We start from the raw sequence: 57,671 nt of genomic DNA on the forward strand, positions 1-57,671 counted from the left end.
TACGGAATCTGCGACACTACGTCCGTTAAACTCCGGTTTACAATGCATAGCAGTCATACCGTATTGCTTTTCCTTTTAATTCATAGGTTGGATTTTTCCCAGCAAGAAACGGGCTTTTCAGCGGGCGTTTTACAATGATCTTGGAAGGCTTTGCCTGAATCGCCGCCTCAAACAATTCGACCTCATCCGAACACGGTGGTTCAAGTTTCTGGATCAATTGCAGTTTTTTATTGATCAGTCCCGATTTTTGTCTGCCTGGAAACATCGGATCAAGATAGATCAGATCGATGTCATCCACACGGCTTTTTAACTCGTCTACGCTGTTGCCCTCCACAAGCTGCATTCTGGCAGTAATATCTTTCAACTTTGGGTGTTTCTTTGCTCTGCGGAGCGCATCTTTTAACAGAACTGCCACAACCGGGTTCTGTTCGTATAACATCATCTCATACCCACAGGCGGCAAGCAGGAAAGCATCCTCCCCCATACCGGCAGTCGCATCAATTCCCTTTACATTTGTCTGCGTTGTTTTAGCTGCGCGCACCAGCATTTCATGCGCAAGTCTGCCGTCACTCACTCTGTGCAGCATACCCTCAAAATCGCCCTGATAGCTTAACCCATATCCAATGAGAGAAACTCCTTTTGCATCAAAAAGAACCGTCAGTTCCTCTCCCGGTTTGTCTAAAAGTGTGGTGCCTGTCCGTCTGGCAAATGATTCCGCCATATCCCTCTGCCCGCCTTTTCCAATGCAGGCAACAAATTTACTACTCATTCTATTCTCCCGGATCACGATAAAATATAACGATGAAAAATAGAGGTGCATAAGCACCTCTAAATGAATTATAAATATTATAACATGAATGTTCCTGTTTTACCAGCACAACGTCTGGATCGAATGTGCCGGAATTTCCATGTCACATTTCATTCCACTTTCGCAGAACGTAAACGCCTGTGTATCATCCGTACAATTTAACAGAATCATTATTTTTTCGCCATCCGGGTTCACAAAACCACATGCTTCCACTTTACTTGTAAAACGTGATACAAGCATACGTTTTGCACCTCTTTTGATGAACCGGCTGAAATGTCCAATATAGTAATAAGACAGTTTTACATCGATCGTATCATTTTTTGTGTCACACATAACCGGCGCATCACAATAATTTTTGACATGATTCGGTCCACCCAGTTCATCCAGATAAATATTCCAATCCAGATAGGCATTCATTCCTGCATTGAAATTTCCCAAAATATCATGTGCATACATCTCCGCATGGGCAACCTGATTGTCTGAAGCGAATCTGGAATACTCTACACACCCCTCGGTAAAAATCAGCTCTTTTTCCGGGAAACGATTCCGCACCTCTGCAAGTGCCTCAAAATGATCACCCGTATACCAGTGGAACGCGATCCCGTCAATTTTCTTTTCTGCCTCTTCCGTGGAAAGGCTCTCTAATGCGCGATCCAGCACACGTTCCTTATTATGATCCCACACATTAATTTTCACATCATTATGACCTTCCTGATCTAATGCTGCTCTTAAATAATTACATACATATTCCTGCTCCTCGCTTCCTGTAAACAGGCAGGAATCCCATGTCTGCGTGGCATTCGGCTCATTCTGCACCGTAAGACGGCTGATCTTAATACCCTCTTTTTCATATTCTGAGACATAACGTGCAACCATTTTTGCCCACATCCCATAATATTCTTTTTTCAATTTTCCACCGTGATTCATGTCACCGTTTGTTTTCATAAATGCCGGCGGGCTCCACGGCGAAGCTAAAAAACAAAGGTCCTTTTCCTTTTTCTGTGCTTCATGTATAAACGGAATGATATATTGTTTATCTCTTTCAATCGAAAATGTCTTTAACTCACTGTCATCCTGATCTTCCACATACGCATAATTCCCTAATGCAAAATCACAGCTTTGAACATGCGTGCGGCAGAAATTATACCTGTTTCCCTTTTCTCCGAAATATAGTCCGATCAGTTCTTTTTTCTTCTCGTCACTCATTCTGGAATAGGTATAGGCTGCTGCTTCTGTAAGTGCTCCACCCATTCCAAGTACTTCCTGATATCTCACTTCCGGGTATGCCTTGATGAGGTTCATTTCGATTCTTTCGTCTTTTTCCAGTGTCTTTTCTGTACAGATAAACACCCCGTCTTTATTTGTTGTATAACATTTCATGATTGTGTACTCCATTTCCAGGTATTTATAAGGGGCCGAAGAAACAGCCCCTTATTTTTTACATTCCTAATTTTTCAGCGTTGGCAGCCATTTTTTCATTTCTTACTTTCACAATTGCATCCCAGTCATTTTCTTCGCGGAACTGTCTGTAAGATTCTAAAATACTGTCAAATTCTGCATCGTCGTTTGCGCGGATCATTCCGACAAGTGTAGTAGCCCAATTCGTTTTTATCGCACTGTATGCACGTGCCTCTGCGCTTCCTGTCTCCGGATCTGTATTCTCCAAAATAAAGTGCGGATATAATTTTCCGATTCCCCATTCCTGCATCTGTTTGATAGAATCCGGGTAAGCATCATCGCTGAGTGATTTATAACGGTCATGTCCGAATGGAATAAATTCTCCAAGACGCATTTCCTTTTTAAATCTGTCGTTATCGTTCGCCTGTAACTCTTTTGCTGCATCTGTCAGTTCATATTTGCCATCTGCGTTAATGGTGTAGGTTTCCCCTTCCACACCGTAATTGGTCAGGATCTGACCTTCATCACTTAATAAATAGGTATATAACTGAATTGCTTTTGCCGGATCTTTACAGGTTTTCGATACATAGGTGATCATCCATCCACTGATACCAGCCTGATTTAACTTTGGTTCATAACCTGCGGTGCTCTTTGGTCCATCAATTGCGATATATGCCGCATCTGGATTGGATGTTGCAAACGTTGTTAAAAATCCTGCCTGCTGTGGAGTTCCATCCATCATAATACATGCGTATTTTCCAATACTCTCTTTTTCCTGCCATGCAGTATTATCATCCGTAAAGCTGTCGTCACTGATACATCCGTTTTTATATGCCTGATTCAAAGTTTTGATCCAGGAAAGATAATCTTCATCCATATTCCTGTCATAGAATGTATTATCATCATTTACAATCGGTGTACCCAGAAAATCCTGTAATGTATCTCCAAGAGAACTTGTTCCATCCGTCTCAAAATTATTGAATCCAAGTGGGATTAAATCCGGGAACTGCTCCTTGATCTGATTTAAAACATCCAGAAATTCTTCCTGTGTGCCCATTGAAGGTTTTCCCAGCGCTTCGTATACATCATTTCGAATTACAAATGCAGTTTTCGCATATATCTCTCCGCTGTCATAATCTTCCTGCGTATTGGAGTAACCCGGATAACCATATGTCTTTCCGTCATCCATAGCAAACCAGCTTAATGTCTGGGCGGAGGCAACTTTGTAAAAATATGGATCATAATTGTCTGCCAGATCCTGCAATGCATATGCCCAGGTATCCGCTTTCTGTGCCACACTTGAGCTGGCATCGAAAATGGTAATGATGTCCGGCATATCTCCTCCTGCAAAAAATGTATTTAACTTTGTATCATCACCGACAACAAAATCAATATTGACATTCATGTCCTTCTGGATCTGTTTTGTGACAACATCATTTCCCCATTCTGTATTCCACCAATCTGCGTTGACATACCAGGTAAGCGTTGTATCCTCTTTTGTATCAAGTTTCCATGCAGGCGTATCAGCATCTAATGTATAGCGTCCACTTTCCACAACGCCATCCTCACCTGTCTGAACCATTGCAGTGTCTTTGCTTTCGCTGCTCTCTCCGCATCCAGCCAGCATACCGGCTGTCATCATTGCTGCCATTCCCAGGCATACCCCTTTTTTCCACATCTGATTTTTCATCACTTTTCTCTCCTTCATTTTTATTCTTTCACTGCTCCAAGCATCATACCTGAAACAAAATGTTTTTGAAGTAACGGATAAATAATAATAATCGGGACCGTTGTTACTACAATTGTCGCCAACTGTATTCCTTTGGATGTTGTCGATAGTGCAACATTTCCGATACTGTTCATGCTTTGTGCCTGCTGTTGCACAATGATCTCATAAAGCTTCATCTGAACCGGATATAAGTCTTTATTTGTCATATATAATTTTGCAGTCATAAAGTCATTCCACTGATACACACCGTTAAATAATGCAATGGTCGCCAGTGCCGGTTTTGAAAGCGGCATTGCAATCGACAAAAATATTTTCCAAACTCCCGCACCATCGATCTGTGCTGATTCTTCCAGCGAAGCCGGTATCTGCCGGAAGAAATTCATCAGGATTACCACGTCATAATAACTGAAAAGCTGTGGCAGTATGTACACCATAAAGTTATTTAACAGCCCTAACTGCTTCATTAACAGGTAAGTTGGAATCATTCCGCCCGAAAAAAACATCGTGATAATTCCCATTACCGTATATAGTTTTCTTCCTCTTAAATCCTTTTTGCTAAGTGCAAAAGCCACCATTGCACAGAAGAAAACATGTGTGACCACGCCGATAACCGTCTTTGCCACGGAAATAAAGAACGCCTTCCAGATAGAAGTATCTTTAAATACCGCGCGGTAATTGTCTAAAGACCATTCTTTCGGGAAGAAAATAAATCCTCCCTCCGCCAATGCCGTACTTCCTGAAAAAGAAGATGCCAGCACATTTAAAAGCGGTACTAAAATAATAATTGTGATAAGCAGAATGACCGTGACATTCACGAAGTCAAAAATTCTGTCTCCTGTAAATTTTTTGTTTTCATACTTTTTCTCCTATAAAACTGATTCCTCATTGATTTTTCCGGTAATCTTATTCGCCGTCACAAGCAGGATAACGGAGACAACCGATACTCCAAGCCCAACTGCTGTTGCATAGGAAAAATCGCCCTGCGTCATACCCATCCGGTACACATAAGAATCAATGACTTCTGCTTTTGCCTGATTCTGTGAGTTCATTAAAACAAGTGTCTGATCCAGATTGGACTTTAATAATCCACTGATCGTCAGGATAAAATTTAAGCTGATAATCGTTTTCATAAGAGGCAGCGTAATACTTGTAATCTGTCTGAGTCTGCCTGCACCGTCGATTCTTGCCGCTTCGTAATAGGTCGGATCAATCCCCGCCATCGTTGCAAGATAGAGCACTGTTCCCCATCCAGCTTCTTTCCACGTATCAGACAGAGATGCGATCCACCAGTATTTCCCGGAATCCAGTAAAAAGTTTGTCGGATTGTCTACCAGTCCCACTGCCATCAGTATCTGATTTAACAGTCCTGTGGTAGAAAGCCAGTTAATGATCATACCACCCAAAACAATCCACGAAAGAAAGTGTGGCAGATAAGAGATTGTCTGGATAATTCTTTTAAATGGGCCATCCCTTAATTCATAAATCATAATGGAAAGTATAATTGGCGTTGTGAATCCGATCAAAAGTTTCAGGAAGCTGATCCCAAGCGTGTTAATGACCGACTGCCAAAAATATTTATCCGTTGCAACGATTTTGAAATTAGCCCATCCAACCCATTTTGCCGAATCGATCGTATCGATGACCGTGTAGCTTTTAAACGCAATGGTCAATCCATAAATTGGCATATAGCAAAAGATAATCATAAAGATAATCCCCGGTATTACCATCATCTGCAATGGTAATTGTCTGCGGTAATCTTTCACAAACAATTTTGCTTTTTCTACCAGTGATTGTTTTTTCTTTTTCTCTTTGTTCTTCATTGTATTCAACTCTCCCAAGCGCTTATTTCTTACTTATTTGTGTAATAAATGATAACATTCGCACTTGCTTGTCACAAGCGCATATCTTGTCTTCGAATAGGTCAATATTGCTTTTTCTTGTGAGTCATGATAGGATGATATCAAGATGCAAAATTCTGTTTTTGCAATTTTTTAAGAGGCTTCTGGCATAATGGTGGAAGCCTAACACCATAAATTAACAACAACATATTGAAAAAACCACTTGTGTCCTTTAATGTATTAACTGCGAAGAAAAACACAAAAGGAGTATTCACAAGTGGCTTCAGTTAATACATTATGCAAAAGTGTCCCTAATGTCAAGAACACAGTTATAAAAAATTGTAATCTTTACTCTGATAAGAATGGAGTTAAACATATTCGTATCCAAGCAAGACCTAATAAATGGCACGAGAACGACTGCCCATTCTGCCATAAATCATGCCCTGTTTATGATAAACATTCCAGCAGACCAACTATCTGGAGAGGTCTGGACTGGGGTGGTATTCTGGTCGAAGTTGAATACCAGACTCATCGGCTCATCTGCCCTGAACATGGGGTATATGTTGCCGAAGTTCCATGGGCATATCCATGTAGTAGATTTACCAAGGATTTCGACCTTACCGCTGCATGGTTTGCATCCTATCTTCCAAGAAGTACCACATCATACTTCATGAGAGTGGACTGGGAAACTGTAGGCCGCTGTGTCAATCGCGCTCTTCACGATTTACAACCAGAGCGTTCAAGAAGACTTGATGGCCTGGTTAATATCGGCATTGATGAGACCAGTTATAAAAAGGGTCACAAGTACATCACAGTGATCGTTAATCACGATACTAACACGGTTGTATGGGCATCGGAAGGTCATGGTAAATCTGTCCTTGAAAAATTTTATAAACAGCTGACCCCGGAGCAACTGTCCAGTATCAAGGTTGTTACTGGCGATGGTGCCAAATGGATCACAGAGTGTGTAAATGAATACACTCCTGGCTGTGCACGCTGCGTTGATCCCTTTCACGTAGTCGAGTGGGCTATGACAGCTCTGGATGAAGTCAGAAAAGATATCTGGCATGATGCTTACAGTGAATATAAGCAGGTCAAAAAAGATAATCCACGTGGCAAAGGCCGTCCTAAAAAAGATGCTCCTGGGCTTGCTATTGTTAAAGCAGCAAAAGCTAAGGCAGATGAGATAAAAGGCTCTGCTTACGCATTAGGAAAAGCCCCGGAGCATCTCAGTGAAAAGCAACAGTTGCGTGTTAATTTGATCGCCTCGCAAAATCCTCGTCTATACCGAGCATATCTGCTTAAAGAACAGCTCCGGTTATTACTAAAGCTTACAAACGTAGATGAAGCTGAGGACGAACTCAAACGCTGGCTGTGGAAAGCCAGCCACAGCAGGATACCTGCATTTAAAGAATTATATCAGAAGATCAGGCGCCACAAGACGCATATCTTAAATACAATCCGTTATGGTATGAGTAATGCCAGGATTGAAGCAACTAATAACAAGATTAAGCTCATTATCCGTAAAGCTTATGGCTTCAGAAACATACAAAATATGCTTGATATGGTGTACCTTGTATGCTCTGATATACGCATTCCACTTCCTAACCGAAAGTTGAATGCCGCTTAATCTAGATAAACACTGGGGTTGTGGCGGTTTTTAACCCACCATTACCCCTGAAGAGCCTTTTTTAATATAAAAATGGAGAAGATTTATGAGCAATTTAAGAACGGAGCAGCCTGTTTTCGAGACAGACCGTATTACAGATGGTTTTGATATTTTTTTCTGGGTATTTAATGACGCCAGCAGTTTTGTTGCCACACACTGGCATACTGCCATCGAGATTATGTATATTATAGACGGAGAGGTCGATGTTATGATGAATCAGCAGACGGTCATTTTAAAACCCGGAGATGTTTTTCTGATCGATTCAAGGCTTCCTCACTCCACAAAATCAGTTCACGGAAATCATGCAGTATTAATTCAGCTTCCTTATGAATTTTCAAAAAAATATATCCCCGATGTCGATTCCTTTATTTTTGGTTTTGACTGCCACACTGATAATGCCATTTTACGCACCAAAATTGATTCTTTAATCGATGTCATTCAAAAAATGAGAATTGTATATGAAATTCAACCAAAAGGTGCTTTGCTGCGGTTTAACAGTCTTCTTTTTGAAATGCTTTATCTGCTCTACCACAGTTTTTCGAGGGAAGTGGAATCCTCCCAGTTCAAAAAAGATGTCAAAAATTTTGTGCGTTTAGAACCTGTTTTAGAATACACAAAAAAGCATTACAATACACCGATCACCCTTTCCGAGATTTCGCAGATCGCATGTTTTCAGGAAGAATATTTCTGTCATTATTTCAAAAAAATATGGGAGTGACTTATTTCCAATACTTAAATGAAATAAGACTCTCCCATATTTACCGTGATCTCACCTCCACAGACCTTCCTCTGAAAGTTCTGTTAGAGAAGCATGGTTTTACGAATTATAAATTATTCCGAAAAATGTTTTATGAGCAGTTTGCAACCACTCCCGGTGAATACCGTAAAAATGCCGCTGTATCCGATTAATCCAGTAACATCTCTACACATCCGTACATACCAGCATCATTGCCAAGTCCTGCCAATGCAAACTTTGTTTCACGGCATGCCATGAATGATGTCTCAACAAAGTGTTTTTTGATGTTATCTAATAAGATATCGCCTGCTTTGGAAACTCCTCCACCGATCACGATAATCTCCGGGTTTACCACACATGCAATATTAGAAAGGGTGGAGCCTAAAATTTCACATACTTCATCTACCAGTCCGATTGCAATTGCATCTCCTGCTTTTGCTGCGTCAAAGACATCTTTTGCAGTCAGGTTTGGAATTTCACGAATGCTTGTCTCCTCGGTAGATTTTGCAAGTTTTCTCTTTGCGAGACGAACGATTCCTGTCGCGGAAGTATACTGCTCTAAACATCCATACTGTCCACAGTTACAAGCTTCGATCTCATCATTGTTCACGGTGATATGTCCGATCTCTCCGCCGGCTCCGTTAAATCCTGCAACTACCTTTCCGTCTACGATGATTCCACCGCCGACACCAGTTCCAAGTGTTACCATAATGACATCCTTAGAGCCCTTTGCTCCACCCTGCCACATTTCACCTAAAGCGGCAACGTTTGCATCATTTCCGACTTTGATTTTTAATCCGGTAAGGTTGCCTAACTCTTCTGCAACGTTTACCACGCCCCAGCCAAGATTTACACAGCGGTGTACCACGCCCTGGCTGTCAACCGGTCCCGGAACTCCGATTCCGATTCCCTGCACATCATCCTTGCTGATTGCTTCCTGTGCCAGCTTGTTGTCCACTGCCTTTGCGACATCGGAAAGGATCGACTCACCATTATTTTCTGTATTGGTCTTAATTTCCCATTTGTCTAATAGTGTTCCGTTTGTGTCAAAAAATCCGATCTTACAGGTTGTACCCCCGATATCAACTCCAAATGCGTATTTCTTCATGATTTTTCTCCCTGATTTCCCTATATTTTCTGCGTCTATGTACCCACCATAGTTTCGCTTGCATTATCTTTATGATAACGTTTCCATTTTTATCTGTCAATTGTATTCTATGGCATATTTTGCTTTATTTTTTACATCCTTTTTAAGTGACCAGATTTATAAAATAGTGCATTATTTTTAGATTTTAATTTTCAGCGTCAACCGATGTTTCTTCGACTGATGTCTCCTCATCCGGTATCTCTCCAACCGGTGTCTCTTCTTCCGGCGTTTCCTCCGCCGGATTATCTTCAGGCTGTCCGCTCCCGCTCTCCTGCTGCTGGAGCAGATCATCCGAAATTCTTGCATACGGCAGAAATTCGAGCGGCTCCAGTCCCTCATGCGCCTTGCTCATAAATGACTGCCATATTTTTCCCGGATAAGTGTTTCCCATTAATCCCTGCAATTTTTTTGGCATATCATAGCCTACCCAGACACTTGTAGTATAATATCTCGTATAACCGACAAACCATCCGTCTTTCTGATCGTTTGTCGTTCCTGTCTTGCCCGCGCACGGCATATCTCCAAGGTCAAGTCCTTTTCCGGTTCCGTTTGTGATGACGCCTTTTAAAACATCCGTCATCATGCGCGCCGCATTTTTCTTATAGATCAAAACCGGGTTCTGCCCCGAATTATATAAAACTGTTCCGTTTCCATCCTCGATCTTCACGATACAGGTTGGTGTGCGGTAATATCCGTCATTCTCGATCGTTGCAAAACCGGATGCCATCTCTAACGCAGAGACACCGTTCGTGAAACCGCCCAGTGCCGTTGCAAGCCTGTAATCAGACGGACTGATCCTGGAAAAATTCATCGCCTTAAGATAAGACAATCCTTTATCCGGCGTGAGCTGGTCATATAACTTCCATGCGATCGTATTGACGGATTTTTCCACCGCAGTGCGGACCGTAATCTCTCCGAGATATGTGCCGTTGGCATTCCTTGGTCCATCCTCGATCGGCTCATCGACCACGATCGTGTCCGGCGTATAGTTCTGCTCAAAACTTGGTGTATACACGGTCAGCGGTTTTATCGCACTACCCGGCTGCCGGAAACTCTGATAGGCACGGTTTAAGGTATAACCCGGAAATTCCTGACTTCGCCCGCCCACGACCGCACGCACATATCCGTTATCATTATCGATACAGACCGCAGACGCCTGCAGTTCATAGACACCCTCGTCATTTACCCCGGTATAGCCGGAAAGCGTATCATTCACCGACTGCTGCAATTCGTCCTGCAATGACAGGTCAATGGATGTGTAAATGCGGTATCCGCCGGTATAAAGTTTTTTCTGGCATTCACTATAGAGAGCATTGTAAGTGTCCTCATATGCCTGCTGCTCCTCATCTGTCTTAAAATCCTCATGGAAAACAAACCCCTGCTGCTCCATCAGCGCCCTTGTTGCACAGTAGTAGGTGTATGTCTCAACGTAATCATTTTTTGCAAGTGCCTGTGGACGGTTCAATATGATCTGCTCCGCCACCGCCTGCGCGTAATCCATCTGTGAGATTTTGCCGTCATCGAGCATATTTTTCAAAATACGGTCACGTCGGGAAACGGTATTGTCTTTGTTTGTCACCGGATCATAGAGCGTCGGGTTATTCGGAATTGCACACAAAAAAGCAATCTGGGACAGAGAAAGACTTTCCACATCACGGTCGAAATATCCTCTCGCCGCAGACTGGATCCCGTAATATCCGTTTCCAAAATAAATATTATTTAAATAGAACTCCAAAATCTGATCCTTGGAATATTTGTTTTCGAGTTCCGTTGCAATATACATCTCTTCCACTTTTCGCTGCCACGTCTTTTCCTGTGACAGAAAAATATTCCGGGCCAGCTGCATGGTGATCGTACTTCCACCCTGTTTCACTTCACCATTTTGTACCATCGCCTTTACTGCACGGAGCAATGCACGGTAATCAATTCCATGATGCCTGAAAAACTTTTTATCTTCGATACTGACAATGGCTGTCACTGCATCCACCGGCATCTCCTCAATGGAAACGTAATAGGAATCTTTTTCCCCTTTCAGGGTGGAGATCACGCTTCCATCCGATGCATAGACAATGCTGGTCTGATTTGCCTTAAAAGTATCCACATCCGACTGTCTGACAAGCCGCACTGCCTCCTGCTTTAATTCCTCAACCTGTTTTCCATAACCGCCGTAAAAATAGTAGGCAGCCGCTGTGAGCACCAGCACCAGAAGTACAAGCTGTATGCGGAAAAAGTGCCAGAATAGCCGGTGTTTTTTCTTTTTCTTTGTTTTTGACATCATGCACTCCTTTCTGGCTCTGTCATTGTTTTTCTAATAAAATCTGCTTTTTCTAACATTAATCTTTCCAGATTTCTCCATGGATATGCATGATCTGTCGTAACGATTTCATAGTTTCAAAGATATCATTTATCCTTTAAAAATTCAGGTCGATCTCGATTCCTTTTAGATCCTCGTTCACGAGATTCTTCTCTTTGAGAATCTTCTGGATGTTTTTCTGTGCCTCATCCATTTTACTCGTGTTCTGTTTCTGCATGGAAACATCCTGTTCGAGCTGATCGGCATTCTGCTGTCCCTCGATGATCTCTTCCTGATTTTTGCGCTTCTCTTGTGCCTCTTCGATCTGCTTATCCTGTTCTTCCTTCTTGTCTGCCGCTTCCTCTGCCTTCTCTTTCTCTTCCTCGACCTTCTCATCGGCATTGTTTTTGCCTTCCTCAATTAGCATTCCGAGGATCTCTTTATTGGCAGAATCCATAATCTCATCTGCGGCATCCGATGCTTTTTCCATATCTCTGGACTTTAACTGCTCTAACGTGGCATCCGAAATAGATGCAGTGAGCGCATTGACCTCAAACTGTTTGCGGTCTGCCTCCACGCTGACCTGCCCTTTCATGCTGTTTAAGTTCAGAACTTTCTTCTGGTACTCTGTGAGCGGTGCATTCTGCAGTTCCTTCAATCTGGAGATCTCTTCGTCTGAAAACTGGTCATAGGAAGAACCGTTCATATTATTCTGGTACTTTTCCAAAAGCTCTAAATCTTTCTGTTCCTGCGATCCGTCTGCCACACCATACTCTTCCTGCAAAGATTTTTTGGTATTCTCGATATCTTTCATTTTGGCACGAATCTCATTCATCTCGGATACTTTGGACTGCTTTAACCCCTCCATATCCGCAATGCTGTCAGCGGATTTATTGTCACTTTTCCATGCATCACTGACCACTTTTAATGCCTGTTTTTTCGCATTGTTTCTGCGCGCCTCGATCTGGCTCTGTGTGTCATTTTTACGCAGAAAACCTCCTGCGTTGACGGATTTTACGACATCCTGATGTCCTTTTTTCTCAGCAGCTTTCTGTGCCGCTGCCTGATCCACTCCACTCTGGTTTGCCCTGATTGCAATTGACATAAACTCATTCCCCCTGTAAAAACGTTTCTATGCAGATTATTATGAAACTCCTCACGAATTTCTTTGAATTGCCCGAAAATTTTTATAAACAATAGAATGCACGCTCCGCGAACACTCTGTTGTCATGAATTAGATATCGGCTTTTTTCATGTTTTCTTTAATGATACGCTTCCATCTCAATCAGGTTGTAATCGAGCTTCATTTTCTTTAGCATTTCCACTTCGCGTTTCTGGCAGGTAAAAAGGAATATCTGGTTTTGTAAGGTCGAAAGTGTCTGCAAGGTCTGCGCCAGACGATCGTCATCATACATGGCAAACGCTTCATCCAATAAGATTGGAAGCGGTTCTTCCTTCGTCACAACATTTCCCACCGCAAGGCGCAGCGCCAGATAAATCTGCTCCAACGTGCCACGGCTTAATAGCTCTGGTCTGACTTCCCTTCCCTCTGTCAGAATCTGCAGCTGCCCCTGCTCATCGAGCCTTACACTGTCATAAGCTCCTGCGGTAAATAAGGACACATATCTGGAAATCTCCGCATTCAGTTCATCCTGCATATCCTCATAAAAAGACTGGGAAATCCTTGTGATCTCCTGCGCCGCAAGCTCCAATGCCTGAATATCTTCCGCTCTTTGGTGCTCTGCCCAGCTCTGCACACCCTGTCTTGTGATCTCTTCCTCCAGATTAAAAAGACGGTTTTCCTTTTCCCACAGAGAATCTTTCCACTCAGTAAGCATCTGGTCTGCCAGCCGTTTCTTTTGCTGCATCTGTGCCTCCATCGCTTCCTGCTCACGCAGTTTTCTTAACTGCTCCGCCTGCATGGATGCCGTTTGGAGTTTGGCACGGTTTTGATTCTTTTTGTACTGCCGGATTGCAGAAAATAATGCGATTGCAAGAGTTGCAAGTTCACCTGTCCAGAAAAGGGCTTGTGTTATGTAAACCTTAAAACCGAATAATATTATTGCGATCAGGATTGCGAAGAAGGATAGGATATAGCCGGTTTTTTCTGGCTGCCAATCTTCCGTACTGCCGGTCTGCTCATGGTACCTGGCATGCATTCCACTCTCATCATCTGCATAATGCGCTTCATATTCCTGATTCTCTCTGGAATTTCTGCTTATATTCTCCATGCTGCTTCCAGTTCCAAACTCCCTTTGCATCGCTTCATACTTTTCTATGGACTCACGTATCCCTTCACATTCCTGTTCAAGCAATTCCTTCTCCAATCGAAGCTCCTTAAGACGCGCCTCCCGCTCCTCGTCTGCCCTTCTCTGCTCCTGCTGCAATTCCCGTTTTCTGGCATTGAGCGAAGCAGCTGCCTCCGCAACCGTCACGCTGCTGTCGGAACCATCCGATGCCTGTGCAAGATACTCTGCAAGGATTTTCACCATCTGGTTTCCGGTGGCAGCTCCCGTCTGCGTGATATCGTAGGTACTGGCATAACTGTCTTTGCTGACACCACCCAAAAGCATGGTCAGATCCCCAAAGCCGACCGACAGTTCCTCCCCATCCAGCTCATTCCTCAGATAATCGGTTTTCTCTTTGGAATAAAAATTGCGCTCCAGATAAAACTTCTGCTGTCCAACCGTAAACTTTAGTGCACCCGCATAAAACGACGGTGCATGCCACGGTTCATACTGACTGTAGGCGTCTGTGACAGAACTCCTGCCCCTTCCTTTTTCCATGCCAAAAAGCATCGCACATAAAAAGCTGTGCAATGTCGATTTTCCCGCCTCATTTTTTCCATATATGACATTCATCCCCGGTTTAAAGGATATGTTTTTGTTCTGTAGCTTTCCAAACTGAAAAATGTCTGCTTCCTTTATCTGCATATCTCATGCCCCAACAATGCGCTAACGCCGTATTCCAACGCTTTCGCTGCAACCGGATCCTGCCTTTTTTTCTGCATGGCTGCAATGTAAGCTCCCAACAGGGAATTTTCATGTTCAGCCAGCAGTTTATCATAGTCATAATCCGGTCGAAGCTGCTCTGTCACATCCACGATCCGTTCCAGATGCGACAATTTATTAAGATCGAATATCACGTCCGGATCTTTGTATCCCTGTAAACAAATCTGAAAATACTGATAAGCCGGACGTTCTGCCAACAGTGCTTTTATCTGCCGCATGACATCATATCCGGTCGTCCCCGGCGTCACCTCCACCGCTTCATGGCAGTACTCACACTTTCGCACCGGATAAAAAGAGACATCGCAATGTGTTTTGTCGATGTTCCCCATCCAGTATCCGTGCACACCGGTATCATTACAGTCTGTCGGCTCCAGTGCGCCCGCCATGACCGCCCTGCCCTGCACAAGCTGCCCACCTTTGTGAATGTGTCCCGCTGCAATATAATCAAATCCATGCCGAAGAATCTTTTCCACCGAAAAAGGAATATGCCGCTCATCGCCTCCATGTGCGAGCAGAATATTAATTCTGTCCGTATTTTTCGGAAAAACCTCATCATACAAAGCCTGCCGGATCTCACGATGCCAATAGCTCAGACCATAAACCGTCGTATTCTGCTCCGGGAAATCAAAACACATTACTTCCTCGCGCGGGAAGAAACAGACATTTTCCGGCCACTCACATGTCCTGTAAAAAGAATTTTGCTGTATGTAATCGTGGTTTCCTGCCATAAGAAGCACTTTTGTCTGCGGTATGCGTGCAAACAGACCACAGACTTCCTTCAATTCTCTTTTCAATGGCTGTTTGTGAAAAAGATCACCTGAAATCAGCAAAAAATCCGGGGATTCTTCTGCCGCGATCTCGATCATTTCCGCAAAAGAATCCCAGATATCCTGTGCTCTTTTTTCACTCCATGCTTTTCCTGCATCCGGTTTTACACCGAGATGCACGTCTGAAATATGCATAAACTTCATGCTTTGTCCTCATTTTCCGTAATCATTCCAGCGGCTTCTATTGTTCCATCTGTTTTCCCAGGAAACCAGCTGCTGCGATCGCAAGCTTGCTCTCCGTCTCTGTCATTCTGGATTTCTCGTCTTTTTCATATAAAATAACGGCTCCGATCGCATCCCCCTCACAGATGATCGTGCTGAGCGCCTGCTGTCCGAATTCTCCGGCATCATCTAATGTCACCTTGACAAACTCCGCATCATTTCTGCTTGCGAGAAAATTTTTCCGTTCGCTGATGGCGTCTTCCAGCTGTTTGCTGATCGGCTTGCCCTCATATTCTTTCTTGCCGTTACCGGATGCCGTCACAACATGGTCGCAGTCCGTGATCAATACCAGATGTCCGGTTGTCTGTGCCAGACTTTCCGCATACTCTCCCGCAAACTGGCTCAGCTCCCCGATTGGCGAATACTTTTTCAGAATGATCTCGCCCTCCCGATCGGTAAATATTTCCAAAGGATCGCCCTCCCGGATCCTTAAGGTTCTCCGAATTTCTTTCGGAACTACAATTCTTCCCAGATCATCTATTCTGCGTACAATCCCTGTGGCTTTCATTTAATATTTTTCCTCCAATGCTGTTATTTCACTTTGGAGTTATTATGTGGAAAAATCAGAGAATTATTCTTTTCTCTGTCTAAAATTCCTGTGTACATCATACCCTATTTTTTCTAAAATGAATATTAAAAATTTGTAAAACATCTTGATTATATAGGATATATCCTATATAATATATAAAAAATATGAAAGAAGGAATTATATGCCCGTCATTGCACGTTTCTTTGGAATAATAATAAAAATGTACCTGCGCCAAAAAGAACACAAAACTTTACATCATTAAAATTCGAAGGAGGTGCATCCTATGGCTCACAGAGTGCAAAGTGTATCGATGATTGATCAGAATATTCTTCAGGCAATTTTTATAGGTGGTGAAGTAATTCAATATGACCTGCGGAAAATGCTTTCCATTCTTCCACAATTTCAGGAAATTATCAATGATCCATCCCTCGCATCGAAAGTTCATGCAGATACCGGCGGCTATGGTGTGTCCTGGAGTGATGATCTGGACTTAGATTCTGAAACGATCTGGGAAGATGGTGTATTTATTCGTATTGAATCTGTTGACCCATCCCTCGCACTTGCTTCCAGCCTTGCAAGAGCAAGAGAATATGCCATGCTGACACAAAAACAACTCTCCGAAAAAACGGGAATCTATCAGAGCGATATCAGCAAACTGGAACGTGGTAACGCCAATCCATCCATTTTGACCTTAAAACGTCTGGCAGATGCAATGGATATGACTTTAAAAATCGAATTTGTACCAAAAAAATGAAGAGACTATCACAGCCTCTTCATTTCTTTTCAAATCATCTTTTCTCTATTAGCCAAAATCAATATTTTTTCATTTTTTGCTAATAGATTTCTTCTGCTTACTTTTTTGTATCATAGTCATCGAGAAAATGATGTTTTACGCCGTCCTTTTTATAGGCGACAACCGTTTCCAGATTCACATTTTCCACACTCTTGAAAATATTGCCTTCCACGTACTGATTGACTTCTTTTAATTTTTTGATCAGTTCCTTGATCTCCACACGTTTCGAACGATTTTCCTCGTTATTGCAGGTGGTACAGGTGTCTGTAAACTTGCATGCACACTGGATAAAATGAAGTCCATTATAGTCACGCCACGCCTTGATATCGTCCTCACGCACAAGATAAAGCGGACGGATCAGTTCCATTCCCTCAAAATTGGTGCTGTGAAGTTTTGGCATCATCGTCTGGATCTGTGCTCCGTAAAGCATACCCATGAGGATCGTCTCGATCACATCATCATAATGATGTCCGAGTGCGATTTTATTGCATCCAAGCTCCTGTGCAAAATGATATAAATGTCCGCGTCTCATCCGTGCACACAGATAGCACGGTGATTTTTCAATATTGTATACAGAATCAAAAATATCCGATTCAAAAATTGTGATTGGAATATTGAGTTTTCTGGCGTTTTCCTCGATCACTTTTCGATTTGCCGGACTGTATCCCGGATCCATAACCAAAAACTTCACTTCAAAATCAAATTTATTGTGAATTTTTAATTCCTGAAAAAGCTTTGCCATAAGCATGGAATCTTTTCCACCGGAAATACAGACCGCAATGCGGTCTCCCGGTTTGACAAGCTCATACTGATTTATTGCTTTTGTGAATTTGCACCAGATGCTTTTACGGAACTTTTTACGGATAGAAAGTTCCACATCCTTGCAGATATCTACCTCTTCCTCCTGCTTCATCGCATCCAGAAGCCATGCAATATATCCGCCTTCCAGACTTACCGCATCCATTCCTTTCTCTTCCAGTCCTTCGGCAACTTCCACGCTGAAACGTCCACGGCTGCAGCAGATCACTAATTTTTTTGAAAAATCAATGTTCTCATTTCCTTCGATAGAATCTGCCGGTGTCGCTACCGCCCCCGGTATCGCTCCGTGGGCGACCTCGTTCTCGTCCCGGATATCAATGATCTGATAAGTGTTTTTATCAAGTTTTTTTAATTCTTCTATTGTAATGCCCATGCTATGACCTTTCTCTATGATTTTCCTTACAATTATCAAGTTTTCTTTCGGTAAAATATTACCTTCTTTGTGGGGTTCCGTCAATGTTTTGTGAACAAAAAACTGCTGCACCGCACGATTTTACGTCGTCACGGCACAGCAGTCTGTGTTTAGTTTATTCTGTTATTCCATCTTCTCCAACAAGGCTGTCCTCTATCGCTTCAGCCTCTTTTGACGATATTCATTATCCGGTGTCGCATCAAATCCAATTGGTAAATATTGTATGTCGATTTCATCTTGATAATCTATATCATAAAAATAATTACAGAAAATCAATTCCACATAAATAATCTGATTATTTTCTTCTTCCAGCGCATATATCAATCCATGATCCGGATCAACCTCTATTGCCAAAAGACGGTACTTATCCCGAAAACCTCTCGTTCCAAAATATCCTTTATATTCTTTTGAATCATATTGCTCCAATCTCTGTATCTCTTCCTCATAACTCTTATCATCATATTCGACGACCAGATAACTTAAATACTGTGCGTCCCACGGATTATAGTAAACCATTTTATAATCCAGTACATCCATGTTATCTGTAATACTTTCTGGAAAAATGCTTTCATCCATTCCCCATTTATCAGCATATTCTTTCTTAGCATTCTTTCCAATGTACCACTGGTAATGCGTGATATCTGTATCTTTATATACTTCAGTTCTCTGGCTATCAAATGAAAGCAGTTTTACCAGACCACCCATTAATAATAACCGAATCAAAAAAACACATATAATAGTGGTTGTAATCATCAATATAACTTTCATTTGAACTTTGAATTTCGGTATTTTCATCTCTTCCTAAACCTTTCCACATACAAAAATACATGTTTTTCTATCAGGCTGGCAGTTGATTCATTATATAAAATTTTTTTGTTGAATCTAATATGGATCTGGCAATCGCAACTCTCTATTGTTCTCCGTCTGATAATATTGAGTGTGTCTACTTGTTCAAAAAAATTGAATATTTCAGTTTATCTTCCATTGAACAACAATGTCATCTATATGCACATGTTCTTCGATCAAATAATCTATCATATCTTTAATAGTTCCAAATTTCTTTATTTCCTCTAGTTTAATTTCAATATTAAATTTTTTTTCTATACTGAGTGTAAGCCTTAACAATTCCATCGAATCCAATCCTAAATCAGTATACAAATCCATATCTTGATATATCTTTTTTTTCTGATACAAGAAAACCTCTAATATTTCTGAGATTCTATTAATCAGAATACTCCTTACATATTGTTCAATATTTTCTTTCCTTTTTATCTTTTGAGTAGCTGTCTTAACAAAATTTCCATCCAGTTCATATAATTTTTTATTTTAAACTCATTTTGTGTATTAATCCACCTTAAAAATTTTTCAATATTATCTTCAAAAGGCAACGCACCTTTTTCTATGAGCAGTGCAAGATAATGTTCACCTTTTTCATCTATTTCTTCAAACACGATAAAATCAATCTCAATTCCTTTGTTTGTAATTTCTGATTCAATTGTCTCTACTGAAATATTATTTCCGTTTTCGAGTATAACCAAATTCTTCTTTCTTCCATTTATATACAATTTATTATTATCCCCAACAAATCCTAAATCTCCTGTTTTAAACCAGCCATCTAAAAAGGCTGTTTCATTATCATTCTGATTCAAATAATATCCTCTTGTTACATTATCACCTTTTACTAATATTTCATGATCAACCACCTTAACAGTATTGCATTTTAAAGGAATTCCCACTGTCAGATCATCCTCATCTTCATTCCAAGCTTCTATTGATATTACAGGAGAACATTCCGTAATTCCATAGCCTTTTATCAATTCTATTCCAAAATCATATAACTCTTTTCTCAAACCTTGTCTTATAATAGAGCCTCCACAAATAATATTTTTTAATCTTCTCCCTACAACCATATTTTTTATATTAATGCAATCAGAGTTCTCTCTTTGTTTTATTTTCAAATATTTTAATATATTTTCTGCAATAAGTGGAACTACAAATAGGTAGTCTGGTGAATATGCCACCAAATTTTGTTCAAAATTTTTTAAATCTGAAATACAAATAGTTGCTCCCAAATACATTGCATATATAACATCACACATAATAGCAAATGAATGATGAAATGGTAGTACATTCAATAAAACACATTCTCTTTTGAACCTTAGAATACTATCTATACTAATGCAATTTTGTATCAAATTTCTCTGGCTAATCATAACAGCTTTATATTTCCCAGTTGTTCCCGATGTAAAGTATATAGCAGAACACTCTCGCTCCTCAATTCTATCATTTTCTGCCAATCTTAAATCTTCTGCCACAAAATTCTGAGCATTTATTACATAAATGCCCTCCAACTTAATCTTTCTAATTATTTCTTCATCAACAATAGACGGATCTATTAATATAACTCTTATATGAAATTCCTTTAAAATTTCTATCAATTTCTCATAATTCAAACCATGATCAATTGGAATTGCTACATTGTCAGAATTAATAATTGAAAAAAAAGCCTTTAATCCATATATATCCATTAGGCGCAACTAAAGCTATTTTTACTCTATTCCCACACATTTTTCTTAAAAAGTCAGAAAACAAACAAATAGAAGTATATAATTGACTATAAGTTATATTTTCAGTTGCAGTTTTAATTACATTATTTTCCGAGTATTCTTTGTTGGCTGCTTCCATAATGTCTATGATATTGAAAAATTCATTTTTCATGCAATCACTACTCATATTTTCTTATTTTTCCATCTTCCATATAATATTTTGCCGTACCATATTTCACAACGTTTTCATCATGCGTTACGATCATAACTGCCACATTTCTTTTTTGCGTAATATCCACAAGTGTCTTCATGAATATTTCTGTATTTTTCCTATCCAGACTGGCAGTTGGTTCATCACACAAAATTATTTTTGTTGAATCTAATATGGATCTGACAATCGCCACTCTCTGTTGCTCTCCACCTGATAATGAGTGAATATCTCGTTTATTTATTCCCGCTAAATTCATAATAGTTAGATATTCATTCATTAATTGACATGTTTTCTCATTCACCGTTCGCTCCTTAATATAATAAGGCAACAATATATTATCTTCAACATTCATAAATGAAAATAAATTTAAATTTTGAAAAATAATGCTAATGTCATTTAAGCGTATTTTTTCTCTTTCTTTTTTTGTGCAAGCTAAAATATTTTTTTCTTCTATGTATATTTCACCCTTTAAATTGTCTAACATCCCTGAAATTGCATATAAAAATGTTGTTTTTCCGGAACCTGATGGTCCTGATATGGTAATAATCTCCGGCATCTCAAATGAGATGCTAATATTATTTAGCAACATTTTTTCTTCATCACCATCTTTGACTTTGTAACTCAGATTATTAATTCTTATTATTTCTTTCTTCATTATTTCTCCTTGTGCTACATTCCAGGATTTCTAAGTTCCTCAATAAAATTCTTTCTATCTTTTAATCTCAGAATATAAAACATTTGAACTGCTATTGATATTAGCGAAAATAACAATAATAGAACTATTTCAGAATATATTCCGCTGTCCTTCACTCCAACAAAATAATACGGTGATAACATTACATACAAACATATATATGTAAATTTTTTAGTGATTGGAAGTAAAAATATACCAGAAATTATAATTGGAAAAACTGCATTCCAAATATAGATTTTAATAATTTGCAAATATGGCACTCCCATTGCCTGAAATCTCAGGATATCTTTTTCATTGCTTTTTGCAACGAACGAATAATAAATAAACAGTGAAATCACAGCACATGTTATCAGCAGATATGTGATTGCTTCCACTATCTCGGTTCCGCTTACCGCTCTTTCTCTGCTCTTCCTCATAATATCTGCTTTTGTAAGTAAATTCTTATCAGAAACGTTATTTCCTTCATTGAAAAAAACTATATTATGTTCATTGCTTCCAATATGTAATGTGTCTTTCAAATAATTTATATTGACAAAGCAATTTAACTCACTAAAATCATTGGAATAATAAAGACCTGCAACAATAAAATCATACATTTTTCCTTCCATGTTTATTTTTATTGTCTTTCCAATATCACTTGGTGCTGCAAAAATCTCAGGCATTAAAATAGAATTGGCATTCTCATTAAGAACCTTGTTCAGCCCCTCCTCACTTCCTTTCACAACATTAATTTTTTCAAAATGATTTACATATAAACTATCAATTCCACTTACGAATACATTACTGCCACTTTCGGTTTTTGATTTTATTTTTAGTCCATAATATGTATCTGAATCCGATTCTCTATCATTAACTTCTATATCTTTTTTATCTAAAACATACGCATACCCTATATTTTTATCAACAATATTTTCCCCAGATACACGAACCATACGAAACAGCGAATGCAAACCAACAAAAAGTGTACAACTTAAAATCAAAAACATACATGTAATTTTTACTTTTCTAAAATAACTTTTGGACATTACGACAGACAGAAAAGCATCCTTACTTTTCATAAATTTGGTCATATAATAAAGGAGCTGATATACTCCTCTTGCAATCGGATCAAACAGAATCATACCTGCCAGAATATTACCAATCTTTGAAAGTTCCACAATCTGCCGCACTGTAGACGTCACACTGATGTATTGCATAAGAATTACCAAAATAGCTGCTATGCAAATTCTGACTAATACTCCTTTAACGTTTATTTTATTTGTTTTTATATAATCATTTCCGTTCCCGATCTTTTCTACAATATTCCCCCGGAGCAATTTATATAAATTGCTTCCAATTGTATAAGAATTCAATAGTATTCCGATCAAAACACAAATAAGATATATATGAACCGGAACATATCGCTCTTCAATCTGCAAGACATTTGCAACAACAATATAAATGATGCTTCCAATAACACATCCGATCAAAGTTGCCGATACATGAACCTGTACCAATTCTGAAACATATATCTTTACGATTTTTTTATGCGGTGTTCCCATCAATAATAATGCTTCTGTAAAGTGTTTTCTAATATTAAATAAATTTTGCAGCTGTGTTGCCAATATCCATTGAAAAAACATAACTGCAATAATTGATATCAAAATTACAGAGGACAACACGCCCTGTAACTGCTGTACGTCATTTTTGCTTAAGCTGTCATTGGTTATATCACTCAGTCCAAAAGCAAACATGGTATACAATAAAGTTGCTGTCACAGTCACCATTGAAGCAAACCAGAATTGTATTCTTTCTTTTTTTCCACTATTTTTTAATAATCTTCCAATCTTCGTTCCAAACATAAGACTATTTACCCTAAATTCGAATTATCCAATCAATTATTTTAAAATGGATGTAAGGAGCATCATTGTATCTGTATTTTTCATTATGTATTTCTCCTTCGTCTACTTCATAATACTCTAATGATTATAAAACTTTTTTCTTTCATTTTATCATCTGTCAAATTTACGTATCTAACTGTTAAAAATCCCCTATATTCATCATAACTGTCAGAACAAATTTTCCATCCTCCGTCTCAATTATTACATCTCCACCATATTTGTCTGCAACTGTTTGAATGGAGCTTATACCGTATCCATGTCTGTGGAAATCATTTTTGGTTGAAATTAATTTTCCTGATTTGTCCTGTTTCAAACTTCCTTCATATGGATTTTTTATAACAAAAACCAATGACTGCTTTTTGATTCCCATTGCTATTTCAATATTCTTATTATTTTCGTTGCATTTTTCTGTGGCTTCTATCGCATTATCGAGCGCATTTCCTAATACTACCCCCAGATCACACTGATTTACCGGCAGTTCTTCCGGTATAAAAATTTTTAAAAGAAACTGTATTCCATTCTCTTTGGCAATCGAATATTTGGTGTTGAGCAGTGCATCTATCACCTGATTTCCGCTGTCAGAAATATAACTTTCTGTATGATTATTCTCGATTATTTTGTCGATTTCACGAATGACATTTTCTTTCTCTCCATGCTCTATTTCGTTTTTTAATACAATTAATTTATTTATCAGATTATGGCGTTCTCTGTGAAAATCTTCCATTAACTTTTTTTGTTCTTTTGTATTATTAGTCATCATATGAATTTGCTGCTCATATACCGTTTTTTCCTTTTCGAGCATAGTTTTTTCCGTAATTTTTGAATAAACCTCAAGGATAATCATATTGAACAGTAATAATATGCTGAAAACTATCATAGCAGTCACTGTATTATTTTCTGAAAAGAACACCGCTGCTGCAATGTAAATACTGCCGATTGATACAAAGAAAAAGACGATATAATATTTTACCGGAATCAGGCTGTTTTCCCTTTTCTTCCATACAAAAGACAAAATGTATATTCCTATCATCATGATTATTTTTGATATAATACTTCCTATCATATTAAAGTCTCTTTGTTCAAGACAAAATAAATTTAAAAAGAAAAAAATAATCATTTCTACCAATGCCCATACTGCCCAAAAGAACGTAAGTAAAAATATATTATTTTTTCCAAAACCATAATAGGAAATTGCTGAAATCATAATACACAGCAATACATTTACAATCGTAGTTACAACTGACGCATCACCACTGTGAAACTGGACATATCCTTGAAAAATAATATATATGAGCCATACACTCACAGATAATACATTCCAACGCTTCTTTTCATAAAATGTATCTAAAAATTTTCTTACTATCCAGACACTTGCGAATGTCAAAACTGAATTTAAGATTATATTTCCCACGTCACACATAGATATCACCTCTTAACAGTCTGCTATATTCTTTACTAAATTCTTTCTGCCGGTCTTCACTAATCGGCAACACTTCTCCGTTTATCAATGTTACATTAGATTTTGATCTTGATTTGATCAAAAGGTAATTGACGAGATAAGACTGATGAATCCTTAGAAATGTTACTTTTCCACTGCTAAGTCCTTTTTCTACCTCTGATAATTTTCCATTAAACACATATTTATTTCCATCTCTGACATGTATATTTATTTGTCTTGCTTTGCTTTCAAAATATAGGATCTCTTTGGACAAAACTTTGTATTCCTGACTTTTATATTTAAACGAAAAGAAATGATTTCTACTGCAAATTCTCTGGTTTGCTTCTAAAAATATCTGTGCGAACGAATCCCGGTCTATCGGTTTTCTGATAAAGGAAAACACATCCAAGCGAAATAATTCCATGACGTATCTGTCATAGCTGGAAATAAAAATAATCATCACATCTTCATCTTTTTTACGAATGTTTTTCGCCGCAGTGATTCCATCTCCATTTTCCATCTGAATATCCATATATATCAGGTCAAACTTTTTCCCTGAAGATATTTCTCTTACCAGATTATTTCCACTATAGAAAACATCGGTATCTATTTTCACATTTTCCTCGTCACTAATATTATGTAAGACACTTTCAATTTGATGTGCAATCAGATCATCATCATCGCAGATTGCGATATTTAACATTATTTTTTCCTCCAAGAACACTGTCTTTTTTTCTATCTTACTATATGGATTTTGCATTCTCAATCTTCATTTTTATTTACATTAAAAAAACTGCTGCACCGCCCGATTTTTCATCGTCCCGGCACAGCAGTCTGTGTATTTAAATTTATTCTGTCACTCCGCCTTCTACAACAAGACTTTCCTCATAGTCACTGCCATATGTGTCTACTAAAGTAGCTTCATAATCAGCATGGAAGAACTGTTCCTCACCTAAAGTCTTAATTTCGTCATTGATCCAGTCAAGCAAGGTTGTATTTCCTTTAGAAACCGCCGGAGCAATCGTATCATTACTTCCAAGGGAAGGAATCCCTACCGTGTAACCGGTGTTCTGAAGTGCATATGCGATAACCTCGGTGTTATCATTTACCCATGCAGCACCGCTTCCATTTTCCAGTGCATTCTTCGCAGTTGCATAGGAATCATATTTCTGTAATGGGATATCCGGGTAGTTGTCGATCATGTAAGTCTCTGCCGTTGTTCCTGAGATAACGATCATCTGGTCATTGGAATCCCAGTCATCAAGGTTCTCGATCACTTTACTGTCAGGAGATACCACGCCAAGAGCCACATTCATATAAGGAAGGGCAAAGTCAACTTCCTCCGCACGCTCGTCAGTCACGGTAAAGTTTGCAAGAATGATATCCACTTTTCCTGTCTGCAAATATTCGATTCTGTTTGCCGCCTCTGTGGATACGAAGTTCACATCCACTCCAAGATCCTCGCCAAGTCTGTTTGCAAAATAAATATCGTATCCCTGATACTCACCATTTTCATCTACATATCCAAATGGATTTTTGTCGGAGAAAACGCCGATATTGATCGTACCGCTCTCTTTGATTTCATCCAAAGTACGGTAAACTTCGCTGCTTCCATTGGATACTGTTCCCTCGTCTGCCGCACTTGCATTATTTGCGGTTGCATCACTAGTGCTGCCGCCGCATGCGGTCAGACCTGCCGTAAGTGAAAGTGTTAATACTGCTGCCAAAATCCTGTTCCATTTCTTCATAATAAATGCTCCTTTTCTTCTTGCTATTTCATAGATAATTGTGAAACTCCTGAAAGTGTAAATTGAATTGTGAAAAATTAACAAAAGACATGAAAGACATTGTGGAACCGCCGGTTCTTAGAAGGTAGGTACAACTGTAAGTTGTGCCTGGCTTCTTAGTACCGTTGCGAGTGACACATAGCGAAAGCGTGTCTTGAATGTTTTTGTTAATTTTGAACAATTGAAAGAAGAGTATGAAGAGTTTCACATTGTCTATTGCTATTTCACATGAGTCTTTGCCTCATGAAATTCAAACGTATTCAAAAACTGTTTTGCGCGGTCGGTCTTTGGATGTTCGAAGAACTCTTCCGGAGTTCCCTCCTCCACGATCTTTCCGCCATTTAAAAATATCACACGGTCTGCCACTGCTTTTGCGAACTGCATCTCATGTGTGACGATCATCATTGTGCGCCCCTGGGAAGCAAGGTCTAACATTACATCCAAAACCTCTCTTACCATCTCCGGATCCAGCGCCGCGGTCACTTCATCGAAAAGTAAAATTTCCGGGTGCATACAAAGTGCTCTCACGATCGCGACACGCTGTTTCTGTCCACCGGAAAGCTGCCTCGGATAGCTTTTCGCTTTCTCAGCAAGACCAACCCGCTCTAAAAGCGCCATTGCTTCCTTTTCGGCTTCCTCTTTTTTCCGCTTCTGTACTTTCATTGGTGCCAGTAAAATGTTGTCAAGCACCGTCAAATGCGGAAATAATTCATAACTCTGGAATACCATTCCGATCTTCTGACGAAGCTCTGCGATGTTTTTGTTCTTCGGATCAATTTTTTCACCATTTAATTTGATCTCGCCGCCCTGAATTGGTTCCAGAGCGTTGATACATCGAAGCATCGTACTTTTTCCACAGCCGCTCGGACCGACAAGGACGATGACCTCTCCCTGATGTACTTCCAGATCGATATCATCCAGAATCAGGTTATCATCATAACTTTTTTCAAATGTTCTATAGATAACAATGTCTGTTCCAAGAAAGATCACCTCCATTTCCTTTCCAGATATTTTGCAAGCATACTGATTGGCCAGCATGCGATAAAATACAATAAAAATACGGTCAGATAAATTCCAAACGCTGCATTCGGGCTGGACATCCGGTTTGCCTCGATAATCTGCTGTGCCACCTTCAACACCTCGACAACACCGATCATTAAGATCAGGCTGGTCGTCTTGATCATTCGTGTGATCAGGTTGATGGACAGCGGGATCAGTCTCCTGACGGCCTGTGGAATGATAACGTAGAGATAAGTCTGCATTTTGGTAAGTCCCAGCGCCGCACTGCTCTCGTACTGATGTTTTGGGATGGAGATCAGTGCCCCCCGCACAAGGTCGCTCATCTCTGCGGTTCCCCACAGGACAAACACGATGATGGACGCTGTCTCTCCCGACAAATTCCAGCCAAAAGTTCTCGTCGTACTAAAGTAAAACAGGAAAAGTAATACCAACTGCGGCATAATGCGGATAAATTCCAGATACACTCTGAAAATTGCCTTGAGCACTACATTTTTTCTTGTCATCAGCACGCCAAACAATAAACCTGACGGAATACTGATCACAACTGCGATCAGACTGATACGGAGTGCTACCCAGAGTCCCTGAAGCAGCCGCAGCATATTGCTTCCTTTTAATAAAACCTCAAGCCCCAAATCCGGCATAACGCAGCCTCCTTTCCAGCAGACTGCCCAAAATGGAAATCGGCAATAATAGGATCAGATAGAAAACCACAAGCAGGAATAAACTCTCTGTTGTCTTGTAATAAAGACCGATCAGGTCTTTTGCAGTAAACATCAGATCCATCAGGCTGATCGCACTGAACACACTCGTTTCCTTCAAAAGGAAAATCACATTTGCCACAAATGCCGGAACACTGATGGACATTGCCTGTGGTAAAATGATGTACCGCATGGTCTGGCAACGGTTCATCCCAAGACTGTACGCACTCTCCGTCTGAATCGGTTCGATTGCTTCCAATCCGCTTCGAAAAGCCTCTGCCATGTAACTTCCACCTAAAAATGCAAGTCCGGCAACACCACATGCCTCCGCATTTGTCTGGATTCCGATCTTCGGAAGTCCATAGTAAATAAAGAATAACTGTACCAGCAATGGTGTATTTCTGCTGAGTTCTATGTACACCGCCACGATCTGGCGAAGTACCGGCACTTTATAATACTGGATCGTCGAACAGACAAATCCAACGATAATTGCAAAAACAATTCCGAGGAGTCCAATGCGAAGCGTCAACCAGGCGGCTTTCTCGTACATCGGTAAATATTTTAGAATAAACTCCCAGTTCAAGATGTTCCCCTCCTCTTTCAAAATTTATAGTGCTTATCATAGTTCTTTTATCCTACTATGTCAATAGGAATTATAGTATTAATTGTATTAAATAAAAAACAATATCGGAATTATATTGTAAAATGGGGATATATGGATTTCATCTTCTATGATTATTATATGAAAAGAAAAGAATTGATTACCCGAAAATAAAAAGATGGGCAGCAATATCGGATGACGATATTGCTGCCCGGTGCTTATCGATAAAATAAATTTCTGGTTAAATCTAGTCCACCGTGGACTACTTTTCCAACTTCAACTTCGGAAACGGAATGATATCCGGCTGATTTTCCCTATGCTCTCCGATGAATTTTTCCATCCAGACCATGTCATACCAGCGGTGGAACTTATAACCGCACTGATGGAAAGTTCCGACCATCGTATAACCCAGTTTTTCATGAAACAGCACGCTGTCCTTCGTCAGATATTCATCTTCCGCCTGTGGATAAGCAATACAGGCATTGACATTTAAAATACCCTGCTGCTTCAAAATATTTTCCAGCTCTTCATAAAGCCTTCTGCCGATTCCGCTGCGTTTCTGCTCCATATCTACATAAATGGATGTCTCCACTGACCAGTCATATGCCGCTCTCTCTTTGAACGGACTGACATAGGCATAGCCTGCGATTTTTCCATCCTTTTCCGCTGCCAGATATGGAAATCGCTCCAATGTATGCCTGATCCTGCCACGGAACTCCTCTATGGACGGCACAACATATTCAAACGTGATCGCTGTCTGCTCAATATATTTTGCGTAGATTGCAAGAATCTCCTCTGCATCCGCCTCTGTTGCAACTCGAATCGTTGTCATAGTTTCCCTGCCTCTTTTCCATTCAGTATTCCATCTGCAAAACTATATCTTTGATGTTTTCTTCTGCTCACGCAATCACATTTCAAACGCCTGCTTAATGCTGTCGTAATGTAAGAAGATCCCCTGCTCTGCAAACTCCCTGATCTGGTCTGGCGTTGCAAACATGTAGCCATCTGTTTCCTCTGTCTGAAGATGCAGGTCTTTGTCGTCAATATCCATGACAAAACGGTAAACGTCCACAAAATAATTGTCACCCTCACCCGGATTTTCTCTCTTATAGGTAAATAAATAGCCGCCCTCGGCATTTCCGGCATCCAGTCCTGTCTCCTCTTTCACTTCGCGAAGGACTGCCTCGTAAGACTCCTCGCCAGCCTGTGCTGCGCCGCCGGATACTTCCCACCAGCCCGGTGCCCATGCCTTTGTCATGACGCGCTTTGTGATAAGAAACGTTTGATCAGGTCTTGCCACAACACCGAGCACCGTCAGATGATATTCGCCATCCTTTAAACACCAGTCGTTGCGCTTCATTGTGCGTCCTGTCGGCTTTTTATCTGCATCATAAATATCCCATAATTCCATCGTTTTCTCTCCTGTTTATACATGCTATTTATCCCATCTTATCATTTCACTATAGGCAATGCAAACCTCATTTTCATCATTCCGGTTGACATTATTTAATCTTTTATACCAATTTTTGCTTACTTTTTATCATTTACTAATTTGTTTATAATTGCTATAATACACGTTAGCCGTGATTTTAACCAAAATCAGCTATCAAAATTTATTACTTTTTACCATAAAAATTCGAGGTTTTACAGATGAGTGAAACAAAAAAAATGACCAACGAGCGTCCTGTATACGCTTTTAACCGAAAAATTTTCTGTGAGGGAATGCGTGACGGTATTCCGATTGCTTTAGGCTATCTGGCGGTATCGTTTTCTCTTGGAATTGCCGCAAGAAATGCCGGTTTAACCGCCTTTCAGGGATTTCTTGCAAGTTTACTGAACAATGCTTCTGCCGGTGAGTACGCCGCATTTACGCTGATCGCTGCAAATGCAACCTATCTGGAAGTCGCAATTATCACACTGATCTCCAATGCACGCTATCTGCTGATGAGTTGTGCGCTCACCCAGCGTTTTGCACCCGGAACACCTTTTTTTCACCGGCTGATCATCGCCTATGATGTGACGGATGAATTGTTTGGGATCACCATTGCGCGCCCCGGCTATCTGAATCCTTTCTATACGTATGGAGCGATCGTGCTGGCTGCGCCCGCCTGGTCGGTCGGTACCGCACTCGGAATTATGGCTGGCAATGTATTGCCGCTTCGGGTGGTTAGCGCCCTGAGTGTCGCACTTTACGGAATGTTCCTTGCGATCATTATACCTCCTGCAAGAAAAGATAAAGTGGTCGCTGCGCTTGTCGCCATCAGCTTTGCACTTAGCTTTGCCGGTTCTTATCTCCCGGTTGTTTCTTCCATGTCAAGCGGTACAAGAACGATTATTTTAACCGTTGTGATTTCTTCCGCTGCTGCAATTTTGTTTCCAAGGAAAACGGAAGCATAATGAATACGCTTCCGCAAGTGAGGTTTTCTATGACACATAATAATTTTATTTATATCGCCGTGATGGCTCTTGTATCTTATGCCATCCGTGTTTTACCTTTGACGCTGATCCGCAAACCGATCAAAAACCAGTTTATCCAATCCTTTTTATATTACGTTCCATATGTGACACTGGCTATCATGACATTTCCTGCGATTGTCGAAGCAACACAGAGCCCTGTAGCCGGTGCCGTTGCACTCATCGTCGGTATCCTTGCAGCATGGTTTGGTGCAAGTCTGTTTCAGGTGTCTGTGGCATGCTGTGCGGTTGTGTTTGTGATCGAGTTGTTTTTATAAAGTTTTTTTGCCTGTCAGGAACTACTCCACCTGCACCTGACACATTCTCATTGTAGCCAATGCTGCTTCATGGCTTTCCGGTGTGACACCTGCGCAGCAGGAAGCAATGACTTTGACCGGGATCTCCGGCAGATATGCCTTAATTAAAATTGCATTGGAGACAACACAGATGTCGGTGCAAAGTCCGACCAATGTAACGGTGATATCTTCTTTCTCTGCGATTTTTGTAATCTCTTCCGCAAGAATTTTTGAACCGAACGTTGGCTTGTCGATCACTACTGCGTCTTTTAATGCTGTTTTCACTTTCTCATTGACCTGCCAGCCGTCTGTACCCTTCACGCAGTGCACAACCGGAAGATTTTTTCCTTCCTGAGTCTCTAAATAATTTTCCGGGTGTGTATCCCTTGTTGCAAAAATGTCTTTGGTATCATACTTTGCAATCTCTGCGATTACGTTATCCACGATAGCCACTGCCTCTTTTGTTCCGAGTGAGCCATCGATAAAATCATTCTGCATATCTACCACTACTAGTAAATTTCTCATTATGTAAACCTCCAATTTTCTTTTTTAATTATAAAATATCAAAAATATTTTTTACTCCATGACACTAATTGTATCAAAGATCCTTTTTCTTATAATTGCACTTCTTCCTAGTACACCGAATAATAAATAACTGACACCTTGCATATGAAACAATCATCCGGCGTCAATGTATCAGAAACTTATTATTCGATGTACTAGTCTTTCAGTGAAAAATACAGCTTCTTGTACCCAAGCTGCTGGCACAGTTTTGTCAGATACGGCTGGTCGATCCTTGCCTGCCCTAAGATATCCTTCTGTGCAAACACTTCCTCTTTTGTGCCATCTGCGAGCACTTTTCCGTGCGCCATAACGATCACACGCTCGAAACTCTCTGCCACAAAATCCATATCGTGTAAAATCGCAATAACCGTTTTTCCCTGACTGCTCAGATCCCGGATCATTTTCTGAATGATCTTTCTGCCCTTCCAGTCCTGTGCGATCGTCGGTTCATCCAGAATGAGCACTTTTGTATCCATCGCAAGAACGGAAGCGATCGCAACCAGTTTCCGCTCTGACAATTCCAGATCATAAGGATTTTCGTCTGCAAGCTGTTCCAGCCCGACCAGCTTTAATGCTGCAACAGCTTTTTCCTTTGCCTGCTCTTTTGTCATTCCGATATTCTGCGGTCCGAACATGACTTCATCGATCACATGATATTTGAAAATCTGGTCGTCCGGATTCTGGAATACGTAACCGATCTCCCCTGCCAACATTGCAACGGTCTTTTCTGCCATGTCGCTTTCACCGTAGTAGATGCTGCCGCCCACCGGCTTTAACAGACCTTTTAACAGCTTTACAAGAGTCGTTTTTCCTGCGCCGTTCTGACCGATGATCGCAGTTGGTCTGTGGTCAATTGTAAAGTTTATGTCCTGCAGAACCGGAACATTTTCGAGATATTGAAATTCCAGATGTTCGATGTCAAAAACATTTTTCTTACAACTTATAGTCAGTTCCATGCTTTCATCTGTAGTTAGAGAATCTTCAATCTGCCCGTTCTTATTTTTCATATCTTTATTATTGTCTAATAATACTTTTTCCTGGCAGAACGCTTCCTCCCCCGGAAACAAATCTTTTAACGCCAACGCATCCTTAAGCGAAGCCGGATAACATCCATTCTCTTTCTTCACGCCAAAAGCCTGACAGATTCTTGTATAGGCAGGTGGATTCACCCCATAGCTCTGCAGATCCGCTCTGGAAAAAATCTGTTCCGGCGTATCGAATACGATCTGCTTTCCCTGATGCAGCAGCAAAATCTTATCACAGTATTCTGCCAGTTTTTCAAGCTTCTGCTCCACCATAATGATCGTGATCCCTGATTTTGCAAGCTTATCGACCGCCGCAAAAACTTCCTCGCTTCCCGCCGGATCAAGCTGTGAGGTAGGCTCGTCTAACACGATCACTTCCGGTTTCATCGCAAGGATACCTGCCAGCGCAACCCTCTGCATCTGACCACCGGACAGATCAAACGGATTTCGGTCCCTGTAAGCTGCAATATCCAGCAGTTCCATCACTTCATCCACACGGCTTATCATCTCTTCTTTTGGCACGCCGAAGTTCTGCAGGCCAAATGCAATTTCCTCAAAAACAGTTTCTTTTGCACCGGAGAGCTGATTGAACGGATTCTGGAATACCAGACCTACTTTCTGACACAGCTTTGAAACAGTCGTTTTTGCCACTTCAGTGTCCTCGATCAGGACTTTTCCTCCATAAGCCCCTTTGAAAAATCCCGGAACAAGACCGTTGAACGCCTGACAGAGCGTACTTTTTCCGGCTCCGTTCTCCCCGATGATCCCGACAAAAGAACCTTTTTCTATTTCAAAATCCAGCCCATCCAACGCAAGCTTTGTTGTATTTGGATAGCGGTATTTTAAATTTTCAACCTTTATATATGCCATAATTCTTCCTTTTTCCATAAACAACTCAAAACACAATCCTCACCACGATAGCCCCTGCAATCACCACAGCCATCACCAGACATAACACGCGGTCGGAAGTTTTCATTTTTCCTTCCCTGAGATAGGTCTTTTTCTGCCCAGCCTCAAAGCCCCGGATTTCCAGTGCGATCGCGCGCTCTCTTGTGTTGATGAGCGAGCTCATGACAACCGGCGAAATTAACGGAAGAAAAGATTTTGCCCTGGTGATCAGATTTCCCTCCGTCTCAAGCCCACGGCTCCGCTGTGCATCCATGATCGTGTTCATCGTGCCGCTCATCTGCGGTACGATCTGAAAAACAGAACTGATGACATATCCGATCTTCGGTGAAAATCCTGCCTGCTCCAGATCCTCTACCAGCTCTGCCGGCTTAGTTGTGAGTACAAACACCGCAAATGCCAGCAGCATATTCAAGACGTTACAGCTGATGCGAAGCGCATACATCATTCCTTCCCGATAGAACTTTAACGGTCCTAACTGAAACATTAAGTTTGCATTTTCATGATTAAATAAACCATGGATCAAAAATATAGTGATCAGAATTGTAAATGAAAAAGCAATCAGTGGAAAAACCTTTTTCATGATTTTTCCACTGATAAGCATTACAAGACTGATTCCAATGAATATAGCGAATGCCCATAACTTCCCTGCGATCAGCGATGCAACGACCGCTGTCAGGATATAACACAGTTTCGTAAACGGATGCATTCTGGTCAAATAGGTATCTTTATCCACATAAAGGCTGATACTTTTCATCTAAATCACTCCATCAGAATATGTTTTCACTTCTTAGTCTAAGCTCTCCACACTGTCGTTCACATCATAAAGAGCAGTAAGTTTTTTCGGAAGTCCTTTTAAAATCGCAAACACGATCAATACCGTAATGATCTTATCCGGAACATCCACAACGACTTCATCCAAGAAAGAACCTAATACAACCGGGAGATTTGCTGCCTGTGTTGCTGCGAATACTGCATCGCCCCAGACATTTCCTGTTGTACCACCCCAGAAAATAACGTTTAACGGAGTGGAGATCAATACTGCTGCAAGACCGCCGGCTAAAGAAGTCAGTAACGCACCGTTTACTTTTTCCATTTTGCCGAGACGTGCCATAATACCAACGACAAGACCAATGCCAAGACTTGTGAGGGCATACACTAATGTAATGGAATCACCGGTTGTAAAACCATAGATCAGGTTGTTGGCTGCTCCACAGATCGCACCAATGATCGGTCCGCCGAGTGCGCCACCGATACAGGTTCCGATGGAATCTAACCATAACGGCAGTTTTAATACGGAAGCAAATAATTTTCCGAGGTAATTGATACCGATACATGCCGGGATCAATACCAGACTTGCTGTGTTTAATTTTGTTTTAAAAATGTTCTTCATAACGTTGTCCTCCTCATTTTCCGGAGCACCTGTACAGTGCCTCCAATGCTACATGAATCTCATTTTTTTCTCCCTGTACGGTTGCATTCACTCCATCCGTATAGTTGTTAATGTTATCTTCAAGGTTATCCTCGTATTCCACCACCGTATTTAAGACAGAGGCTGTCTTCACACCCCGGAGTTTTCCGATCACAAACAGCGCCGCTGTCTCCATATCACAGCCCAGCACTCCTCTGCCGGCCCACAGTGCGTCGATCTCGTCCTCTCTGTCCGTGTAAAAACTGTCGTGACTCCGTGCCATTCCGACATGCGCCGGAATCTGCTCCTCCTCTGCTGCCTCTACACAGGCATTCATCAGTTCAAAATCCGGGATTGCCGGATAAATGGAATCTATGTACGTTCTGGAAGTTCCTTCATCTCTCACCGCACCCTGCACTAAGATCAGATCCCCTAATCTGATTTCTTTTTGTAATGCACCGCAGCTCCCTATACGGATCGCGTGCGTCACGCCGATACGCGCCAGCTCTTCCACAGCAATTCCGGTCGAAGGACCGCCGATCCCCGTAGAAACTGCAAGCACGCGGATTCCCTTGTAAGTTCCTGCAATGCTTTTATATTCCCTGTTAAATTCTAACTCCTCCACGTCCTCTAACTGTTCTGCGATCCGCTCCACCCTTGCCGGGTCTCCAGGAAGGATCGCATACTGAATGCCGAGGTCATCGCGCAGTTTTAAGTGAGGCATTACTTCCATTCCATCATCCACTCTTTTCTCAGATTTTTCTGCCTTATCACGACAAAATTTCTCATTACCATGGTTTTAAGATTCTTGTTTAAAGTATCACTTTACAACTGTCTTGTCAACTGTAAAGTCATGTATGCACTGACACAGTTACAGATAACTTTCCTTCCGGTTGACAGCCTTTCTCAAATAATTTCCAAGATTTGTCATGCACATGAGCGTGACTGTCAGAAAAAGGCCCGGTATGAGAATGATCCACCATGACTTTGTCATCAGTGCTTTGTCTGCATTTGAAAGCATGCTTCCCCACGAAATCTGCTCTAGCGGCAGACCGATTCCCATAAAGCTTAAGGTTGACTCTGCAATGATCGCACTTCTGATATTCATGACAACCATAAACATGATCGATGAAGCAAAATTTGGAGTCAGGTGTTTCCACAAGACATGCTGGAAGCTTCCCCCCATACATCTTGCTGCAATGACATACCCGCTGTTTCGGATCTGTTTTACTTCCGTGCGTACCACTTTGGCGATACCTGGCCAGCTCGTGATCCCGATAATAAACGAAATACTGAAAATGCTGGCTTTTCCTAAGATTGCCTGCAATAAAATGACCAGCAGCAGATTCGGGATGCTTAAGAAAATCTCTGTAAAACGCATGAGCAGTGAATCCACCCACTCCGGCGCACATCCGCTGACGGAACCAAAGACAATTGCAAGCACCGTAGAGAGAAACGTCGCAAGCACTCCGATCAAAAGTGAGATCCGTCCCCCATACCAGATCATGGAAAAAATATCTCTCCCCATCGTATCTGTCCCAAAGAGAAACTCTCCTCCCGGTGCCTCATTGTAATGTGCCAGATCCATATAGCCGGGATCTTTTGTCATGATCAGATGACAGCACAGGCAGCCTGACAGGATGACCGCAAGCAGCAGCGCTGATATCAAAGGTTTTCCCTGATACCATTTTGTATGCCTGCCAACCGTCCGATCCTCTGTATTTCTAATTCCCACAATCTGAAAATCTGTATCCATCATCGGTTCCTTTCTGTCACTGACGTATTCTCGGATCGATCCTCTCATTGATCGTCTGGGCGATCATGTTGCAGACAACCACGACAATACCTGTAAGGATGCATAAAACCATCAGTAAATTATAATCTTTATATCTGGCACTCTCATAAGCAAGTGTTCCAAGCCCCGGATAAGAGAATACTGTCTCAACAATATAGGTTCCTCCTAAAATATGAGGCACCGAGATTGCCATAATGCTCAGATAGCTTGGAATAATGTTACGGAGGCAATGGCGGAAAAGGATCTTATTTTTTGTCAGCCCTTTTGATTTCGCCAGCAGCACATAATCTGCCCGCACTTCCTCTAAAATCGTATTGCGGATCATATAAGCGTAGTACCATAGGTGTCCCATCACTACAACTGTGACCGGCAATATGAGATGCTGTATCCTGTCCGCAATATCCTTCTCTTTTCCGATCGTATAGGCACCGGAGCTTGGCAATATATGAAGCTCAACTGCAAAGAAAAGGATCAGTACCAGTGAAAACCAGAACTCCGGTATACAGCTTGTGACCGTTCCGACCTGGCATATGATTTTATCCAGCCATTTTTCTTCGTGCCATGCACACAAAATTCCCAATAACAACGCCAGTGTAAAAATAAGCACAAAGCCTATCCCGCCCAGCAGCATTGTATTTCCGACTCTTCCGGAAATCACTTCCAGCACATCCATTTTGTATTTATAGGAGATACCGAATTCTCCATGAAATGCATTCGAAAGCCATTTTACATACTGAACGGAAACAGACTCGTTCAGTCCCAGCTTCTCCATCGCCCAGTCATGTTCCTCGGGACTCATTTTTTCCACTCTTTCCCCATAGTAAGAGACAAGCGGATCTCCCGGTGCCAGTCTGGAAATATAAAATACGATCACTGACAACAAAAAAATACTTGCCAGAAACAGCAATATTTTTTTTATTATATAGATACCAATCTCTTTTTTACTCATGTTCTTTCTCTCTTGCTCTTTGCCGTTCCATGTGCGGATCCGGAATTGGGATGGACTCGATCAAAGCCTTCGTATATGGGTGCTTCGGATGTCTGAAAATATCTTCCACATTTCCTACTTCCACTAATTTGCCGTCATGCATCACACCTACCCGGTCACACAAAAAACGTACCATGGAAAGATCGTGTGCAATAAACAGAAACGAAAACCCGTGCTCCTTCTGCAAATGCCGGAACAGGTTCACGATCTGTGCCTGAATGGATACGTCTAAGGATGCGATCGGTTCATCTGCGACCAGCAGTTCCGGTTCCATCGCTACTGCGCGCGCAATTGCAACACGCTGCCTTTGTCCGCCTGAGAGCTCCGAAGGATATTTTTCCAGATAGGAATTATCCAATCCAACATACGTCAGCTGAAATGCTGCCTCCGCTGAAAGTGTCCCTCTTTTCGGTGTGATGTGCTGTATCCGGAAGGGCTCTGTCAAAATATCCTTCACTTTCATACGAGGATTCAAACTGGAAGTGGAGTCCTGAAAAATAATCTGCCGCTCACACTGAAGCATTTTTTTATTTTTCCGGAACTCCTTACTGCAGCATGTATCAATTTCCTTATATAAAATCTCTCCGCTATCTGGTTTACATAAATTCATCACGCAATTTGCCACAGTGGATTTTCCTGAACCGGATTCACCTACCAGTCCAAAAACTTCTCCCTTATAAATCCGGAAACTCACATCATCTACAGCTTTATGCACATTTCTTTTTCCAATGGAAAAACTTTTCGTGAGATGATTTACAGCCACTAAAGTCTCCCTGTTTTCTGCATCATTCTGACATTCTTCCACCACAGAAGTCTTTTTACGCTCCGCTGTTCCTTCACATCCTTCTCTCTGATCTCCTTCTGCCAAAAAGGAACTGCATACGGGCGAAGGCGGTTTTATTTCAGGTGCCCTCTCATCCAGCAGCCAGGTTGCCGCATGGTGTGTATCTGATATTCTAAACATTGGCGGTTCTTTTTCATAATCAATTGCAAGTGCATATTCATTTCTGCATGCAAACGCATCCCCCCTGGGAGGATCGATCAATACCGGCGGCATTCCCGGGATCGCATGCAGCATCTCTTTCCCTTTTGCATACGCCGGAAGTGCCTGCATAAGCCCCCATGTATATGGATGCCTTGCATCATAAAAAATGTCCTCTGTCGTTCCAAGTTCCACGATTTTCCCTGCATACATGACAGCCACCCGGTCCGCAACTCTTGCGACAACGCCCAGATCATGTGTCACAAAAATAGTTGAGGTATGCATTTTCTTCTGGATATCGCGGAACAGATCCAAAATCTGTGCCTGTATCGTCACATCTAACGCTGTTGTCGGCTCATCTGCGATCAGGACAGACGGGTTTCCTGCCAGTGCGATTGCTAACACACTGCGCTGTCTCATGCCGCCCGAAAAATGATACGGGTATAAATTCCTCCGCTCGTCTGCCTGATCGATACCGACTAATCCCATCAGCTCTATGACACGCTTTTCTAATGCATCACGCTTTATATGAGGATTGTGTATTTTAATTGCTTCTTCTATCTGTCTGCCAATTGTCATCGTCGGATTTAATGCTGTCATCGGATCCTGAAATACCATGGAAAAAAGCGTTCCACGCAATTTCGCCATGTCACGCTCTTTGTACCCGGTAATATCGATTCCATTTGCCAGAATTTTTCCTGATTTTATTCTGGCATTCCCCGGAAGCATTTTCATCAGACTTTTACACAAAACGCTTTTCCCACAGCCGGACTCTCCCACAATCGCAAGAACCTCTCCCTCTTTCAGGGAGAGGCTTACATCTCTGACTGCCTGTACTTCACCGGCGTCCGTTTCAAAACTGACCGATAAATCTGAAGCTTCCAATATATATGTTCTGCTCTGTTCTTCCATAGTGAATTCCTTCTGCTGCCTCCGGCAGTTATTTCCTAGTTCCCAATCGTCCAGTCTGCAACATTCCAGAAAATTCCGACACCGTGATGTCCCATAACAGTGTCTGCTGAGATTCCCTGAATAGAAGAATTTGCCACATAATTTGCATCAATATAACAGATAAAGGTAAATGCCGGATCTTTTGCCAGCTCTTCCTGAAACTTGTCATATGCCTCTGCACGCACCTCAGGATCTGCGGACTCTCTCGCCTCAATCAGATACTGATCTACCAGTGCATTGGAATAAGAACTGTAGTTAGCACCCTTGTCTGTACCAAATACTTTGTAAGTATGATCATCTGCATCAAAAGGACTTCCCCAGCCGATCAGATACGCCATCTGTCCGCCCCAGTCAACCTCTGTCGGAACTTCTACCGTACAGTCAATACCAACTTCTTTTAACTGCTGTGCTGCTGCCTGGGCGATATCGAGTCTTGCCTGGTCACCTGCTCCGACACTTATAACGAAACCGATCTTTTCGCCGTCTCTGTAGTAGAATCCATCTTCACCCATCGTACATCCGACAGACTCCATGATTTCTTTTGATTTTTCCGGATCGTAATCATAATGTTCTACATTCTCATTGTTATAAATATTACGCTGCAATGGTCCGTATGCAGTCATTCCCTGTCCGAGGAGAACCGCATCAATGATCGCCTGTCTGTCAATTGCATAATTGATGGCAGGGATAATGTCTTTATTGGCTGTCCAGTAATCATTATTAAAATTGTAAAGGATTCCGCGGTAATCCGATGTCTTCATATCATAGCATGTATAACCATCCTGATCTGCAAAGGTCTTCGCATCCTTCGGTGTCAGTAATGCAAGATCCAGTTCTCCGGACTGCATCTGGATCGCTTTTGCATTATCATCCGGTACGATCTTAAAAATGATCTTGTCGATATTTGGCGCACCCTTGAAATAATCCTCGTTCTTTACCAATGTGATCGCCTGTCCCGCATCCCAGCTGTCTAATTTGTATGGACCGGTACCGATCGGATGGCGGAAGAAATCCGACTCCTGCATATCTTCGCCTTCCAGTAAATGCTTTGGCAGAATTGCCATTGTCATATAGTCAAGGAACGCTACGTTCGGCGCTGAAAGTGTGAATGCGATCGTATGATCGTCGATCACGTCAATGGCTGTTACGTCTTCGTAGTTTGGTGCATTTTCGGAACCGTTATCAGGATCCATGATTGACTCGATCGTGAATTTTACATCATCTGCTGTAAACGGTTCCCCATCATGCCACTTCACATTCTCCTCTAAATGGAATGTATAAGTTAAAGTATCTTCATCGTAGTCCCAGCTCTTTGCAAGCCCCGGAGCAACCTGATTCTCACCATCATGTGATGTCAGTCCGCTGAAAATCAGAATATTGATCTCACCATGCTCATCCATTGCCGGATTGATACGCGTGTAATCATTACTTCCATATACAAGTGCCGAAGCTCCGTCCGCTGCCTGTGCTTCGGTTCCAGCGGAATTTTCTGTTTTCTTTTCTTCTGCGCCGTTTCCACAGGCTGCCATGGAAAGCATCATTGCTGCTGCCATCAGCATCGCAAAAATTCTCTTTTTCATTCCTAATCTCCATTTTCTTTTTGTAAGATCTGCCACCTGTCAGGGTGCTATCATCTCCATGCCGACTATTTTACTTTAGGAATGTCCGGTCCTGCAAGCTCCCCGGGGGGATATATCTTGCAATTGCCGGGTGATTTTTACTCTAACGTTTGCGTACAGAATTGCCCTGATGCTATTTCATCTCTTTTATATATCTTAGTACATCCTCTGCCGTCTCAGCGTAGTATTCTGCTCCGTGCTCTGCTAAAAACTCTTTGTCACGAAATCCCCAGAGAACCGAGACACAAGGCATACCGGCATTTTTCGCCGTCTCAATATCAACGTCAGAATCACCAACGTAAACCGCTTCTTCTTTCGTTTTTCCTAATTCTTTCAATGCCTCAAAAACCGTATCCGGAGCCGGTTTTCTGCGGATGCCCTCTTTTTCACCGATTGCTACAGGAACGATTCCTTTAAAATAAAGGTCGTTTAATTCTTTGACCGCAAAATCAATCTTATTCGATACGATTGCTACCGCATAACCTTTCTTCTTCAAAGTCTCGATCAGCTCTACAACGCCTGCATACGGCTTTGTGTTATCATTGCAATGTTCGCCGTAATATTCTTTAAAAAGCGCAAAGGTTTCCTCAAATAATGGATTGCTCTCCCCATCCGGCACCGCCCGGATCATTAGCAGGCGCACGCCATTTCCTACAAATTGACGCACTTCCTCTAATGTACGCTTTGGCATTCCCTGCTGTTCCAGTGCATAATTGACTGCATTTGCAAGATCTTGTAAAGTATCTAATAATGTTCCGTCTAAATCAAAAACTACAGTTGTCTTTTTCATTACCTGTCCTCCTATCCTAATGTCTTATAATTCCACTCATAACCTACAGGTACTTTCTTGCGAATCATTAAAAGTTCAATTTGCCTTGACTCATCAGTAAACTTATCCAGATAAACGCTTTCCACACTTTCATCTAGGCGATTAGAAAAGTAGAAACAACTTTTACTCCTCATTATATTATGAAAATTAACAAGGAAGGCTTTTTGAAGTCTTTTTATTACTGGACTAGGAGTCAAAAAGACAACGGCTTCTAATTTAGGCGAAAACTTAGTAATATATTTTTCCACTATTGCAGTTCCTAACGAATGTGAAATAATATAAACTTTTCCACTAATTTCTCCCACCACTTCATTGAGATGTTCCATATAGTCATTTATTTTCACTTTTGGATTTGGATTACTAAAATTGACCACTATAACACTATATCCTCGTTTTACAAAGAACGGCTTAAAATTATCCTCCCAGCACCATGGGCCATGATAAGCGCCATGAACTAACACTATTGTTCCTTTACTCAAACTTCGCACATAAATTTTAGCTATGCACCTTGAAAACTCAATACCTGGCAGTTATTCAGTTGTCAATGTCCAGACTTTATGAGGCTTGTAGTTGTGTTTTCAACATGACCGGAAGTGTATTCATAAATGCATCTGCCAATTCAGCGATTTTTTCATCTGAAAGTTCAGTGTTATCTGAAAGCATTGTTCTGAACATTTGAAGCAGCATTTGAAAAGCCTGTATTCATGTGATATCCGACATTTCGTCCGAAAAGTATAGAAAAAGCTCGCCCAGAGACCGGTTATCCTTGGATTCCCTGCTTTCTAGTGAAAGTATCATATATCGTGTAAAAACAACTGCAGTATGTGCGGTCATTGCATCATAGGAAAGAGAGTTGCGGACATAAACTACTTTGGCAGGAATGATTTCACCATCCTTTACAACATCAATCATAACAGAGAGCAGATATCTTGATCTTCCGCGTCTCTTTTTGTTCTTGTTGTAGATAGAAGTTAGAGGCATATCTTCGCCATTGTAGCGAAAGAACATCTTTGGTGTTTTCTTGACCATGCCGATTACATCGTAACCCATACTTTTTACTGCGTGAAGAGTCCTTGGTGATGAAAACCAGCTGTCAAAAAGAACATATTTCGCCGGAATTGCAGCTTTCTTGGCTGCATCCAAAAGCGTAAGCATGGCTTGTGTTCCTTTTTCCAAGGAAAGCTTCCGGCGTTTGTAACCAACAGTTCTTTTATCCACTTCTGTTGCTTCATTGATGCGGTTTTTCCTGTTTTCTGTGGAAAGAAGAATGCTGTTGACCGGCAGGAAAGAGCTTCCATCTGACCAGCCTAAGGTAAGCATTCGAAATCCAAAGAGGTATTTATGCTTCGCATGGTCATAGACTTTGGCAAGAAGCTCAGCCTTCTTTGAACGATTACGTTCAAACATGGAATCATCAATGATAAAAACATTTGCACGTTCTTCAGAATCTAACGGAAATATGGCATCCCTGATGATTCTGGCTGAAAGTATTGTTGTGAAACGGATCCAGTTGATCTGAATCATTTTCATAAAACGATATACCGTATCCTTTGCAAAATCAGGCGTGTTTCGTCCTGTGATCAGGTTCATGTACATGCTTCTGTTAGAAAAAATCAGCAGAAACAGATACTGGAAAATTTCCATTACTGGAACGCCCTTCTTTTTGTAGGCATTGGACGCTTTCAAAGCTGAAGAAACATGAAATCTCGTAAAAAATCTTTTGATAGATTTTGAAATCTGCTTATCATTTTGAGTTGCTTGTGTTATACTTTTATTCATAGCATGAGCCTCCGGAAGTATGATTGTTTTTTGGACAACTCAATTATACCAAAACCAGCTTGTTTCATGCTATTTTTATGCCAGTTATTATTAAATTTTCAAGGTGCATAAGCACTTATTCAAGTGCGAAGTTTGATAAATTATGAATATTTCATTCTATATAATTATACGTTTCCATACAGTTATATTTCCTCATGTGCGGTGTCTTTCAACGCCTCGCGGATTGCCATTGTCGTAAGCTTTGTTCCGTAAAAATCTTTTTTCGAGCATCCGGCTCTCCCGCCTCCGGCACAGGCACACGCACATGCGCAGGCACAGCCACCACTACCTCTGCCGCCTGTGTAATGGCTGCTCGTTCTGATATCAGTAAACGCATTGCCAAATCCGCTCTCCGCTCTGTAAGAATCCACCGGTTTGCCTTTTTTGTACGCCCGGATGATAAGTAAAAGCAAAATGCCCGGCACTACAAGAAGCATAACCGCCATTACAATTTTTGTACCTGTTCCAACCGGATGCGAAATCTTCTTGTCGTCTTCCGTCTGAAATACATCTGCATCATATTCTATTTTTACAGTGTATTTCTCCCCCTCCGCCAAAGACGTGCGAAACTGATAGTAACCATCCTGTTCACAATATCCATTTAAAACATATTTTATATTGTCAGATTTCCAATAGATATTCAGTTCATCTACAACAATCTCATCAAACCAGCCCGGCGTAAATCGATACACTCTCATGCCATCTATAGTCTGGTATAGATGATGCTGGTGGATTCCAAATGAAAATTCTACCGTCTCACCCTCGTAATATTTCCGGTCAAAATCAATCCTTACATAGGAACCGCCATTTTTGTAATACCGAATATTTTCAATATTACTGCTGTAACCCTCAATCTCCTCTACATTCGAATTTGGGATACCGATTTTAACCCATTCCAGAGGACCGTCTGTGTCGCTATCCAACACTTTCCACGTAATATCATATTTCAGATAAACAGAGCCGTCTTCCCAGTCTGGTTCTGCGTAAATCGTGTAATTTTCAATCTCATCCAAATTGTCCGCCAAAACGGTTGTCGATGTCTCTTTTCCGAATATGGTCAAACACATGATACCAAGCATAAACAATAATTTTTTCACCGTCTGTTTCATCTTGTCATCTCCGCCTTTCCCCTTAATGGGCACTCCTGTTTCATCTGTGCGGTTTCCATGCGGCGCGCTTTACAGTCTGGATGATTCCAGATCTTTTCCCAGCGTGTCACTCCCATTTTTCCAAAGTTTTCTCCCGATAACCAGCTCTGGCACGGAACTACTTTTCCGTCTGGTGTGACTGCCATGTTACTTAAACATGCACCACAGGACGGTACATCCAGTCCAAGCTCCTGCAGCTTTTCCTGCGCGATCCAGCCCGGCGATGTAAAGTTGATTTCCATATTGTTTGCATAACAATATCCGGCTGCTTCTTTTAACACCTGATAAAGCTGTTCCCCTGAAAGCTGTGTCCGTACCGATTCATCCGTTCTTGCATTTCCCGTGATGATCAGTCCCGAACAGGTCACATATCGCACACCCAGATTATGTAAAAATTTCAGTGTTTCCAGATAATCTTTGTTCAAACTGCAAAGCGGTGTGTTAATACTCAGATTGATTCCTGCTGTCACCGCATTTCTAATTCCAGCAACAGTTTCCTCATAATGTGCACCGCCAACAAGTTCATTATGAATATCCGGATCTGCCGAATAAAATGTCACCTGCACACTGTCAAGTTCCGCCTGTACAAGTTCTGCGCAAAGCTCCTTTGTCAGCCGTATCCCATTTGTGTTTAACCTTGTTACAAACCATCTTGCCTCTGAAATTAATTTACATAAATCATCTCTAAGTGTAGGTTCTCCACCCGTAAAGGTCAATTGGGTAATTCCTGCTTTCCTGCATGCACGGATGATCTTTTTCCAGCTTTCAGTGTCAAGCTCCTGTTCTTCTGACAGCGGTTGTCCTGCCGCATAGCAGTGTATGCATTTTTGATTGCAATGCCATTTTCCTTCGCGTGTCATGGCAGAAACCATAAGATCCATCCGGTGTGGTGCCCGCATATACGGTGCATATTCCCCAAGACTTATTCCTGCGATCTCCATCTGTGGAATTTTTCCAGCGATCACATCCTCAAATGTATCCAGCATGACCGACAAGTCTCTGTGAAAAACTTCTGGGTCTGTTTTCGGATATATCTTTCTGACCGCTCCAAAGGTTTCCTTAAGAACCTGCTGCACCTCCTTCTCCTCTATCGCATGATTTTCATATTCATTGATCCGCCGGATAAACTCTGTGAGAAGAATCGCCCATGCCTCACTGACCGGTACGATTTCCTGCCCATTCAATATCACAACAGAAGGCACTATTTTTCCCGACAGAAAGCGTGGTGGAACAAGGTGAATCCGCATCACATTTTCCGCGCCCGGATTCCACGTTGTGTGAACCGCCAATTTCCAATTTTTCAATTCATATATTTTTTCCCGCAGCATATTCACTCATCCCCGCAGCCTGTCAGATATTTTTTCTTCCAGACCTTTACACATTATTTTCTATGTACTGTTTTTATGAAAAGAAAATAACCCATGCATTAAACAAAAGCAGACAGACGACCACAACGGCTGTGTATACTTTGCCAAAACGCGCATCTTTCGCCCTGATATAATCTGTCTCTTTGAATTCTCTTGTAATTTTTTTCTCATTTTCTGCTTCCAGAAGAATTGTTCCATATAGACTGAGCAGTGTCAGCGTTTCACAAAATCCCACGACAACCGCTGCGATCAGCATCACCGTTGCATCCGGATCAGAACTGTTATGGCAGAATACGCCTGCAAAAAAGCTGCCGATCAACAGCAATATCGTCTGACGTTTCCTGCATCTCCGATAAAAAGCTCTGCGGTCTAACAAATCCTGTCCTGTCTGCCTGAAACACGGCAATGCTGGCTCAATGTGTTTCTGAAGCATGTCGTAACACTGTCTTACCCGCTTTGCTGCTTCCAGACTTCCCGGCTCGTATAAAAAACAGATTTTATTTCTTCCTTTTCCGATTACAAGACCGTTGTTTTTACAACGGACCTGCCGTTTTTGAACCGCTTTTTCCATCGTCTGATATGCGATCATTCTGGTTTGTTTTCCCAGAATATTAAAAACATAAATCCTGTCTTCCTCAAACTTATAGCCTTTTTTCTTTTTTGCATCCATCCAGACCGGATGAATAAAAATGTAAAACAGCAGTAAAGCAATCCCAAAGTAAAACACGTTTAATTCCCACTGTTTTTCAAATTTATCAATACATGCTAATATTCCAAAAATGATGCTGATTCCAATGGAGATCATTTTCCAGAAGCTTCTTAACCCTTTTTGATTTTTGAAATAATTTTTTGGATATTTTGGAAGAAAATTTCCCATTCTGCTTTACTCCCCATTATGATGCGCAAACTTTCCTCGCAAATATGCAGTTTGCCGAATCGATGCACACTTCTACCGAGTCACTGCACAATCTGCCAAACCTCTACATTTCTTCTACAAACCGCAGCACATCCTCTGCGGTCTTTGCATAACGCTCTGCCCCATGCTCTGCCAAAAATTCTTTGTCACGAAAGCCCCATAATACGGAAATACATGGCATGCCGGAATTTTTTGCAGTCTCTAAATCCACATCAGAATCACCAACGTAAACCGCTTCTTCCTTCGTTTTTCCAAGTTCCTTCAATGCCTCAAAAACAGTATCCGGAGCCGGTTTTCTGCGGATGCCCTCTTTTTCACCGATTGCTACAGGAACAATTCCTTTAAAATAAAGGTCGTTTAATTCTTTGACTGCAAAATCAATCTTATTCGATACGATTGCTACTGCATAGCCTTTTTCCTTTAACGTCTCGATCAGTTCTACAACGCCTGCATACGGCTTTGTATTATCATTGCAATGTTTGCCGTAATATTCTTTAAAAAGCGCAAAGGTTTCCTCAAATAATGGATTTCTCTCCCCATCCGGCACCGCCCGGATCATTAGCAGACGCACGCCATTTCCTACAAATTGACGCACTTCCTCTAATGTACGCTTTGGCATTCCCTGCTTTTCCAGTGCATAATTGACTGCATTTGCAAGATCTTGTAAAGTATCTAATAATGTTCCGTCTAAATCAAAAACTACAGTTGTCTTTTTCATGGTTATCCTCCTATCGTACAAACATTCCAGCAATCACAACAAGCTCTTCCATATTATGAACGATCTCATCTGTATTTAAAATGTGGATTGTAAACTCTTGCTCTCCAAAATCCATCAGATGTCTTAAATTAATTGTGATATCTTTTTCTTCCCCAATTTCTAAGAGCCATTTTGCACAATTATCCCCACATGTTGACGCATTAAACACTTGATTATCATCGCTTTTGAACGCTCGTTTGTAATCCAACTATCCTGATAAATATTTTTAAAATAAACAGCCGGATTATAAATTGCTTCTTCCATATCCCCAAAATAAATATTTAGCATTTATAATATGCCTCCAGTTCCGACACTTGCCAAAAATGTATCCCTGATGTATCTTTGATTATACGAAAAATATTATGCTTCTTCAATAAATTCATTTTATTATGTATTATTTTTTTGTTTGAAAAAACTCTCTAACGAAAAATTATCCAGACCAAAGGTCTGGATAATTTTTTAGTGTAGTCAATTATGTCACATTGATTGTAAATCTCCACGTATCACTCACTGAATTGATTTCTGTTTTTTCTTCTGAAAATGGATTCTTAATAATCCATCCTGTCAAATCGTAGCACCCTTGCTCATCCGGCATTGTAATTGTTACTAATCCATCTTGTATCTTTCCTTTTTCCAGCTTGAAAAGCATATATTTTTGTTGATTAACATCAACTTGTTCCATACCCATGCATAAAATAACCAGTGCTTCTGTACAATCATCATATCCGCCAACATGATACACAAAGTCCTTTCTTTCATTTTTTTGTGCAATTATTTCTTTGTTTGGTACTCTTCTTTTGAAATCCTGTAATTCAGTATTTATCAGCACTCCATACCACATATCTTTATATGATTCCCTGGGATTCTCGTAATTGTAAAGTTTATTCATAATTAATTGGTCTGTATTTCCTGCTATATCTAAAACTGCATCAAGTGCTATAGAATATCCATTCGTAGTATATTCAAGTTCTGAATCTTTCACATGCTTATCAGAATATACTGTCATTGCAGCCATAATTTTATGATCAACACTCTCATCCAGAGTCTCCGCTATTTGAAAACAAGATTCTTTTGAAAAACTTTTATCAGTATCCACAAAAAATGTCTGATACGTTTCTCCCTCAATTATCATCGGCACCTGGATATAATCAATAAAAATTTGTACTGCAATCTGCCTGTCCTCCCCGGCATTTTCAATCATAAAGTACAAATTATCGTTGCCATTATTTACAGAAATTTTTGAATCATTATTTTTTTTATCTCCTGATTTTGAATATACATAGTATCTTTTTTTTCATTATTAATCACCGAATTTGCTGCAGTTTTCCATGTTCCATTTCAAATACTTCATCGCATAAAACTTCTATGTCTTCTTTGTTATGACTTGCAAGTAATATTGTTTTTCCCTGTTCTTTCAGTTTCAATAATAACTGACGTATTTCGTTTACTCCATCCCTATCCAGTCCATTCATTGGCTCATCCAGAATCAATATATCCGGATCTTCCATTAATGCCTGGGCTAATGCAAGCCTTTGTCTCATTCCCAACGAATACTGTCTCACTGTCTTTTTAGATTCTGAATTTAATCCGAGCATCTGCATAACATCTGCAATCCTTTTTTTATCGCGTTTATGCCTTAACATATACAATAGCTCAAGATTTTTCCTTCCGGATTCATTTCCAAGGAATGCCGGTTCTTCAATAATAATCCCTGCGTTTTTTATCATTTCACGTCCAATTTTTTCTCCGTTGACTCTGATCTCTCCTGCATCTACATAAAGTAACCCACATATACATTTAAAAAGAACTGTTTTCCCAGATCCATTGTATCCTACAAATCCATAAATCCTACCTGTTCTGCATTGCAATGTTATATCTTTGAGCACAACTTGCGATTTAAATTTCTTTGACACATTATTAACTTGTATTACAACATCATCTGTCATCTATGTTCCTCCTTACTCACCCAGTCCATTCTTTTTATTTTCCATTCACTGATTACAGCCAGTAGAAATAATAACATACAAAACGCCGTGTAAATGTAAATAAGGTCCGGTCTGTGCCTGTCATATCCAAATCTCCAATGCGAAGCAGATATCCATGAAAATGGCAGGAAATTATCCAACACTAACCCCATTTTTCCAAAAACAGATTGCAAAAAAATTAAAACAACAACAATTACATATGACCATATTTTCGACACAAATAAACTCAATGTATATAGCAGCATTCCCATGAATGCAAAGGTTAACGCATCAATCAGAAAAATATTCAGCATTAACGCATAAGGTGAATAATAACTCATTGCCTTTGAATTTATAATCACACAATCTGCCGTTCCTGAAAAAGCAAATGTCTGATAAAGCGTTCCCCATTCATTTTTTAAACTAATTGCAGGTAAAATTGTCAACAAGCTAAGCACCGTAAGCAATGTGCTTAGTAATACACCACTCAAGACGATATAACAGCAATTAATCTGTGACCACTTTTCTTTCCCAATCTTAAGCACTACATAAAGTTCTTCTCCTGACATAAAGGGAATATCTGCAAAAAAAATCATGCCACCAAGCAACATAATTTTGTTAAAATAAAAATCATTCTGGACATGTGGCAATATTGCAAAACTATCTTTTAACCCTAATGTCATTGCCATTGATCTGTAATCAGCCAAATATACATCCAATATAAACAACCAGATAATGGCAATCAGAAATATTTTTACATTTTTTATTCTATATTTTATAATACCTAATTTATTTGCTCCCCACATTCCTGTCACCCCATATATCATTATGCATTTTACTATATATTAACTTTCCTGTTATTGCTGCAATTGCAACTGCGACGAACAGTGCATAACAAAAACAACTAAAGGATGTTTCAAATATTTTTCCATTTGATATATAGATCACATTCAACTTAAAATAATCATTCTCTCCAAATATTCTTGTAAAATAATTGACAAAAAAGTAAAACCCTACTATAGGAACCATAACTGTAAACATTTGATTTTTTACGAATAAAGACAACCACATAGCGAATACAGAAAAAATGCCAGCCATTAGCCCTGTCATTGCCGCATCCGCTATCAGATACCAAAATATTGTTTCTGGCGTAATAAGCTGACTCAGATAATCACCATCAGCAAGATATTCCAGCATATCATTATCCGGGGACAAGAGCGGCATTTTAAAATGAGCCATTAAGCAAAAAATGGATGTTCCAAGTACCATCACGATAACAGCTGAGATAAATGCCGTAATTACTTTAGACCAAATATATTTTCTAAAACTTCCCTTTTGTATCTGCAAATAGTAGTTTTTATACTCCAAATCCTCCATCATGGCATTAGAATATGCAACAGCGCCAAATATCAGCAAAAGCATATATGTACTATAGAATTTAATATAATAATTTAGCAAATATACATCCTGACTTTTTAACTGCATCAGTGAAAGTCCATATACACCAACAACACCTAATATTCCAATTCCAAAATACTTCGATGTTAACATACGATAAAAATCCATTTTCAAATATGACTTCACATTACCCCTCCATATCGTAAAATTCCTCTCCTGTAATCGCATTAATCGGAACATATAATTTTTCTACATACTCACTGCCTTTTGTTTTTCGCTCTAAAAAACATATCCAGACCGGAACAACTGCATTTTTCTCCTTATCAGTTGCGAATGGATAAACTCCCAATACCATTTTTTTTACAGTAATACAGTTCTCATCTAACGTTTTTCCATATTTTCTTTTGATGCATTCTTTAATGTTGTCAATTGGTGCAAATTTTACCTTGTCATCCCCTATATCAAATAAAAAAAACCATTTCATATACAGATAACGTATTCCATCATTTCCAGCACACACAATAATCTGTGATCGTTCATCCCCTGAATAATCATTTACACTTCTTTTAGAAAAAACCGGGAGTCCCTGTGTCGTTTCGTCCAGATAATAATAATATGCCTCATCCGAAGTTGACCATGACTCTTTTTTCTCACTTTGTTCTATGTCCCCTGCTTCAATCTTTTTTTCTTCCTGTTCCTTTAACTTATCTACATTTAAATCATATTCCTGGTGAACTTCCAGCTCCGCTGCATCTATTCCTATTTGCTGCATTTTATCTAAAACGGAACGTAAATTATCTTGTCTGCTTTCAAAAGAGAGATCCATCTTTTCAGAAAAAAGCTTTCCATTATTTTGTGGACTATACTCATTTGTATCCAGAACATTATAAATAAATACCATATCCTGCTTTGCCCACAATGCTTCCTCTGATGTTAAATACAAAGTATTTTCCTGTTTATCTGTATACGTCTGAAATTCGATTTTATCCCCTATACGGCTTTCTGTTTCATAAACATTATAATCCCACGTATTATCTACCCCAAAAAACTGCTTCCATTTTTCTTCATCCGGTTTCATAATCCTTGCCGTACTCACATAAAAATTATCAGGATCAAAATTTTCTCCAATTACAACCTCTGCATCAAACACCAGGCCGTCACTCACTTTTTCATTGATATAATCAGGAAATCTGATTTCTTCTACCTCATCATGTTGCATATCAGAAGTTTTTTCTGAATACTCATCATAATTTATATGCGTCCTTTTCCATAATACCAGTAACATTATACAGAGCATTACACAGCCAATGATCCATTTTATAAGCACTTTCTTTTTCATAAATCTCCTTTTTCACAACACCGAAGTCAATCAGACTCCGGTGTTTTTATTATGACGTATATCTTCCCGAAATTACAATTTTATGAGGTTTACTTACGTTTTCATTTCCACTGACATAAAGAGAATATGTCCTATTCTTTGTAACTTGTTTTTGATATTTTATAGCTCCACTCGACGTCGTTGTCGATTTCAGTGGATATGGATTGAGTCCATGCATTGCCGGATCAACATCATTTGATATAGCCAAAGCCCTTACTTCTTTTGAATCCAACTCACTCTTTTGTGTTAAAGTAAGATACCAATTCTGTTCATTGTCAACTTTCGCTTTTGAAGTCACTCTTTCCCATTTTTCTGCATATGGTATAGTTGTAAATGTAAAGTTAGCAAATGAAACACTGGATGCCATTGCCCCATATGTTGGCAACATCAACATAGCAGCCATTGTGCTTGCGGCAAAAATTTTTTTATTTTTCTCATATAAGCAATTCTCCCTTCTACTACTAAATCCTCGTGAAATCAATGACAACTTCATTATCTCTTATATTGTCATGATTTCAATACGTTCTGCGCCAAACGACATTTTTTGCCTTTATTTGGTCAATTCGTCAACATTTTTCTCAATTCTTTGAAAATGTAGGGAAGCTGTAACCCTGCAGACAACATAATACCAATTGAAATACATATTGAATATATATGTAACTGGCACACAAAAAGCAACGCATCTACAAGCATAAATATTATTACAAGCACAGCTGTTATCATTTTATAACAACCACATTCTTCTTGGCTCAACACTCTGTTCTCATTGTCAATCGGACTAAAACAAATCAGGCTTACAGCTGCTCCTACAGTAATCAATGCAAGTACCCATCCACATTTGATGTGAAATGACAATACCATGCACAATACTAATAGCAGGCATGACCATATCAGACACGACCATGCGTGTTTTGTATGGTATCCTCCGCTAAACTTCCGGATTATTACAAATGGCATGATTATCATGACGCTTCGCCCGACACATCCCATACCAATCCCAAATCCTATGGCTAGCAACAACGGAGATAGCGACAAAAGAATACTATACACAGCATAACTGTATAATTCTTTATCTGTTTCCTTTACAACCTCACAATTTATCAGCCAGTCTGCTATTGTATTTGCGCATTTCTCAATCATTTCGTTCTCCTGTATCTTGCTAATTCTTTTGGTGCTTTGGGTTGATATGTAATAACACATGCCGCTGAATTTGCATCAGCACGCAGAAATGTATTCAAAACTGATACCATTCCCTTTGCAACCGCTTTTGATAACTTACCTTTCATTGCAAGTTCCTCCTCTCTCCAGATTATCATTGATATTCACAGGAACTATAATAAACGATTTTCCTTCTATAAACGAGTCCTTTGGTATAAACAGAACAATTCTTTGCAATTTTGGGATAAAATAAAACTTTTCACGCACAAAATATATGTGATACAGAAAACATTATGCAATAAATTAATTAAATTATATGTAACACGGAATATTTCTGTATCACATTCTTCGTTCTTGCTGTTTCTATTGATAAGATACAATAAGAAAGAAGGTAATTCATATGGAATTTCAGTATAAAGAAATGGGAACTCGCATAAAAGTACGCCGAAAGGAATTGAAAATAAAACAGGCAGAATTAGCAGAGGCTCTTGAAATATCAAACAATCATATGTCCTCCACAGAAAACGGAAGGCAGAAGCCAAGTCTGGATACCTTTATCGGTATTTGCAGATGCCTTAATGTTACGCCCGATTATCTTTTGCTTGGAACAATGCACGCATATAACATTCCACAAGATATTTCAGATAAATTACGTCTATGCAATCAGTCCGATATAGAACTTGCCAAAGATTTTATTGAACTTCTTGTAAAAAGAAATAGCACAAACAATACCAAAGACGGCTATATGCTTTCATAATTTTGCATTTCCCGCATTCTTAGCATTCTATGCGGGAATTTCTCTTACTTTTTTCCATTTTTTAACTTCAAGCCCAAAATCCACTAAAAAATGTCTTTTCATACAGTTTTTTTGTATTTTCCTAACCTTTATTGTATAATGTAGAGGAAATTATACGTTGTAAATGGAGTGAAAAAGATGCGAATACTCATCTGTGACGATGATGCTCTGATAGTCGAACAGCTTCAGAAATATATAAGAAATTTTTTTGAAAAAATCGGTGTGAAATGTCCTGAACTGGTCTGTTTTTCTGACGGGGAATCTCTACTGGCAGACAAAGGTGAAAAAGACATTCTTTTTCTTGATGTAGAAATGCCCGGAATGAATGGCATCTATGTGGGAAATGAATTAAAAAAAGAAATGATAATATCATTATTTTTATTGTGACTTCTTATTCCGAATATCTTGATGAAGCAATGCGTTTTCACGTATTTCGGTATCTGTCAAAGCCTTTGGATAAACAGCGGTTTTTCCGTAATATGAAAGATGCTGTCGACCTGTATAATACCATGACAATCAAAATTCCCATTGAAACAAAACAGGGTGTACATACGCTTCCCGCATCCTCTGTCATAGCAGTGGAGGCACAGGGAAGAAAAGTAGTGATACATACAACTCAGCGTGATTTTGAATCCATCCGCAATATGCAGTATTGGCTGGAGCTTCTTCCCAAAAACTGCTTTTTCCAGACACACCGCAGTTTCATTATCAATTTTGAACATGTCACAGATTTTGACCGTACTCTTGTTCACATGGCGGATGAACAATTCCATGCCTATCTGACAAAAAGGAAATACAGCGCATTTAAAGAAGCCTATCTTCTTTATTTAGATAGTACGAGGTAAACCAGATGAAAAATGCTATTTGTTATTTTTTCAGTTTTCTTGTAGAAGCAATTATACTTTGGCAATATTCCTCCAATCTGTTTTCTGCCAAACGCAAACTCTTGGTAAAACTTATCGCACTATGCTGCTTATATTTTATCCTGTTTTTTTGTTCGCTGTTTGAATCTATATGGTTAAATGTAGCTTTCTATTTTTTGTTGAATTTCATTTTCTTAGTTATCCAGTTTTATCTAAATTGGTACACAGCATTATTTCATTCATCTATCCTGACAGCAGTTATGTCCATGAGCGAGTTGATAGTATATGGAATTATCAAGCGGTTTGCTCCTCATTTCCTTGATAATGGTAGGGAATTTAATCATCTTTTGGTTTTTACAGTCTTTAATAAACTTATATTTTTTACTGTTATATATCTCCTCATTCATTTTATAAAAAAGCAGGAAAAATGCAGTCGGCAGTATGATAAGTCCATATTTTTGCTTGTTTTCATCCCTATAGCCTCTGTCTTTGTTATGTTCACGTTTATAAATATTGGAGAAAACGCCACCCTTCCACCATCTCTTGACTGGATGATTACATTGAGTGCTGTTTTTCTACTGACAGCTAATCTGCTTATGTTCGGAATCAATCAGTATCATCAAAAAAAAATATGGAATTTACAGAAATGCAGTTATTGCTCCAACAAGAGTCGGATTCAGCGAGGTATTATGAAATGTTACATCTGCAGAACGAAAATCAGCGTATTTTAATCCATGATATGAAAAAACATCTTCAATCCATTGCACTGTTAAATGAAGATAACGAGAATGAAAAAATCAGAGCTTACATTGATCAACTAATGCAGTCCTCTGATTTATTGGAATTTTCTAAGATATGTGATCACAAAATATTAAATAATATTTTGTGCCGCTATAAAAAAGTGTGTAATGATCTGCATATTGCATTTCACGCAGATATCCGCAGTAATACCACTACTTTCCTCTCTGATTCAGATGTTACTTCTCTATTCTGTAACATGCTGGATAATGCGGTGGAGGCTTCAAATCATATCAAGGATTCCTATATTGAAATCACTGCTGCTCAAAGAAAACATACCCCATTTATCATTATTACAATGATTAACTCATGTGCCTGCAATCCGTTCTCTCCAAATGGGGAACTTGTTTCTTCCAAACCTGACCCACAGGCACATGGCTTTGG

60 protein-coding genes and 2 pseudogenes (1 of these 62 running past the window's edge) are annotated in these 57,671 nt (G+C 40.2%); 11 read left to right on the forward strand and 51 right to left on the reverse strand.

Translation table 11 applies throughout. From position 1 onward, the window contains the following. Positions 1-37 precede the first annotated feature (37 nt). From ROSEINA2194_RS17275 to ROSEINA2194_RS17295, 5 genes are all read right to left on the reverse strand, one after another. The gene (locus ROSEINA2194_RS17275; RefSeq protein WP_007890158.1) at positions 38-769 is read right to left on the reverse strand and encodes a class I SAM-dependent methyltransferase; all 732 of its coding nucleotides are present in this window, start codon (positions 767-769) and stop codon (positions 38-40) included. A 99-nt stretch (positions 770-868) separates the two neighbouring features. Then, positions 869-2,188: a glycoside hydrolase family 30 protein gene (locus ROSEINA2194_RS17280; protein ID WP_044928719.1), complete on the reverse strand. Its 1,320-nt coding sequence runs from the start codon at positions 2,186-2,188 to the stop codon at positions 869-871. Positions 2,189-2,246: 58 nt separating this feature from the next. Then, positions 2,247-3,896 (reverse strand): type 2 periplasmic-binding domain-containing protein, encoded by a 1,650-nt coding sequence (locus tag ROSEINA2194_RS17285; RefSeq protein WP_217284424.1) that lies wholly within the window; start codon positions 3,894-3,896, stop codon positions 2,247-2,249. A 20-nt stretch (positions 3,897-3,916) separates the two neighbouring features. Further along, complete coding sequence (locus tag ROSEINA2194_RS17290; protein WP_007890161.1) at positions 3,917-4,750, reverse strand: carbohydrate ABC transporter permease; 834 nt, start codon at positions 4,748-4,750, stop codon at positions 3,917-3,919. Positions 4,751-4,801: 51 nt separating this feature from the next. Beyond that, the gene (locus ROSEINA2194_RS17295; protein ID WP_007890162.1) at positions 4,802-5,755 is read right to left on the reverse strand and encodes an ABC transporter permease; all 954 of its coding nucleotides are present in this window, start codon (positions 5,753-5,755) and stop codon (positions 4,802-4,804) included. Between the two features lie 295 nt (positions 5,756-6,050). Here ROSEINA2194_RS17295 and ROSEINA2194_RS17300 point away from each other — a divergent pair, with 295 nt between their 5' ends. From ROSEINA2194_RS17300 to ROSEINA2194_RS23815, 3 genes are all read left to right on the forward strand, one after another. Next, a complete protein-coding gene (locus tag ROSEINA2194_RS17300) occupies positions 6,051-7,403 on the forward strand; it encodes an ISL3 family transposase (RefSeq protein ID WP_172727162.1) in 1,353 nt (450 codons plus the stop codon). A gap of 85 nt (positions 7,404-7,488) precedes the next feature. Then, a complete protein-coding gene (locus tag ROSEINA2194_RS17305; RefSeq protein ID WP_007890166.1) occupies positions 7,489-8,160 on the forward strand; it encodes a cupin domain-containing protein in 672 nt (223 codons plus the stop codon). Beyond that, entirely contained in the window at positions 8,151-8,351 is a 201-nt protein-coding gene (locus ROSEINA2194_RS23815) for a helix-turn-helix domain-containing protein (protein ID WP_007890167.1), read from the forward strand. The genes ROSEINA2194_RS17305 and ROSEINA2194_RS23815 overlap by 10 nt, the downstream gene beginning before the upstream one ends. On the opposite strand, the gene ROSEINA2194_RS17310 is transcribed toward ROSEINA2194_RS23815, so the two are convergent. From ROSEINA2194_RS17310 to spoVT, 6 genes are all read right to left on the reverse strand, one after another. Then, positions 8,348-9,286: an ROK family glucokinase gene (locus ROSEINA2194_RS17310; RefSeq protein ID WP_007890168.1), complete on the reverse strand. Its 939-nt coding sequence runs from the start codon at positions 9,284-9,286 to the stop codon at positions 8,348-8,350. The genes ROSEINA2194_RS23815 and ROSEINA2194_RS17310 overlap by 4 nt on opposite strands. Positions 9,287-9,470: 184 nt before the next feature. After that, positions 9,471-11,603: a transglycosylase domain-containing protein gene (locus ROSEINA2194_RS17315; protein ID WP_007890170.1), complete on the reverse strand. Its 2,133-nt coding sequence runs from the start codon at positions 11,601-11,603 to the stop codon at positions 9,471-9,473. A 133-nt stretch (positions 11,604-11,736) separates the two neighbouring features. Continuing rightward, entirely contained in the window at positions 11,737-12,723 is a 987-nt protein-coding gene (locus tag ROSEINA2194_RS17320; RefSeq protein WP_007890171.1) for a hypothetical protein, read from the reverse strand. 157 nt (positions 12,724-12,880) lie between these two features. Next, on the reverse strand, positions 12,881-14,551 hold the full coding sequence (locus ROSEINA2194_RS17325; RefSeq protein ID WP_007890172.1) for an ATP-binding protein: 1,671 nt from the start codon (positions 14,549-14,551) through the stop codon (positions 12,881-12,883). Continuing rightward, entirely contained in the window at positions 14,542-15,600 is a 1,059-nt protein-coding gene (locus ROSEINA2194_RS17330) for a metallophosphoesterase family protein (RefSeq protein ID WP_007890173.1), read from the reverse strand. The genes ROSEINA2194_RS17325 and ROSEINA2194_RS17330 overlap by 10 nt, the downstream gene beginning before the upstream one ends. Before the next feature lie 37 nt (positions 15,601-15,637). Further along, the gene (gene spoVT, locus ROSEINA2194_RS17335; protein WP_007890174.1) at positions 15,638-16,186 is read right to left on the reverse strand and encodes a stage V sporulation protein T; all 549 of its coding nucleotides are present in this window, start codon (positions 16,184-16,186) and stop codon (positions 15,638-15,640) included. 304 nt (positions 16,187-16,490) lie between these two features. Between spoVT and ROSEINA2194_RS23970 the strand changes: the two are divergent. Both ROSEINA2194_RS23970 and ROSEINA2194_RS23975 read left to right on the forward strand, forming a co-directional pair. Then, a pseudogene (locus tag ROSEINA2194_RS23970) lies at positions 16,491-16,709 on the forward strand (DUF2442 domain-containing protein); the annotation flags it as partial. Between the two features lie 30 nt (positions 16,710-16,739). After that, entirely contained in the window at positions 16,740-16,961 is a 222-nt protein-coding gene (locus ROSEINA2194_RS23975) for a helix-turn-helix domain-containing protein (RefSeq protein WP_408639584.1), read from the forward strand. 97 nt (positions 16,962-17,058) lie between these two features. On the opposite strand, the gene ROSEINA2194_RS17345 is transcribed toward ROSEINA2194_RS23975, so the two are convergent. The 15 genes from ROSEINA2194_RS17345 to ROSEINA2194_RS17415 all read right to left on the reverse strand — a co-directional run bounded on the left by ROSEINA2194_RS17345 (position 17,059) and on the right by ROSEINA2194_RS17415 (position 30,517). Continuing rightward, complete coding sequence (locus ROSEINA2194_RS17345; RefSeq protein ID WP_021923844.1) at positions 17,059-18,192, reverse strand: PP-loop family protein; 1,134 nt, start codon at positions 18,190-18,192, stop codon at positions 17,059-17,061. A gap of 192 nt (positions 18,193-18,384) precedes the next feature. Beyond that, entirely contained in the window at positions 18,385-18,954 is a 570-nt protein-coding gene (locus tag ROSEINA2194_RS17350; protein WP_147335128.1) for a hypothetical protein, read from the reverse strand. A gap of 246 nt (positions 18,955-19,200) precedes the next feature. Then, a complete protein-coding gene (locus tag ROSEINA2194_RS17355) occupies positions 19,201-19,539 on the reverse strand; it encodes an acyl carrier protein (protein ID WP_081453948.1) in 339 nt (112 codons plus the stop codon). Beyond that, positions 19,500-20,759, reverse strand: coding sequence for an AMP-binding protein (locus ROSEINA2194_RS17360; protein WP_007890179.1), 1,260 nt, complete (start codon positions 20,757-20,759; stop codon positions 19,500-19,502). Before ROSEINA2194_RS17360 ends, ROSEINA2194_RS17355 begins: the two co-directional genes overlap by 40 nt. Further along, positions 20,719-20,949, reverse strand: a complete 231-nt coding sequence (locus ROSEINA2194_RS17365) for a hypothetical protein (protein WP_172727163.1) — start codon at positions 20,947-20,949, stop codon at positions 20,719-20,721. The genes ROSEINA2194_RS17360 and ROSEINA2194_RS17365 overlap by 41 nt, the downstream gene beginning before the upstream one ends. A 7-nt stretch (positions 20,950-20,956) precedes the next feature. Further along, complete coding sequence (locus ROSEINA2194_RS17370) at positions 20,957-21,643, reverse strand: ATP-binding cassette domain-containing protein (RefSeq protein WP_007890181.1); 687 nt, start codon at positions 21,641-21,643, stop codon at positions 20,957-20,959. Between the two features lie 14 nt (positions 21,644-21,657). Further along, on the reverse strand, positions 21,658-23,523 hold the full coding sequence (locus tag ROSEINA2194_RS17375; protein ID WP_007890182.1) for a hypothetical protein: 1,866 nt from the start codon (positions 23,521-23,523) through the stop codon (positions 21,658-21,660). Between the two features lie 178 nt (positions 23,524-23,701). Beyond that, positions 23,702-24,574, reverse strand: a complete 873-nt coding sequence (locus tag ROSEINA2194_RS17380) for an ATP-binding protein (protein WP_172727164.1) — start codon at positions 24,572-24,574, stop codon at positions 23,702-23,704. Between the two features lie 400 nt (positions 24,575-24,974). Further along, positions 24,975-25,703, reverse strand: coding sequence for a LytR/AlgR family response regulator transcription factor (locus ROSEINA2194_RS17385; RefSeq protein WP_044928726.1), 729 nt, complete (start codon positions 25,701-25,703; stop codon positions 24,975-24,977). A gap of 145 nt (positions 25,704-25,848) precedes the next feature. Next, positions 25,849-26,748, reverse strand: coding sequence for a transporter substrate-binding domain-containing protein (locus ROSEINA2194_RS17390; RefSeq protein WP_007890185.1), 900 nt, complete (start codon positions 26,746-26,748; stop codon positions 25,849-25,851). Positions 26,749-27,006: 258 nt separating this feature from the next. Further along, positions 27,007-27,783, reverse strand: coding sequence for an amino acid ABC transporter ATP-binding protein (locus ROSEINA2194_RS17395; RefSeq protein WP_007890186.1), 777 nt, complete (start codon positions 27,781-27,783; stop codon positions 27,007-27,009). Further along, positions 27,774-28,448, reverse strand: a complete 675-nt coding sequence (locus ROSEINA2194_RS17400; protein WP_007890187.1) for an amino acid ABC transporter permease — start codon at positions 28,446-28,448, stop codon at positions 27,774-27,776. The genes ROSEINA2194_RS17395 and ROSEINA2194_RS17400 overlap by 10 nt, the downstream gene beginning before the upstream one ends. Further along, positions 28,429-29,088, reverse strand: a complete 660-nt coding sequence (locus ROSEINA2194_RS17405) for an amino acid ABC transporter permease (RefSeq protein ID WP_044928728.1) — start codon at positions 29,086-29,088, stop codon at positions 28,429-28,431. The genes ROSEINA2194_RS17400 and ROSEINA2194_RS17405 overlap by 20 nt, the downstream gene beginning before the upstream one ends. 280 nt (positions 29,089-29,368) lie before the next feature. Next, a complete protein-coding gene (locus tag ROSEINA2194_RS17410) occupies positions 29,369-29,938 on the reverse strand; it encodes a GNAT family N-acetyltransferase (RefSeq protein WP_007890190.1) in 570 nt (189 codons plus the stop codon). Positions 29,939-30,013: 75 nt separating this feature from the next. Further along, positions 30,014-30,517, reverse strand: a complete 504-nt coding sequence (locus ROSEINA2194_RS17415) for an NUDIX hydrolase (RefSeq protein ID WP_007890191.1) — start codon at positions 30,515-30,517, stop codon at positions 30,014-30,016. 239 nt (positions 30,518-30,756) lie between these two features. On the opposite strand from ROSEINA2194_RS17415, the gene ROSEINA2194_RS17420 reads away from it, so the two are divergent. Both ROSEINA2194_RS17420 and ROSEINA2194_RS17425 read left to right on the forward strand, forming a co-directional pair. Continuing rightward, positions 30,757-31,503, forward strand: coding sequence for an AzlC family ABC transporter permease (locus ROSEINA2194_RS17420; protein WP_007890192.1), 747 nt, complete (start codon positions 30,757-30,759; stop codon positions 31,501-31,503). A 29-nt stretch (positions 31,504-31,532) separates the two neighbouring features. After that, positions 31,533-31,838, forward strand: coding sequence for an AzlD domain-containing protein (locus tag ROSEINA2194_RS17425; protein ID WP_044928766.1), 306 nt, complete (start codon positions 31,533-31,535; stop codon positions 31,836-31,838). Between the two features lie 21 nt (positions 31,839-31,859). Here ROSEINA2194_RS17425 and ROSEINA2194_RS17430 read toward each other — a convergent pair whose 3' ends face one another. The 25 genes and pseudogenes from ROSEINA2194_RS17430 to ROSEINA2194_RS17550 all read right to left on the reverse strand — a co-directional run bounded on the left by ROSEINA2194_RS17430 (position 31,860) and on the right by ROSEINA2194_RS17550 (position 54,958). Beyond that, a complete protein-coding gene (locus tag ROSEINA2194_RS17430) occupies positions 31,860-32,381 on the reverse strand; it encodes a cysteine hydrolase family protein (protein WP_007890194.1) in 522 nt (173 codons plus the stop codon). 194 nt (positions 32,382-32,575) lie between these two features. Beyond that, a complete protein-coding gene (locus ROSEINA2194_RS17435) occupies positions 32,576-34,315 on the reverse strand; it encodes an ABC transporter ATP-binding protein (protein WP_044928730.1) in 1,740 nt (579 codons plus the stop codon). Positions 34,316-34,340: 25 nt separating this feature from the next. Then, positions 34,341-35,108 carry an energy-coupling factor transporter transmembrane component T family protein gene (locus ROSEINA2194_RS17440; RefSeq protein WP_007890196.1) on the reverse strand — a complete coding sequence of 256 codons (768 nt, stop codon included), beginning with the start codon at positions 35,106-35,108 and terminating at the stop codon, positions 34,341-34,343. A 33-nt stretch (positions 35,109-35,141) separates the two neighbouring features. After that, positions 35,142-35,744, reverse strand: coding sequence for an ECF transporter S component (locus tag ROSEINA2194_RS17445; RefSeq protein WP_007890197.1), 603 nt, complete (start codon positions 35,742-35,744; stop codon positions 35,142-35,144). 13 nt (positions 35,745-35,757) lie between these two features. Continuing rightward, entirely contained in the window at positions 35,758-36,495 is a 738-nt protein-coding gene (locus ROSEINA2194_RS17450) for a nucleoside phosphorylase (RefSeq protein WP_044928768.1), read from the reverse strand. 138 nt (positions 36,496-36,633) lie between these two features. Continuing rightward, complete coding sequence (locus tag ROSEINA2194_RS17455) at positions 36,634-37,521, reverse strand: ABC transporter permease (protein WP_007890199.1); 888 nt, start codon at positions 37,519-37,521, stop codon at positions 36,634-36,636. A gap of 13 nt (positions 37,522-37,534) precedes the next feature. After that, positions 37,535-38,506 carry an ABC transporter permease gene (locus ROSEINA2194_RS17460; protein WP_007890200.1) on the reverse strand — a complete coding sequence of 324 codons (972 nt, stop codon included), beginning with the start codon at positions 38,504-38,506 and terminating at the stop codon, positions 37,535-37,537. After that, entirely contained in the window at positions 38,499-40,439 is a 1,941-nt protein-coding gene (locus ROSEINA2194_RS22570) for a dipeptide ABC transporter ATP-binding protein (RefSeq protein ID WP_007890201.1), read from the reverse strand. Before ROSEINA2194_RS22570 ends, ROSEINA2194_RS17460 begins: the two co-directional genes overlap by 8 nt. A 35-nt stretch (positions 40,440-40,474) precedes the next feature. Further along, a complete protein-coding gene (locus tag ROSEINA2194_RS17470) occupies positions 40,475-42,058 on the reverse strand; it encodes an ABC transporter substrate-binding protein (protein WP_044928771.1) in 1,584 nt (527 codons plus the stop codon). Between the two features lie 172 nt (positions 42,059-42,230). Continuing rightward, positions 42,231-42,887, reverse strand: coding sequence for an HAD family hydrolase (locus ROSEINA2194_RS17475; protein ID WP_007890203.1), 657 nt, complete (start codon positions 42,885-42,887; stop codon positions 42,231-42,233). Between the two features lie 11 nt (positions 42,888-42,898). Then, a complete protein-coding gene (locus ROSEINA2194_RS17480) occupies positions 42,899-43,405 on the reverse strand; it encodes an alpha/beta hydrolase (protein ID WP_147402694.1) in 507 nt (168 codons plus the stop codon). Between the two features lie 76 nt (positions 43,406-43,481). Next, positions 43,482-44,705, reverse strand: a pseudogene (locus ROSEINA2194_RS17485) (IS4 family transposase). Positions 44,706-44,887: 182 nt separating this feature from the next. Continuing rightward, positions 44,888-45,853, reverse strand: coding sequence for a hypothetical protein (locus tag ROSEINA2194_RS17490; RefSeq protein WP_007890207.1), 966 nt, complete (start codon positions 45,851-45,853; stop codon positions 44,888-44,890). Then, a complete protein-coding gene (locus ROSEINA2194_RS17495) occupies positions 45,850-47,220 on the reverse strand; it encodes a radical SAM protein (RefSeq protein ID WP_007890208.1) in 1,371 nt (456 codons plus the stop codon). Before ROSEINA2194_RS17495 ends, ROSEINA2194_RS17490 begins: the two co-directional genes overlap by 4 nt. Before the next feature lie 73 nt (positions 47,221-47,293). After that, the gene (locus tag ROSEINA2194_RS17500; protein ID WP_007890209.1) at positions 47,294-48,136 is read right to left on the reverse strand and encodes a hypothetical protein; all 843 of its coding nucleotides are present in this window, start codon (positions 48,134-48,136) and stop codon (positions 47,294-47,296) included. 103 nt (positions 48,137-48,239) lie between these two features. Then, the gene (locus ROSEINA2194_RS17505) at positions 48,240-48,893 is read right to left on the reverse strand and encodes an HAD family hydrolase (protein ID WP_007890210.1); all 654 of its coding nucleotides are present in this window, start codon (positions 48,891-48,893) and stop codon (positions 48,240-48,242) included. Between the two features lie 10 nt (positions 48,894-48,903). Continuing rightward, on the reverse strand, positions 48,904-49,140 hold the full coding sequence (locus ROSEINA2194_RS17510) for a DUF4869 domain-containing protein (protein ID WP_007890211.1): 237 nt from the start codon (positions 49,138-49,140) through the stop codon (positions 48,904-48,906). A 264-nt stretch (positions 49,141-49,404) separates the two neighbouring features. After that, entirely contained in the window at positions 49,405-50,133 is a 729-nt protein-coding gene (locus ROSEINA2194_RS17515; RefSeq protein WP_007890212.1) for a hypothetical protein, read from the reverse strand. Positions 50,134-50,236: 103 nt separating this feature from the next. Next, on the reverse strand, positions 50,237-50,878 hold the full coding sequence (locus tag ROSEINA2194_RS17520; protein WP_007890213.1) for an ABC transporter ATP-binding protein: 642 nt from the start codon (positions 50,876-50,878) through the stop codon (positions 50,237-50,239). Continuing rightward, positions 50,875-51,702 carry a hypothetical protein gene (locus ROSEINA2194_RS17525; RefSeq protein ID WP_007890214.1) on the reverse strand — a complete coding sequence of 276 codons (828 nt, stop codon included), beginning with the start codon at positions 51,700-51,702 and terminating at the stop codon, positions 50,875-50,877. Before ROSEINA2194_RS17525 ends, ROSEINA2194_RS17520 begins: the two co-directional genes overlap by 4 nt. Then, positions 51,686-52,480 carry an ABC transporter permease gene (locus tag ROSEINA2194_RS17530; RefSeq protein ID WP_044928737.1) on the reverse strand — a complete coding sequence of 265 codons (795 nt, stop codon included), beginning with the start codon at positions 52,478-52,480 and terminating at the stop codon, positions 51,686-51,688. The genes ROSEINA2194_RS17525 and ROSEINA2194_RS17530 overlap by 17 nt, the downstream gene beginning before the upstream one ends. Position 52,481: 1 nt before the next feature. Next, positions 52,482-53,633, reverse strand: a complete 1,152-nt coding sequence (locus ROSEINA2194_RS17535; protein WP_007890216.1) for a hypothetical protein — start codon at positions 53,631-53,633, stop codon at positions 52,482-52,484. 49 nt (positions 53,634-53,682) lie between these two features. Continuing rightward, positions 53,683-54,159 (reverse strand): hypothetical protein, encoded by a 477-nt coding sequence (locus ROSEINA2194_RS17540; RefSeq protein ID WP_172727165.1) that lies wholly within the window; start codon positions 54,157-54,159, stop codon positions 53,683-53,685. 71 nt (positions 54,160-54,230) lie between these two features. After that, a complete protein-coding gene (locus ROSEINA2194_RS17545) occupies positions 54,231-54,812 on the reverse strand; it encodes an accessory gene regulator ArgB-like protein (RefSeq protein ID WP_007890218.1) in 582 nt (193 codons plus the stop codon). Beyond that, positions 54,809-54,958: a cyclic lactone autoinducer peptide gene (locus tag ROSEINA2194_RS17550; protein ID WP_044928740.1), complete on the reverse strand. Its 150-nt coding sequence runs from the start codon at positions 54,956-54,958 to the stop codon at positions 54,809-54,811. The genes ROSEINA2194_RS17545 and ROSEINA2194_RS17550 overlap by 4 nt, the downstream gene beginning before the upstream one ends. A gap of 272 nt (positions 54,959-55,230) precedes the next feature. Here ROSEINA2194_RS17550 and ROSEINA2194_RS17555 point away from each other — a divergent pair, with 272 nt between their 5' ends. The 4 genes from ROSEINA2194_RS17555 to ROSEINA2194_RS23285 all read left to right on the forward strand — a co-directional run. Beyond that, positions 55,231-55,587 carry a helix-turn-helix domain-containing protein gene (locus ROSEINA2194_RS17555; RefSeq protein WP_007890221.1) on the forward strand — a complete coding sequence of 119 codons (357 nt, stop codon included), beginning with the start codon at positions 55,231-55,233 and terminating at the stop codon, positions 55,585-55,587. A gap of 177 nt (positions 55,588-55,764) precedes the next feature. After that, on the forward strand, positions 55,765-56,013 hold the full coding sequence (locus tag ROSEINA2194_RS22375) for a response regulator (RefSeq protein ID WP_007890222.1): 249 nt from the start codon (positions 55,765-55,767) through the stop codon (positions 56,011-56,013). A 92-nt stretch (positions 56,014-56,105) separates the two neighbouring features. Further along, positions 56,106-56,471, forward strand: a complete 366-nt coding sequence (locus ROSEINA2194_RS22380; RefSeq protein ID WP_252832727.1) for a LytR/AlgR family response regulator transcription factor — start codon at positions 56,106-56,108, stop codon at positions 56,469-56,471. A gap of 712 nt (positions 56,472-57,183) precedes the next feature. Next, positions 57,184-57,671, forward strand: partial view of a sensor histidine kinase gene (locus ROSEINA2194_RS23285; RefSeq protein ID WP_007890225.1) — the 5' portion only. 112 nt of this gene lie beyond the right edge of the window; the window shows 488 of its 600 coding nt (coding positions 1-488); the start codon lies at positions 57,184-57,186; its stop codon lies off the right edge, out of view.

The organism is Roseburia inulinivorans DSM 16841, from assembly GCF_000174195.1.
GTDB lineage: Bacteria > Bacillota > Clostridia > Lachnospirales > Lachnospiraceae > Roseburia > Roseburia inulinivorans.

Excerpts from the sequence above, each read along its gene's own strand:
- ROSEINA2194_RS17370 (WP_007890181.1), bottom strand. The coding sequence starts at position 21,643 with ATGAAGAAAGAAATAATAAGAATTAATAATCTGAGTTACAAAGTCAAA.
- ROSEINA2194_RS17285 (WP_217284424.1), bottom strand. The coding sequence starts at position 3,896 with ATGAAAAATCAGATGTGGAAAAAAGGGGTATGCCTGGGAATGGCAGCA.
- ROSEINA2194_RS17415 (WP_007890191.1), bottom strand. The coding sequence starts at position 30,517 with ATGGAATTATGGGATATTTATGATGCAGATAAAAAGCCGACAGGACGC.
- ROSEINA2194_RS17320 (WP_007890171.1), bottom strand. The coding sequence starts at position 12,723 with ATGTCAATTGCAATCAGGGCAAACCAGAGTGGAGTGGATCAGGCAGCG.
- ROSEINA2194_RS17295 (WP_007890162.1), bottom strand. The coding sequence starts at position 5,755 with ATGAAGAACAAAGAGAAAAAGAAAAAACAATCACTGGTAGAAAAAGCA.
- ROSEINA2194_RS17390 (WP_007890185.1), bottom strand. The coding sequence starts at position 26,748 with ATGAAGAAATGGAACAGGATTTTGGCAGCAGTATTAACACTTTCACTT.
- ROSEINA2194_RS17545 (WP_007890218.1), bottom strand. The coding sequence starts at position 54,812 with ATGATTGAGAAATGCGCAAATACAATAGCAGACTGGCTGATAAATTGT.
- ROSEINA2194_RS17430 (WP_007890194.1), bottom strand. The coding sequence starts at position 32,381 with ATGAGAAATTTACTAGTAGTGGTAGATATGCAGAATGATTTTATCGAT.
- ROSEINA2194_RS17400 (WP_007890187.1), bottom strand. The coding sequence starts at position 28,448 with ATGCCGGATTTGGGGCTTGAGGTTTTATTAAAAGGAAGCAATATGCTG.
- ROSEINA2194_RS17470 (WP_044928771.1), bottom strand. The coding sequence starts at position 42,058 with ATGAAAAAGAGAATTTTTGCGATGCTGATGGCAGCAGCAATGATGCTT.
- ROSEINA2194_RS17315 (WP_007890170.1), bottom strand. The coding sequence starts at position 11,603 with ATGATGTCAAAAACAAAGAAAAAGAAAAAACACCGGCTATTCTGGCAC.
- ROSEINA2194_RS17310 (WP_007890168.1), bottom strand. The coding sequence starts at position 9,286 with ATGAAGAAATACGCATTTGGAGTTGATATCGGGGGTACAACCTGTAAG.
- ROSEINA2194_RS17515 (WP_007890212.1), bottom strand. The coding sequence starts at position 50,133 with ATGATTGAAAATGCCGGGGAGGACAGGCAGATTGCAGTACAAATTTTT.
- ROSEINA2194_RS17500 (WP_007890209.1), bottom strand. The coding sequence starts at position 48,136 with ATGGGAAATTTTCTTCCAAAATATCCAAAAAATTATTTCAAAAATCAA.
- ROSEINA2194_RS17550 (WP_044928740.1), bottom strand. The coding sequence starts at position 54,958 with ATGAAAGGTAAGTTATCAAAAGCGGTTGCAAAGGGAATGGTATCAGTT.
- ROSEINA2194_RS17520 (WP_007890213.1), bottom strand. The coding sequence starts at position 50,878 with ATGACAGATGATGTTGTAATACAAGTTAATAATGTGTCAAAGAAATTT.
- ROSEINA2194_RS17395 (WP_007890186.1), bottom strand. The coding sequence starts at position 27,783 with ATGGAGGTGATCTTTCTTGGAACAGACATTGTTATCTATAGAACATTT.
- spoVT (WP_007890174.1), bottom strand. The coding sequence starts at position 16,186 with ATGAAAGCCACAGGGATTGTACGCAGAATAGATGATCTGGGAAGAATT.
- ROSEINA2194_RS17420 (WP_007890192.1), top strand. The coding sequence starts at position 30,757 with ATGAGTGAAACAAAAAAAATGACCAACGAGCGTCCTGTATACGCTTTT.
- ROSEINA2194_RS17505 (WP_007890210.1), bottom strand. The coding sequence starts at position 48,893 with ATGAAAAAGACAACTGTAGTTTTTGATTTAGACGGAACATTATTAGAT.
- ROSEINA2194_RS22375 (WP_007890222.1), top strand. The coding sequence starts at position 55,765 with ATGCGAATACTCATCTGTGACGATGATGCTCTGATAGTCGAACAGCTT.
- ROSEINA2194_RS17450 (WP_044928768.1), bottom strand. The coding sequence starts at position 36,495 with ATGGAAGTAATGCCTCACTTAAAACTGCGCGATGACCTCGGCATTCAG.
- ROSEINA2194_RS17280 (WP_044928719.1), bottom strand. The coding sequence starts at position 2,188 with ATGAAATGTTATACAACAAATAAAGACGGGGTGTTTATCTGTACAGAA.
- ROSEINA2194_RS17455 (WP_007890199.1), bottom strand. The coding sequence starts at position 37,521 with ATGATGGATACAGATTTTCAGATTGTGGGAATTAGAAATACAGAGGAT.
- ROSEINA2194_RS17495 (WP_007890208.1), bottom strand. The coding sequence starts at position 47,220 with ATGCTGCGGGAAAAAATATATGAATTGAAAAATTGGAAATTGGCGGTT.
- ROSEINA2194_RS17435 (WP_044928730.1), bottom strand. The coding sequence starts at position 34,315 with ATGGCATATATAAAGGTTGAAAATTTAAAATACCGCTATCCAAATACA.
- ROSEINA2194_RS17445 (WP_007890197.1), bottom strand. The coding sequence starts at position 35,744 with ATGAAGAACATTTTTAAAACAAAATTAAACACAGCAAGTCTGGTATTG.
- ROSEINA2194_RS17490 (WP_007890207.1), bottom strand. The coding sequence starts at position 45,853 with ATGAAACAGACGGTGAAAAAATTATTGTTTATGCTTGGTATCATGTGT.
- ROSEINA2194_RS17330 (WP_007890173.1), bottom strand. The coding sequence starts at position 15,600 with ATGAAGTTTATGCATATTTCAGACGTGCATCTCGGTGTAAAACCGGAT.
- ROSEINA2194_RS17535 (WP_007890216.1), bottom strand. The coding sequence starts at position 53,633 with ATGAAAAAGAAAGTGCTTATAAAATGGATCATTGGCTGTGTAATGCTC.
- ROSEINA2194_RS17345 (WP_021923844.1), bottom strand. The coding sequence starts at position 18,192 with ATGGGCATTACAATAGAAGAATTAAAAAAACTTGATAAAAACACTTAT.
- ROSEINA2194_RS17305 (WP_007890166.1), top strand. The coding sequence starts at position 7,489 with ATGAGCAATTTAAGAACGGAGCAGCCTGTTTTCGAGACAGACCGTATT.
- ROSEINA2194_RS17410 (WP_007890190.1), bottom strand. The coding sequence starts at position 29,938 with ATGACAACGATTCGAGTTGCAACAGAGGCGGATGCAGAGGAGATTCTT.
- ROSEINA2194_RS17360 (WP_007890179.1), bottom strand. The coding sequence starts at position 20,759 with ATGGATATATATGGATTAAAGGCTTTTTTTTCAATTATTAATTCTGAC.
- ROSEINA2194_RS17425 (WP_044928766.1), top strand. The coding sequence starts at position 31,533 with ATGACACATAATAATTTTATTTATATCGCCGTGATGGCTCTTGTATCT.
- ROSEINA2194_RS17440 (WP_007890196.1), bottom strand. The coding sequence starts at position 35,108 with ATGAAAAGTATCAGCCTTTATGTGGATAAAGATACCTATTTGACCAGA.
- ROSEINA2194_RS17525 (WP_007890214.1), bottom strand. The coding sequence starts at position 51,702 with ATGTGGGGAGCAAATAAATTAGGTATTATAAAATATAGAATAAAAAAT.
- ROSEINA2194_RS17460 (WP_007890200.1), bottom strand. The coding sequence starts at position 38,506 with ATGAGTAAAAAAGAGATTGGTATCTATATAATAAAAAAAATATTGCTG.
- ROSEINA2194_RS17555 (WP_007890221.1), top strand. The coding sequence starts at position 55,231 with ATGGAATTTCAGTATAAAGAAATGGGAACTCGCATAAAAGTACGCCGA.
- ROSEINA2194_RS17365 (WP_172727163.1), bottom strand. The coding sequence starts at position 20,949 with ATGAAAAATGAATTTTTCAATATCATAGACATTATGGAAGCAGCCAAC.
- ROSEINA2194_RS17375 (WP_007890182.1), bottom strand. The coding sequence starts at position 23,523 with ATGTTTGGAACGAAGATTGGAAGATTATTAAAAAATAGTGGAAAAAAA.
- ROSEINA2194_RS17325 (WP_007890172.1), bottom strand. The coding sequence starts at position 14,551 with ATGCAGATAAAGGAAGCAGACATTTTTCAGTTTGGAAAGCTACAGAAC.
- ROSEINA2194_RS22570 (WP_007890201.1), bottom strand. The coding sequence starts at position 40,439 with ATGGAAGAACAGAGCAGAACATATATATTGGAAGCTTCAGATTTATCG.
- ROSEINA2194_RS17385 (WP_044928726.1), bottom strand. The coding sequence starts at position 25,703 with ATGTTAAATATCGCAATCTGCGATGATGATGATCTGATTGCACATCAA.
- ROSEINA2194_RS22380 (WP_252832727.1), top strand. The coding sequence starts at position 56,106 with ATGAAAGATGCTGTCGACCTGTATAATACCATGACAATCAAAATTCCC.
- ROSEINA2194_RS17275 (WP_007890158.1), bottom strand. The coding sequence starts at position 769 with ATGAGTAGTAAATTTGTTGCCTGCATTGGAAAAGGCGGGCAGAGGGAT.
- ROSEINA2194_RS23815 (WP_007890167.1), top strand. The coding sequence starts at position 8,151 with ATGGGAGTGACTTATTTCCAATACTTAAATGAAATAAGACTCTCCCAT.
- ROSEINA2194_RS17475 (WP_007890203.1), bottom strand. The coding sequence starts at position 42,887 with ATGAAAAAGACAACTGTAGTTTTTGATTTAGACGGAACATTATTAGAT.